The organism is Streptomyces sp. NPDC005435, assembly GCF_040703155.1.
GTDB lineage: Bacteria > Actinomycetota > Actinomycetes > Streptomycetales > Streptomycetaceae > Streptomyces.
On record NZ_JBEXEQ010000034.1, the window covers coordinates 1 to 47,653 of the forward strand.

The following is a 47,653-nucleotide window of genomic DNA, read 5'->3' on the forward strand; positions in this document are numbered from 1 at the left end:
TGGGCGGCGAGCCAGCCGACGTGCCCGGAGAGCCAGTAGTGGGAGTGGACGAGGTCGTAGTAGCCGGGGCGGTGTCCGGCCCAGGCCTGCATCACAGACGAGACACCCCCTAGGGCCTGCGGGCCGGGGCGCCCCGGTAGGAACAGGGGCGCCCCGCAAAGCCGTGCGGGCCCTCGTGGAACCGTTCGGGCCTACTTGAAGAACGCGATCCCGTCGTCCGGCATGTCGTCCGGCAGGGCCTTCGCCCAGCGCTCGACCTCTTCCGGGGTGACGGCCTTCTTCAGCTGGGCGGACATGTAGGGGCGCAGCTCGACGTCGGGGGTCTGCTTCTCGCCGACCCACATGAGGTCGCTCTTGACGTAGCCGTACAGGCGCTTGCCGCCGGAGTACGGCGGGGCCTCGGGCGTGCGGGCCACGGCGTCGGTGGCCAGCTCGATCTGGGGCTTCTTGTCGGCCATCTCGCCGTACCAGATCTCGACCACGCCGTCGTCGCGGGTCATCGTGACGGTGACCTTGCGGTCGGCGTCGATGCGCCAGAAGCCGGCCTCGGACTCCAGCGGGCGGACCTTGTTGCCCTCCTTGTCGAGGACCCAGGTACGGGACTGGTACTCCAGGAAGTCCCGGCCGTCGTGGGTGAAGCTCACCTCCTGGCCGAAGTTGCACTTCTCCGAACCGGGGAAGTCGTGGACGCCCGCGCCCACCCAGTTGCCCAGCAGAAAGGCGAGGGGGACGAGGTCCTTGTGCAGGTCAGACGGGATCTCGATCATGAGCGGCCGTTCCTGGTCGGTTCCTTGCGGCGGGTCAGCGCTGGCCCTGGTACAGCTTCTTCACGGTCAGTCCGGCGAAGGCGAGAACGCCGACGCAGACCAGGACCAGCAGCAGTTCGAAGAAGATCTCCACGGAATGTGCTCCTTGAAGCGGAAGTGGGCGTACGACAGAGCCGGGGCCAGCTTACGCGGCCGGGCCCCGGCTCTCCTGGCGAGGTGGGTTCCCGGCCGGGCGGCCCGCTCCGGGGCGGCCGGATTACGCTTCCGTCATGGCGAAGAAGCTCGTGATCAAGGTGACCGCCGGGGCCGACGCCCCCGAACGCTGCTCGCAGGCCTTCACCGTGGCGGCGGTGGCCGTCGCCAGCGGGGTAGAGGTGTCGCTGTGGCTCACCGGGGAGTCGGCGTGGTTCGCGCTGCCGGGCCGGGCCGCCGAGTTCGAGCTGCCGCACGCCGCCCCGCTGCCGGAGCTGCTGGACGGGCTCCTCGCGGGCGGCCGCGTCACGCTGTGCACGCAGTGCGCCGCGCGCCGGGACATCACGGAGAAGGACGTGCTGGAGGGCGTACGGATCGCGGGCGCGCAGGTCTTCGTGCAGGAGATCATGGCGGAGGACACGCAGGCCCTCGTCTACTGATCACGTTCCTGTCAGAATCGGCGGATGCTGAGACTGGGGACGATCGTGATGGGCGCCGCCGACGTGCGGCGGGCGGCGGAGTTCTGGGGCGGCGCGCTGGGATACGTGCCGCGCGACGGCGAGGTGTCCGACGGCTGGACGGTGCTCGTCCCGGCCGGCGGCTCCGGCCCCGGCATCGCCCTGGACCTCAGCACCACGCCCGTGCAGGAGCACCCGAGGGTCCATCTCGACCTGTACGCCGCCGACGCCGTCGAGCAGGAGGCGGAGATCGCCCGGCTGGTCTCCCTGGGCGCGGTACGCGTCGACTGGGACAGCTACCCCGAGAACCCCGACTTCGTCGTCCTCGCCGACACCGAGGGCAACCGCTTCTGCGTCATCGACGCGGGCCACGGCCAGGACCCGCAGGACACGAACCCGCAGGACACCCCCTAAGGCTTCGGCCCCTTCTTCTTGCCGTCCAGTTCGTCCCACCACTCGTCGGACTGGGGATCGCCGGAGGGCGCGTCCCACCACCGGTCCTCGGGGCCGCGCCGGTTGGCGACCATCGCGGCCACCGGCGGGATCACCATGGCGAACAGGCACATGCCGACGGCCGCCGGGACGGACCAGATGCGGACGACCGCCCAGGCGAGGACGAAGATGACGACGCAGACCCCCATCATCACGAAGTACCAGCGCCGCCGCCGTGCGTACATGTGTCCAGGGTAGGACCGGAACGGCCGAAGGGCCGCGCCCCGGGTGTCCCACCCGGTGGACGCGGCCCCTCAAAGAGCCGTCGGGCTCCCCGGCCCCGCTCAGACCGCGATCGCGACCTCCGCGAGCCCGCCCGGCTGTGCGACGACCGTGCGGTCGGCGGTGCCGCCGGGCACCAGCGCGCGGACGGTCCACGTGCCCTCGGCCGCGTAGAAACGGAACTGCCCCGTGGCGGAGGTGGGGACCTCCGCGGTGAACTCGCCCGTCGAGTCCAGCAGGCGGACGTAGCCCGTCACCGGCTCGCCGTCCCGCGTCACCTGCCCCTGGATCGTGGTCTCACCGGGCTTGATCGTCGAGGCGTCCGGGCCGCCGGCCTTCGCTCCGCACATGTCTTTCTCCGTAAGAGGTCTGACCGGAAGGCCGGTCGGGATCAACTCTGGCTGCCCCGCAGGGACTTACTTGGCCGCGCCCAGCTCGATCGGCACGCCGACCAGCGAGCCGTACTCGGTCCAGGAGCCGTCGTAGTTCTTGACGTTCTCCACGCCCAGCAGCTCGTGCAGCACGAACCAGGTCAGGGCCGAGCGCTCGCCGATGCGGCAGTAGGCGATGGTGTCCTTGGCGAGGTCCACGTCCTCGGCCGCGTACAGCTCCTTCAGCTCCTCGTCGGACTTGAAGGTGCCGTCGTCGTTGGCGTTCTTGGACCACGGGATGTTGCGCGCGCTCGGCACGTGGCCCGGGCGCTGCGACTGCTCCTGCGGCAGGTGGGCCGGGGCGAGCAGCTTGCCGGAGAACTCGTCGGGCGAGCGCACGTCGACCAGGTTCTGGGTGCCGATGGCCGCCACCACGTCGTCGCGGAAGGCGCGGATCGCGCCGTTCTGCGGCTTGGCCTTGTACTCCGTCTTGGCGCGCTCGGGCACCTCGTCGCCAGCGACCAGCTCGCGGGCGTCCAGCTCCCACTTCTTGCGGCCGCCGTCGAGCAGCTTGACGTTCTCGTGGCCGTAGAGCTTGAAGTACCAGTACGCGTACGAGGCGAACCAGTTGTTGTTTCCGCCGTAGAGGATCACCGTGGTGTCGTTGGCGATGCCCTTGTCCGACAGGAGCTTCTCGAAGCCCTCCTGGTCGATGAAGTCGCGGCGGACCGGGTCCTGGAGGTCCTTGGTCCAGTCGATGCGGATCGCGTTCTTGATGTGGTTCTTGTCGTACGCGGACGTGTCCTCGTCCACCTCGACGATGGCGATGGCCGGGTCGTCCAGGTGCTCCTGCACCCAGTCGGCGTCGACCAGTACGTCGCTGCGGCTCATGCTCTTTCTCCTCCGGGGCAGTCACGGTGGGCGTGCGGTGAGAAGGGTGCGCGCGCACGTGGGTACGACGGCGCACGGATGCCCTACCAGCAGGGCGGCCGAGAGATGCGGAAGCGCGCGGACTTCCGCTCAGAAGGGGCGACAGAGCATGGCGGCAACGCGGCACAGGTCAACTGCCCGCCGCTTGGTGAGATCCGCCTGTCGCTTCATGCCGTCGATCGTAAGGAGGTCCGGGCGGGCATGTCACCGCCGTATCGAATCATGAGATGCGATCGTCCACATTTCGGAAGCGCGGGGAAACAGCGAAGCGCCCGGAGCCCGATTGCGGGCCCACGGGCGCTCCGGGGCGTTCGTCATATCTACGGTACGGACGGTGGCGTCTCGCCTGTCGGACGGTGCCGGACAGGCCCACGGCCCATCCGCCGGTCCCGCCGGAAGCCTTCTACCCAGGCCCTCCCCCGGCTATCCGGCCAGCTTGAGGCCGGTCCCCTTCACGGTGATCCGGAGGCCGTCGGGGGTGGCCCGCACCTGGTCCAGCTCGATCCCGCCGGGCAGCTTGTCCAGGGCCTGCTGGAAGTCGGTGATCTTCCGGAGGGTGCCGTCGGCCAGGTTGGCGCCCGCTATGGCCGGCAGCGCGTCCGCGTGCACGGAGAGCTTGCCGCCCTTGACGTCGACCGAGCTGAGCACCGGGACGGTCGGGTGGAGGCCGAGCGCCGGGATGTCGAGCTTCACCGAGACCTTGACCTTGCCGTCGCCGCCGTTGCCGAGGCCGGTGATCTGGGCGGTGGCACCGGGCGCCAGCTCGGCCGGCTCGGTCTTGACGGCCTTGAGCAGCTGGTCGTAGGCGATGGTGCCGGAACCGGTGCCGCTCGCGGCGGTGGCCGAGGAGTAGTCGCCGGAGAACGTGACGTCCTTCAGGTCGGCCTTGAGGTCGTCGATACGGATCGTGCCGCCCTGCGTGCCGGTGGGCGCCGGGTAGGACCCGATGCCCAGCTCCACCTCGTCCAGCGAACCCCCGGCCACCTGGGTGAGGAAGGGGAAGCCCTTGATGTCCACGTCCGGGGTCTGCTCCAGGTTCTCCCGCGCCTTCAGCCGGTCGGCGACCTCACCCTGGGCGAAATGCACCGCCACCCTGTCCGCGATCACGAACAGTCCGCCCAGAATCACGACGAGAACGAGGATTATTCGCAGGGCACGCATTTTTTCCCCAGGGATCGGCAAACGGCTTACGGCGCCGTCACCGTAGCCCGCGCGGCCCCGCCCCAGGCCCATTGTCGATCACCTGTGACAGGGCCGCGCGGTACTGCGGCTTTTCGCGTGATTCCCGCCCTCGCTTTTCGGAAACACCGGCCGGAAATCGCCGTAGAGCGTGCGGCAAACAGGGCGCGATCGCCTTCCCGGCACCGCCCCGGGGCCGGACGGCCGGGTGTCCGGCCTGGTCAGGCGGGGGGTCGCCGGGACCGGCACCGTACATTCTCAGCCGCCGAAGGGCTGGAAACAGGCGCGTCGTCCGCCGGTCTCATGGGGAGATTGCAGCAGTTGTCGGCATGCGGTGATCAAGGAGCGACGTGCGGTGGAGACGGGTATTCGGCGAGGCGATGAACGAACTGGAGGAGACGCGTAAAAAGCTCGAAAGCATCGAGGACCCGCGAACCGGGCTGTCCGCGCTGCGCGGGGAGATCTCACGGAGCCGGGTGGAGATACAGGAGGCCGTCCGCGGCGGCGTGAGCGGGATACGCGAGGAGAACCGCGAGATACGCCGCTTCCAGGACCGTACGGCCGGCGAACTCGGCGAGATCCGGGGCGAGCTGCGGCACCTGCGCGACCGGCTGGAGACGCTGCGGCCCGCGGCGCCGCCCCAGGAGAGCGCCCCGGAACAGGGGGCGGAGCAGGACGAGCCCGGTACCGACGAGCGCGGGGAGAACCCCGGCACCGACGACACGCAGGAAGAGCGTCAGGAAGAGCACATGGAGAACACGGAGCCCGGCGGGCGGCCCGCAGCCGGCCTCAAGAGCGCGATCGAGGCGGCCTTCCGGGGTGCGGAGAGCCCCGCGCGGGAGCCGTCCGGCACCCCGCCCGAGGACCCCCGGGTCGCCCACGGGGTCCTGCTGCTGAAGGCCGCCGGAGTGGCCTCGGCCGAGCTGATCGCGCACCGGGACACCTGGGAGTGGCTGATCACCCTCGCGGTACGGCACGGCGGGCACTTCCGCGTCCCGCCCGCCGTGGAGGCCATCCACGGCGGCCAGGTGCGGACCACCGTGTCGGGGCGCTCGCTCATCGCGCTCCTGATCGAGCTGTGGAAGATACGCACCGAGGCCGAGGTGGACGCCGACTGGGCGCTGGCCACGACCGCGTACCACCGCATGGCGGCCGGTCTCGGCCGGGCCGTCGCCGGGGGCGGCACGATCCGCATCGTCCTCGACGACGGCCTCCCGGCGGACGCGGACGACTGACCCCGCCACCGGCGGGCCGGCCCTGGGCGACGCGAGCCGCCCGGGCACCGGCCGGCCGGGGGCGGGCCGGCCAGGCACGGGTCGGCTCACACACCGGTCAGCCGGGGGCGGATCGGCTCACACACCGGTCAGCCAGGCACCGGCCGGCCCGCACACCGGTGGGCCCGCACACCGGTCAGCCAGGCACGAGAGTCGACCCACGCACCGGTCGGTCCAGGCACGGGTCAGCCGGGCGCGGGTCGGCCCACACACCGGTCGGTCCAGGCACCGGCCGGCCAGGCACGGGTCGGTCCGCGCACCGGCCAGCGAAGCGCACCGGTCCGCCCGCGCACCGCGCGGCCGGCCCGCCAGGCGCCGTCAGCCCAGCGCGCGTCCCAGCACCCACACCACCGGTCCGGCGGCCGCCAGCGGCAGGGCGACGCCCGCCGTGAAGTGGACGAAGCGGGAGGGGTAGTCGTAGCTCGCGACGCGGTGGCCGATGAGGGCGCAGACCGCGGCGGCGGCGCCCAGGACGGCGCCGTTCGTACCGAGGCCGTTCATGCCGCCCACGGCGTAGCCCGCGCCCGCGGCGGCGAGCAGGGAGATCACCACGGAGACCGGGGTGGGCAGCGGCAGGGCGCGGACCACGGCGGCGACCGCGATCGCCGCCGCGCCGGCCGAGACCGCGTCGGCGGTGGCGCCCAGATAGCCGGTGGCGAGGATGGTGAGGGCCGAGGAGGCCACGGTCGCCATCAGGCCGTACATCCGCTCGTCCGGCGACGCGTGCGAGCGGAGCTGGAGGACGAGGGAGAGGATCACCCAGACGGCGAGCGGGCCGAGGATCGCGGCGGGCGCGTGGTCGCGGCCGGCGGCCAGCACGGCCACGTCCGCGACGAGCCCGCCGAGGAACGCCAGCGCGATGCCCTGCCGGGCGGGCCACATGCCGTTCAGCCGGAACCAGCCCGCCGCCGTCACCGCCTGGAGCGCCACCAGCGGCACGACCAGGGCGTACGAGCCGAGCGGCGCCGCGACCGCGAGCAGCGCCCCGAGCACGGCGGTGAGCAGCGCGGGCTGCATCCCGGGCTCGATGACCGGGGAGCGTCCTTCGAGGCGGGCGCGCTGCGCGTCGGTGATGCGGGCGTTCCCGGCGAGGGTGGCGGGGCCGTAACCGGCGGCGGCCTCCGGGGCCGTGACCTGCGGAGCCTGCGCGGCCTGCTGCGGCTCGGGCACCGGCTGCGGGCGCACGCCGGTCGCCACCGGCTGGTACGGCTGCTGCTGCGCGGGCTCGTACGGCTGGTACTGCTGCGGCTGCTGCTGTGCCTGCTCGTACCCCTGGTACGGCTGCTGGTACGGCTGCTGCGGGTGCCCCGCCCCGGTGCCGGGAAGCTGCGCGTGGTTCTGGGTGTCCCAGGTGTGCCCCTCCCACTGCTGGGTGTGCTCGGGGTCGTACCCGGTGTAGGGGTCGTACTGATCGCTGCTCAACGCCTCATCCTCCTGCGAACGGCGGGAGCACCTCGACCGTGCCGCCCTCGGCCAGCCGTACCGTCTCATGCGCGCGCGTCCCGACGGGATCGCCGTCGACGAGGAAGGCGCACCGGCGCAGTACGGTCGCCAGCTCGCCGGGGTGGCGCTCGCGCACGGCGGCCAGCGCCTCGGCGAGCGTGGCCGCGTCGTACGGCTCGTCGGCGACGCCTGCCGCGGCCTTGGCGGCCGCCCAGTAGCGCACCGTGACCTGGGGCATCTCGTTCCTCAATCGACGGTCAGGAAAGAAAAATTCAAGACGGTGATGCTCAGGCTAGTGCGTCCGTGCGCGGACCCACTCCCCGATCCGGGCGAGCAGGGCGTCGTCCGCCGCGTGCTCGGCGTGGCCCATGCCCGGCTCCAGCCAGAGTTCGCCGTGGTCACCGGCCGCCTCGGCGAGCATCCGGGGGTGGTCGAGCGGGAAGTAGGCGTCGCTGTCGCCGTGTACGACCAGCAGCGGGACGGGGGCGAGCTGTGCGGCCGCCTCGACCGGGGAGAGCGGGACGGGGCTCCAGTCGCGGTGGTGGATGCGGGTGTGGAAGCCGTAGCGGCCGACCAGGCGGCCTGCGGGGCGGGTGACCAGCCAGTGCAGGCGGCGCATGGGGGCGGTGCCCCGGTAGTACCAGCGGGCGGGCGCGCTGACCGAGACCACCGCGTCCACGGCGCCGGGGTGCAGGGCGGCGTGCCGCAGGACCACCGAGCCGCCCATGGAGAAGCCGACGGTCACCAGGCGCGTGTGCCCGAAGCCGCGCGCCCACTCGACGGCCGCCGCGAGGTCCAGGACCTCCTTGTCACCCACGGTGGAACGGCCCCCGGAGGCGCCGTGGCCGCGGAAGGAGAAGGTGACGACGGCGCCGTACGCGGCGAGGGTGCGTGCGATGCGGCGGACGTGGGGGCGGTCGGCGTCGCCGGTGAAGCCGTGGGCGACGACGAAGACGAGGTCCGTGGCGTCGCGCCCGGCGGATTCCGTCTCCGGTCCGCCGTCCGAAGGCATTTCGTATACGACCGCGCCCGGTTCGTATACGGAATCGATCGGAATTCCGTCGGCCGTGCGCAGAAACGTCCGGATAGGGGCGCGTCCGCCCGTCTCGGAATTCGGACGAACGGTGGAAGGTGCCGCATGACCTGCCGGACGGTTGCTCATGTGGGCTATTCTGCTGGGCAGAGGACTCGGGCAGCGCAGCCCCCGGGTCCTTTTGTGCTTTCGGTAGCGTTGTATACGAAGCGGGAGACCGCCGGGTGTACGGGGCCCCGGGATCGCAGAGCAGTGCCGCACCGCACACGTCCTCGCAGGGACCGAGGAGGAACCAGACGTATGAGTTCTCTGCTGCTCCTGACCAACGCCCTCCAGCCGTCGACGGAGGTGCTTCCCGCCCTCGGCCTGCTGCTGCACAACGTGCGCGTGGCCCCGGCGGAGGGCCCCGCCCTGGTCGACACGCCGGGCGCCGACGTCATCCTCGTCGACGGCCGCCGCGATCTGCCCCAGGTGCGCAGCCTGTGCCAGCTGCTGCGCTCCACCGGGCCCGGCTGTCCGCTCGTCCTGGTCGTCACCGAGGGCGGCCTCGCGGCCGTCACCGCCGACTGGGGCATCGACGACGTCCTGCTCGACACGGCGGGCCCCGCCGAGGTCGAGGCGCGCATCCGGCTCGCGCAGGGCCGCCAGCAGCTCGTCCACGACGACTCCCCCATGGAGATCCGCAACGGCGACCTCTCCGTGGACGAGGCGACCTACTCCGCCAAGCTCAAGGGCCGGGTCCTGGACCTGACCTTCAAGGAGTTCGAGCTGCTCAAGTACCTCGCCCAGCACCCGGGCCGCGTCTTCACCCGTGCCCAGCTGCTCCAGGAGGTCTGGGGCTACGACTACTTCGGCGGCACCCGCACCGTGGACGTCCACGTACGCCGGCTGCGGGCCAAGCTCGGCGTCGAACACGAGTCCCTGATCGGCACCGTACGCAACGTCGGCTACCGCTTCGTCACCCCGGAAAAGGGCGAACGCCCCACCGAGGACACCAAGCCCAAACGGGACCACACGAAGAAGGCGGACACCACGCGCGAGGAAGCGGAGATCCCAGCCGAGGCGTGAGGCCTCCGGCCGGGGCGGGAAACTGCGCGCCGACGGAGTGAGACCACGCGCCGCAGGGCGCGCCTACCGGGCGAGGCGTAGGGCCTCCGGCCGGGGCGGAAAGCTGCACGCCGACGGGGCGAGGGGTGACCACGCGCCGCAGGGTGCGCCCGCCAGGCGCGTAGGGCCTCCGGCCGAGACGTGAGCCCGCGCGCCGACGGGGCGAGGGGTGACCGCGCGCCGCGGAGTGCGCCCGCCAGGCGAGGCATGAGGCCTCCGGCCCAGACGTGCGCCCGCGCGCCGACGGGGCGAGGGGTGACCGCGCGCCGCGGAGTGCGCCCGCCAGGCGAGGCGTAGGGCCTCCGGCCGGGGCGGGAAGCTGCACGCCGACAGGGTGGCCCACGGGGCGAGCGGTGACCGCGCGCTGCGGGGTGCGCCCGCCAGACGAGGCGTAGGGCCTCCGGCCGGGGCGGAAAGCTGCACGCCGACGGAGTGAGACCACGCACCTCAGGGCGCGCCCACCGGGCGAGGCGTAGGGCCTCCGGCCGGGGCGGGAAGCTGCACGCCGACGGGGCGAGGGGTGACCACGCGCCGCAGGGTGCGCCCGCCAGGCGCGTAGGGCCTCCGGCCGAGACGCGAGGTCGCGCGCCGACAGGGTGAGGCCACCCCGCCACCGAGACCGCCACCCGACATCACGCGCCACCCCGTCCCCCGGCCCACGGGCCGCCCCCGACCGCCGCCCAGCGGGCTCACGCTTCGACCGGCGGCCACACTCCGGCGGTGCCCGGGCTGCCCCGGCGCCCGGTGGGTTCAGGCTTCGGCTGGTCGTGTGAGCTGCAATGGCGCCCAGCGGGCTCACGCTTCGGCCGACGGCGCACCCCGGCGGCAGGCGGGCTGCCCTGGCGCCTGGTGGGCTCATGCTTCGGCTGGGCGTGCGGGCTGCCCCACCGCCCGGCGCCCGGCGCTCACGCTTCGGCCGGAGGGCTCGGGCCGGCGGCGTGTGGGTTCACGCTTCGGCCAGCGGGCGCACCCCGGCGTGACAGGCTCACCCCGCCGGCGCACGCGGCACGCCCTGTCGCCCGGTGGGCTCCCGCCTCGCCCCCGTGGGCTCACTCCGTTGGTGCCCGGCCTCCCGCCTAGGCCGGAAGCCTTATGTCTGGGCTGGGATCTCCGCCCCCTCGCGTGCGGCGCCGGCGTCTGCCTCCGTGGCGCTTACCCGCGTCGGCGGGCTCATCCTGCGGCGCGCGGCCTCACCCCGTCGGCGAACGGGTTCCCGCCCCGGCCGGAGGCCTCCCGCCGCGGCCGGGATCTCCGCTCCCTCGTCCCGCACGTGCAGCGCCAGGGTTCGCCTTCGTGGCGCTTACCCGCGTCGGCGGGCTCACCCCGGTGGCGTGCGGGCTCGCGCCTCGCCCGGCGGGCTCATCCTGCGGCGCGCGGCCTCACCCCGTCGGCGAGCGGGTTCCCGCCTCGGCCGGAGGCCTCCCGCCTCGGCCGGGATCTCCGCTCCCTCGTCCCGCACGTGCAGCGCCAGGGTTCGCCTCCGTGGCGCGTACCCGCGTCGGCGGGCTCACCCCGGTGGCGAGTGGGCTCATGCCTCGGCAGACGTGGGCCCATGCGGGTTTGTGTAGGGGGATGCGTGGATCGGGGGCGGGGTGGGCAGGAGGGTGGTGTGGGTCGGCGTACGGCCGGTGTCGGACAGCGTGTTTTCGCCCTGCCCAGGGCGGGTCAATCCGCGTAGACTCCGCGCGTGGCGAAGGTGACTCGGGATGATGTGGCGCGGCTGGCGGGGACCTCGACGGCCGTCGTCAGTTATGTCATCAACAACGGACCCCGGCCGGTCGCCCCGGCCACGCGCGAGCGTGTCCTCGCGGCGATCAAGGAGCTGGGGTACCGCCCGGACCGGGTCGCCCAGGCGATGGCCTCGCGCCGTACGGACCTCATAGGGCTGATCATCCCGGACGCCCGCCAGCCCTTCTTCGGGGAGATGGCGCACGCGGTCGAACAGGCCGCCTCCGAGCGCGGAAAGATGGTCCTGGTCGGCAACACCGACTACATCGCCGAGCGCGAGGTCCACTACCTGCGGGCCTTCCTCGGCATGCGGGTCTCCGGCCTGATCCTCGTCTCCCACGCGCTCAACGACCAGGCCGCGGCCGAGATCGACGCCTGGGACGCCCGCGTGGTCCTGCTGCACGAGCGCCCCGAGGCCATCGACGACGTGGCCGTGGTGACGGACGACCTCGGCGGCGCCCAGCTCGCCGTACGCCATCTCCTGGAGCACGGGTACGAGTACGTCGCCTGCATGGGCGGCACCGCCGACACCCCGGCCGTCGGGGACCCGGTCTCCGACCACGTCGAGGGCTGGAAGCGCGCCATGGACGAGGCGGGCCTGCCCACCGAGGGCCGCCTGTTCGAGGCCCCGTACAACCGCTACGACGCCTACCGCGTGGCCCTCGGCATCCTCGCCGGCCCGAAGCGCCCGCCCGCGATCTTCTGCTCCACCGACGACCAGGCCATCGGCGTACTGCGCGCCGCGCGCGAGCTGCGCCTCGACGTGCCCGGCCAGCTGGCGGTGGCCGGGTTCGACGACATCAAGGAGGCGGCGCTCGCCGACCCGCCCCTGACCACCGTCGCCTCCGACCGGCCCGCGATGGCCCGCATGGCCGTCGACCTGGTCCTGGACGACAGCCTGCGGCTCGCCGGCTCGCGCCGCGAACGCCTGAAGACCTTCCCCTCCCGCCTCCAGATCCGCGAGAGCTGCGGCTGCGCACGCCAGGACATCTGACGACGCCCACACCAGCCCCCGGCCCACCACCTCCCGCCGGGACTCCCGCCCGCCTTCCATTAGGGGCTCCCGTCCGGTTTCCCGGCGAGGCTCCCACCCGCCTTCCGCCAGGGCTCCCGTCCGGCCTCCCGTCCGGCCTCCCGCCGAGGCTCCCACCAGGCCCCCGGCCTGCCTCACGCCGGACTCCCAGCCCGCCGCCCGCCAAAACTCCCCTCCGGCCTCCCGCCAAGACCCCGCCAGGGCTCCCGCGCTCCCCGGCGCCGCTGTTCAACCCGAGGGTCCTCCCCTCCGGGCTCCCTCAGCGCTCCCCTCCGGTCTCACGGCGAGGCTCCCGTCCGGCCTCCCGCCAGGGCTCCGGTCCGGCCTCCCGCCAGGGCTCCCGTCCGGCCTCCCGCCAGGGCTCCCGTCCGGGCTTCCGCCGAGGCCCCCACCAGACCCCTGGCCCGCCTCCCACCAGACTCCCAGCCCGCCTCCCACCAAGGGCTCCCGTCCAGCCTCCCGCCGAGGCTCGCACCAGACCCCCGGGCCACCTCAAGCCGGACTCCCGGCCCGCCGCCCGCCAAAGCTCTCACCAGGCCCCCCACCAGCACTCTCATCCCCCTCTCATCCCCAGCTCAGCGGGCCTCTCATGAACAGGGGCCCGGGTTCTGCCGGGGTTCTCAGGGAGGGCTCAGGAAGCTCTCATGGTCGCGGGACATGCTCTTCGTATGACCGACGAGAGCACGCGCCGCACCGGCGCCGACGGGTACGGAAGCCCCGAGGGGTACCAGACCTCTCACGGGTACGGGAACCACCCCTACGGGTCCGACACCCCGCCGGCCGCCGCCCACGCCGCTCCCGCCCCGTGGCCGTCCCCGCCGCCGCCCTACGCGCCGGCTCCGGCCCCGGAGGGGAAGCGGACGCGGGGCCCGATCGCCCTCCTCGCGGCGGTCGCGCTGGTCGCGGCCGCGGTCGGCGGCGGCACCGCCTACGCCTTCCAGGAGCTGGCGGGCCACTCCGGCTCCACCGCGGCCCAGACGGGCACCCCCGTGGTGGCCGCGGGCAAGAAGGGCACCGTGGCAGCCGTCGCGGCGGCCGTCTCCCCCAGCGTGGTCGAGGTGGACGCCACCCTCCAGAACGGCTCCTCCACCGGCTCCGGCGTCGTCGTCACCAGCGGCGGCGAGATCGTCACCAACAACCACGTCGTCTCCGGCGCCTCCTCGGTCAAGGTCCGCACCAGCGACGGCAAGAGCTACACCGCCGACGTGACCGGCACCGACAGCTCCAAGGACCTGGCCCTGCTGAAGATCTCCGGCGCCTCCGGCCTCAAGGCCGCGACGCTCGGCGACTCCTCCGGCGTACGGGTCGGCGACACGGTCGTCGCCATCGGCTCCCCCGAGGGGCTGAGCGGCACCGTGACCAGCGGCATCGTCTCGGCGCTCGACCGCGACGTGACCGTCTCGACGGACGAGGCGCAGAGCCAGGGGGAGAACGGGCAGCAGGACGGGGACGGCGACTGGCCGTTCCGGTTCGGCGGCCGCCAGTTCAACGGCGAGACCGGCTCGTCCACGACCACCTACAAGGCGATCCAGACGGACGCCTCGCTCAACCCCGGCAACTCCGGCGGCGCCCTCTTCGACGCCTCCGGCCGCGTCATCGGCATCAACTCCGCGATGTACTCATCGAGTTCGCAGGCGTCCTCGTCCTCGGACGCGGGCAGCATCGGCCTCGGCTTCGCGATCCCGGTGAACACCCTCAAGTCCGACCTCGCCAAGCTGCGGGCGGGCTCGACGGACTAGGGCCCCGCCGGAACCTCCGGTACGGCCCTGGGAAACGCACCACCGAACAGCAGGGAGCACGTCATGATCACGTACACCACGCACCAGACCCCTGTCACCGGCCCCGCCGACGTCGCCCTTGCCCTGGAGGTAGCACGCGAGATGCACACTCCCACTCCCGCCCCCGCCCCGGCTCCCCGCCTCCCCGAGCTGCCCACCCCCGCGCCCCAGCTGATGGGCCTGCGCACCTCCGCCGCCCGCCCGCACCGCCGCAAGGTGCCGCTGAACCGTCTGGACGCCCTCACCCGGCTGACCCCGGCCGGCGTCTGACCCCGGCAAAACCACGCCGGCAGCCCGAAACGTGCGAGGCTGAGAGGCGCCCCCACCCGACAACACCATCCCGAGGAACCGCGAGCGATGAGCCCCGCCGAAGGCGACCGTGACCCCCAGCGCATCCTGATCGTCGACGACGAACCGGCCGTACGCGAGGCACTCCAGCGCAGCCTCGCCTTCGAGGGGTACGACACGGAGGTCGCGGTGGACGGCGCGGACGCGCTGGAGAAGGCCGCCGCCTGCCGCCCGGACCTGCTCGTGCTGGACATCCAGATGCCCCGCATGGACGGTCTGACGGCGGCCCGGCGGATCCGGAGCACCGGGGACACCACCCCGATACTGATGCTCACCGCCCGCGACACGGTCGGCGACCGGGTGACCGGTCTGGACGCCGGGGCCGACGACTACCTGGTCAAGCCGTTCGAGCTGGACGAGCTGTTCGCCCGCATCAGGGCCCTCCTGCGGCGCAGCACCTACGCGGCGAGCGTGTCCGCCGAGGCCCAGGAGGACGAGGCGCTCACCTTCGGCGACCTGCGGATGGACCTCGCGACACGGGAGGTCACCCGGGGCGGCCGGCCGGTGGAGCTGACCCGTACGGAGTTCACGCTCCTGGAGATGTTCATGGCCCACCCGCGCCAGGTCCTCACCCGGGAGCAGATCCTGAAGGCGGTCTGGGGCTTCGACTTCGAGCCCTCCTCCAACTCCCTGGACGTGTACGTCATGTACCTGCGCCGCAAGACCGAGGCGGGCGGCGAGCCCCGGCTCGTGCACACCGTCCGGGGCGTCGGGTACGTACTGCGGCAGGGCGGCGGCGAGTGAGGAGGCTGGTGCGCCGCTACCAGGCGCTGCCGATCCGGGCGCGGCTCGCGATGCTGGTCGCGGCGGCGGTGGCGTTCGCGGTGGCGGCGGTGTCGGTGACCTGCTGGTTCATCGTCCAGCGCAAGCTGGAGGACGAGCTGAACCACCGGCTCACGAGCCTCGGCCGGCCGCTCAGCGCCGACCAGGTCACCGCCCTGCTGCTGACCTGCCCGCAGTCGCCGGGCGACAGCGACGGCGACGGACCGCCCAGCTACCTCTACCTCCAGATCGTCAAATCCGACGGCACGACCTGCGTCCCGCCGTACTCCGAGGGCACGATGAAGGTGACCCCCCAGGACATCGCCGTCGCGCGCAACCCCACCAACCGCACCCGGTGGGTGCGCGACGGCACCGACTCCAAGGGCGGCGACGTACGGGTGATGACCGGCGCCGTGCTCGTGGGCGGCGGGCCCGACGTACAGCCGTATCCCGACGTGGCCGTCATGGTGGGCTTCTCGCTGAAGGACACCGAGCGGACGCTGGACGACCTCGCGCTGATCCTGCTGCTGGTCTCCGGCATCGGGGTGGTCGGGGCGGGCGCGGCGGGGCTCGCGGTGGCCCGGGCGGGGCTGCGCCCGGTCGACAAGCTGACCGAGGCCGTCGAGCACGTGGCCCGCACCGAGGACCTCGCGGTCCGCATCCCGGTGGTCGACGAGAGCGACGACGAGGTGGCCCGGCTCTCCCGCTCCTTCAACTCCATGACCACGGCGCTGGCCAGCTCCCGCGACCTCCAGCAGCAGCTGATCGCGGACGCCGGGCACGAACTGCGCACCCCGCTCACCTCGCTGCGCACCAACATCGAACTGCTCAGCCGCAGCGAGGAGACCGGGCGGCCGCTGCCCGCCGAGGACCGCAAGGCGCTGCTCGCCTCCGTGAAGGCCCAGATGACCGAACTGGGCGCGCTGATCGGGGACTTGCAGGAGCTGTCCCGCTCCGAGGGGCAGCACGGCGAGCGCGTCCAGGTGGTCTCCCTCCAGGAGACGGTCGAGGCCGCGCTGCGCCGGGCCCGGCTGCGCGGGCCGGAGCTGACGATCACCGCGGACCTGGAGCCCTGGTACGTCCGCGCGGAGCCGTCGGCGCTTGAGCGGGCGATCGTCAACGTCCTGGACAACGCGGTGAAGTTCAGCCCCGAGGGCGGCACGGTCGAGGTGCGGCTGACCGACGGCACGCTGACCGTGCGCGACCACGGGCCGGGCATCCCGGCCGACGAACTCCCGTACGTCTTCGATCGCTTCTGGCGCTCCCCCAGCGCCCGCGCCCTCCCCGGCTCCGGCCTCGGCCTCTCCATCGTCGCCCGCACGATCCGCCAGGCGGGCGGCGAGGTCACCCTCTCCCGCGCCCCGGGCGGCGGCACCCTGGCGACGGTACGCCTGCCGGGGGCCCCGGTACCACCGCCGGACACCACGTGACGCGACGCTGCCGCTGTGGCTTGGGGGGCGGTTCTCGGGAGGCTGCTGCTTCGGGGCGCCGTGACGCTGCCGCCGCCGGGGGGGGGCGCAGTACGCGGGAGGCTGTTGCTTCAGAGTGCCGCGGCGCTGTGATGCCGGCCGGCCGTGACGACGCGCGGGCCGCCCCGCCGTGACGCCGAGCGCGGGGCGGTCGTGGCGCCGTGGCCTCGTGGAGCCGTGCGCCGTGGAGCCGGGTCGCCATGAGGCCGGGGCATCAGGCCGCCGTAACACCACACGGCCGGGGCGCTGGATCGTCGGGCCGCCAGGCCGCCATCGGGCCACGGCACCGGGTCGCCGTAACACCGCACGGCCGCCCCTCCGCCGCGCTGTCGCGCCGGGCCACCGGGTCGCCGTGGCGCCGTAACACCACGCGGCCGGGCCGCCGTCGCGTCGGGCCGCCGGGTCGCTGGGTCGCCAGGCCGCCATCGGGCCACGGCACCAGGCCGCCCTAACACCACGCGGCCCGGCCGCCGTCGCGCCACATGCCCTCGCCCCACGCGGCCGGGGTCGCCATCGCCCCGCCCAGCCGTACGCAACGGAGCGCCCCCTTATCCCGCGGCGCGTGCCCCGTACCCTCGTACGCATGAGCAGCGACGACTCCGGGCGGGCCGTGCCCGCCCGCTCCATCGAGACCCACGCCGAACTCACCCCGGAGCAGACCCGGGCCGTGCTCGATCTGCTCGCGGCGGCCGCCGCCGTGGACGGGCAGCAGCCGGTGTCCGAGCAGGGGCGGCTCCAGCTGCGGGGCGGGGCGCGGGAGGGCGTCTCGCATCTGCTGCTGGGCTACGGCGGCGAACTCGTGGGCTACGCCCAGCTGGAGGACACCGACCCGGTCGAGGCACCGGCCGCCGAACTGGTCGTCCACCCGGTCCACCGGGGTCACGGACACGGCCGCGCGCTCGGCACCGCGCTGCTGGCCGCCTCCGGCAAGCGGCTGCGGGTCTGGGCGCACGGCGGCCACCCCGCCGCCCGGCATCTCGCCCAGGTGCTCGGTCTGACCCTCTTCCGTGAACTGCGCCAGATGCGGCGCCCGTTGACCGGCCTCGAACTGCCCGACCCGGTGCTCCCCGAGGGCGTGACGGTGCGCGCCTTCGTGCCGGGGCAGGACGAGACGGCCTGGCTCGCGGTGAACGCGGCCGCCTTCGCCCACCACCCCGAGCAGGGCTCGCTGACCGAGCGCGACCTGGCCGACCGCGAGGCCGAGTCCTGGTTCGACCCGGCGGGCTTCTTCCTCGCGGAGCGCGGCGGCGAACTGATCGGCTTCCACTGGACCAAGCCCCACCGCGAGGAGGGCCTCGGCGAGGTCTACGTCCTCGGTGTCCGCCCCGGCCACCAGGGCGGCGGCCTCGGCAAGGCCCTCACCACCCTCGGCCTGCGCCACCTGGCCGCCCAGGGCCTGCCCACCGCGATGCTCTACGTCGACGCGGACAACAAGGCGGCGGTCTCGGTCTACGAACGCCTGGGCTTCACGACCCACGAGACGGACCTGATGTACCGCACGGAGACGTGAACCAGGCGGTAGCAGCGATGAGTTGAGGGGCGTCCGGGCTTGACGGGCGCCCCTCTTCCCGATCATCATTCCACTACTCAATTAGTGAAAGGGTGGTTCAGCGCGTGGTCGAATACCGCATCGACCGGCACAGCGGGGTCGCCACCTACGTCCAGATCGTCCAGCAGACCAAGCAGGCCCTGCGTCTGGGCCGGCTGCGCCCCGGCGACCGGCTGCCGACGGCGCGCGAGGTGGTCGAGGCCACCGCCATCAACCCCAACACCGTCCTCAAGGCGTACCGCGAGCTGGAGCGGGAGGGACTGGTGGAGGCCCGGCGCGGCCTCGGCACCTTCGTCCGCCGCACCCTCGGCGCCGCCCCGGCCGACTCCCCGCTGCGGGCCGAGCTGGAGCAGTGGGCGGGGCGGGCGGTCCGGGAGGGCTGGGACCGGGACGACATGGCGGCGCTCTTCACCGCCGTACTCGACAAGAGCTTCCAGGGAGAGGGTTCATGAGCGAGACAGCGATCGAGGCGGACGGCCTCGGCAAGCGCTTCGGGCGCCGGGGCGGGTGGGCGCTGCGCGACTGCGCGTTCCGGCTGCCCGCCGGGCGGGTGTGCGCCGTCGTCGGCCCCAACGGCGCGGGCAAGAGCACCCTGCTCGCCCTGACGGCGGGTCTGCTCCGGCCGACCGAGGGCGGGATACGGGTGCTGGGAGCGGCGCCCGCCGAGGCCCGCCCCCGCGTCGCCTACGTCGCGCAGGACAAGCCGCTGTACCCGCAGCTCACCGTCGCCGAGACGCTGCGCATGGGCGCGGACCTCAACCCGGCCCGCTGGGACACCGCGCTCGCCGACCGGATCGTCGCGGGCGGCGACCTCGACCCCCGTGCCCGCGTCCGCTCCCTGTCCGGCGGTCAGCGCACCCGCGTCGCGCTCGCCCTCGCGCTCGGCAAGCGGCCCGAACTGGTGCTCATGGACGAGCCGATGGCCGACCTCGACCCCCTCGCGCGGCACGAGCTGACGGGCCTGCTGATGGGGGTGGCCGCCGAGCACGGCACCACGATCGCGCTGTCCTCCCACGTGGTCGCGGAGCTGGAGGAGTCCTGCGACCACCTGCTCCTGGTCGGCTCCGGGCGCGTCCGCCTCTCCGGCGACATCGACGACCTCCTCGCCGCCCATCTGAGGGTCACCGGACCCGCCGACGCGGCCCTGGCCCCGCACACCGTGGTCGAGTCCCGCACCACCGGCCGCAGCGTCACCGCCCTGCTCCGCCCGGCGGGCCCGCTCACGGACGACTGGGAGACCGGGACGCCCACTCTGGAGGACCTCGTCCTCGCCCATCTGCGCAACCCCGGGGCCCCCGCCCTCACCGCCACCCCCGTCCTGCCCGAGGAGCGCGCCGCATGAGCACTCTCACCGTCTCCGCCCGGCCCCGCCCGGCCCGCTGGACCTTCCGGCTGCACCGGTGGGCGCTGTACGTCTGGGCGGCCCTGGTGCTGGCGGGCGCCGGGCTGCTGCTGTGGACCGGGGGGCCGCTCGCGGTCACGGCGGAACGCGGCTGGCGGCAGCTGCAGGCCTGCCAGGTGGCATGCACCATCGACACGGGCAACTACAACACGCTGTACGAGCTGCTGACCGAGGCCATGATCCTGCTGCCGTTCCTGGTCGCCGCCTGGGCGGGCGCCGCGCTGACCGCGCGGGAGACCGAGTCCGGCACCGCGTGGCTGGCCTGGACCCAGGGCATCACCCCGGTGCGCTGGCTGGCGGTGCGCCTGGCACTCCCGGCCGCGGCGGTCACCGCGGGGGCGAGCCTGCTGGTGGCCCTGCACCGCTACGCCTGGCAGGCGACCGGGGACGAGGTCGGCCTCCGCCCCGCCTGGTGGCTGCCCCGCACCTTCCACGCCAACGGCCCGACGACCGTCGCCGTCTGCCTGGCCGCTCTCGCGGCGGGCGCCCTGACCGGCCTCCTGGTGCGCCGCACACTGCCCTCCCTCGGCATCACCGTCGCCGCCACCGCCCTGCTGTACGCCGGCGCCCACTGGCTCATGCCGTACCTGTGGCCGCCGGTGACCAAGGTGAACGACTTCAAGGACGGGTACGCCGGCGAGTACTCCGCGGTGGAGGTGGCGCACGGCATGGTGACCCGGAGCGGGGCGCACGTCGCCACGCCCGACTGCACGGCGGGCTCGCTCACGGCGTGCGAGCGGCTGTACGCGGAGCACGGCGGCACCGGGCTGTTCTCCCAGTACCACCCCGCCTCCCACTACTGGCCCCTCCAGCTCACCACCAGCGCCCTGCTGCTGGCCGTGACCGCGCTGCTCACCGCCGCCGCCTTCGCGGTGCTGCGCCGCCGTACCGGCTGACCTGCTCCTGGGCGAAAAGAGGGCGGTTCCCCTGGGAGCCGCCCTCCGCTGTCCCCCACGTCATGTCCCCGTAACCGGCCATTCAGGAGCGCTTGCGAGGCTCGGGGAATGGAGCACGTCGGCAGGGGGGCTTCGCCGGAGTCCGAGGGGGACGCGGGACGGAACGTCATCAGACTTCCCTCCGCGAAATTCGACGCTGCCGTGACGCCCCTGACACGGAAGAATGGGTTCATGAGTCAGCGAGAAGCCCAGGCACCGGCCCAGTCCTCCTCCACCGCGGCCTTCGGCGCCGATACCGCGGGCCTCGGATCCGAGGCCCCCGGCCGGACGCAGCCCCCCGTGGGCTCGATCGCCGCACACCGCCCGCACACCGTCGCGGCGGCCGTCTCCGACCTGGAACCCGATCTCGACGCCGACCTCGACGCCTACGAGGAGACCCAGGCCGACGGTGCCCCGCTGCCCCAGGGCCGCTTCCTGGACCGGGAGCGCAGCTGGCTCGCGTTCAACGAGCGCGTGCTCGAACTGGCCGAGGACCCGAACACCCCGCTCCTGGAGCGCGCCAACTTCCTCGCGATCTTCGCCAGCAACCTGGACGAGTTCTTCATGGTCCGGGTCGCGGGCCTGAAGCGCCGTATCGCCACCGGCGTCGCCACCCGCTCCGCCTCCGGGCTCCAGCCCCGCGAGGTGCTGGAGATGATCTGGGCCCGCTCGCGCGAGCTGATGGCCCGGCACGCCGCCTGCTACCACGAGGACGTCGCCCCCGCGCTCGCGGAGGAGGGCATCCACCTGGTCCGCTGGAGCGAGCTGACCGACAAGGAACAGGCCCGCCTGTTCACGCTGTTCCGGCACCAGATCTTCCCGGTGCTGACCCCGCTCGCCGTGGACCCCGCGCACCCCTTCCCGTACATCTCCGGCCTCTCGCTGAACCTGGCCGTCGTCGTACGCAACCCGGTCAGCGGCCACAAGCACTTCGCCCGCGTCAAGGTGCCCCCGCTGCTCTCCCGCTTCCTGGAGAGCAGCCCCGGCCGGTACGTCCCCATCGAGGACGTGATCGGCGCGCACCTGGAGGAGCTGTTCCCGGGCATGGAGGTGCTGGAGCACCACGCCTTCCGCCTCACCCGCAACGAGGACCTGGAGGTCGAGGAGGACGACGCGGAGAACCTGCTCCAGGCCCTGGAGAAGGAGCTCATGCGGCGCCGCTTCGGGCCGCCGGTGCGCCTGGAGGTCGAGGAGGACATCGACCGCGAGGTGCTCGACCTGCTGGTGCGCGAGCTGAAGATCTCCGAGGCCGAGGTCTACCCGCTGCCCGGCCCGCTCGACCTCACCGGCCTCTTCCGCATCCACAGCCTGGACCGCCCGGAGCTGAAGTACCGCAAGTTCGTCGCGGGCACCCACCGCGACCTCTCCGAGGTGGAGACCGCCTCCGCGCCCGACATCTTCGCCGCCCTGCGCCAGCGGGACGTGCTGCTGCACCACCCGTACGACTCCTTCTCCACCTCCGTGCAGGCCTTCCTGGAGCAGGCCGCGCAGGACCCGGACGTGCTGGCGATCAAGCAGACGCTGTACCGCACCTCCGGCGACTCGCCGATAGTGGACGCCCTGATCGACGCGGCCGAGTCCGGCAAACAGGTCCTCGTCCTGGTCGAGATCAAGGCCCGCTTCGACGAGCACGCCAACATCAAGTGGGCGCGCAAGCTGGAGGAGGCCGGCTGCCACGTGGTCTACGGCCTGGTCGGCCTGAAGACCCACTGCAAGCTGTCGCTGGTGGTCCGCCAGGAGGGCGAGACCCTGCGCCGCTACAGCCACGTCGGCACCGGCAACTACCACCCGAAGACGGCCCGGCTGTACGAGGACCTGGGCCTGCTGACGGCCGATCCGCAGGTCGGCGCCGACCTCTCGGACCTCTTCAACCGGCTCTCCGGCTACTCCCGCCGCGAGACCTACCGCCGGCTCCTCGTCGCCCCCAAGTCCCTGCGGGACGGCCTGATATCGCGCATCGACAAGGAGATCCAGCACCACCGCGCGGGCCGCCCGGCCTTCGTCAAAATCAAGGTCAACTCCATGGTCGACGAGGCGATCATCGACGCCTGCTACCGGGCCTCCCAGGCGGGCGTGCCGGTCGACATCTGGGTGCGCGGCATCTGCGCGATCCGCCCCGGCGTCCCCGGCCTGTCCGAGAACGTCCGGGTCCGCTCGATCCTCGGCCGCTTCCTGGAGCACTCCCGCGTCTTCGCCTTCGGCAACGGCGGCGAGCCCGAAGTGTGGTTCGGCAGCGCCGACATGATGCACCGCAACCTCGACCGCCGGATCGAGGCCCTGGTCCGGGTCACCGACCCCGCCCACCGGGCGACCCTGAACCGCCTGCTCGACACCGGCATGTCCGACACCACCGCCTCCTGGCACCTCGGCCCCGACGGCGAATGGACCCGGCACGCGACCGACGCCGAGGGCCAGCCGCTGCGCAACATCCAGGAGATGCTCATAGACGCCCGGAGGCGCCGGCGTGGCACCGCGACACCCTGACCCGGCGGACTCCGAGCCCGGGGAGGCGACCGGAGAGGCCCTCGCGGCCCATCTGCGCGCCCGGGCCACGGAGTTCCTCCGCGCCCTGCGTCTGCACCGGGAGACCGGCAACGGCGCCTCGGGCACGGACGGGCCGGCCGAGGCGGCGCGCGCGCTGCGCCGCTCGGCCCGCCGTGTCAGCGCGGGCCTGTACACCTTCCGCGGGCTCCTGGAGCCCGACTGGGCGGACGGGACCCGGGCCGAACTGGCCTGGGTCTCGGGCACCCTGGGCCTGGAGCACGCCTGCGCGGCCCGTCTGGAGCGGCTGCTGCTCGCCCTGCACCGGCTCTCGGGGACCACGGCGGCCCCCGGCCCCGCCGCCCGTACGGTCCCCGCGCCCACGCAGGCACCCCCCGCCGTCCCCCTCACCGTCGGCGCCGCCCGCGCCGCCGCCCTGCTCGACCGCAGGCTCACCCTGGCCCGCGCCCGCGCCCACTCCACCGCCCTGGAGGCGCTCGGCTCCGCCCGCTTCCACGCGCTGGCCGACCGCATGGCCGTACTCGCCGGCGACGTCCCCCTCGCCCCGGGCGCGGCCGGGGCGGACCTCGGCCCGTACGCGGCGGCCGCCGAGGACCGCCTCAACAGCGCCGTCGCCGCGCTGCCTCTGGTCACGGCGGGGCACCCGTACAACGCCCAGGCCCTGACCGCCGGCCTCTCCCCCGAACCCGACCCGCACCCCCAGGACGGCCCCTGGCACCAGGTCCGGCTGCTGCTGCGCCTGTACCGCTACGCCCGCGAGGTGCCCCACGGCGCCGCCGCCCCGGCCGAGGACCCCCGGCTGCGCGCGGCCGGGCACGCCCTGAACCGGCACCGGGACGCGGCGGAGGCGGCGGTCGCGGCGGCCCAGGCGGCGCGTACGGCCCGGATCGCGCCCGCGACGGCCTACGCGCTCGGCGTCCTCCACGCCGACCAGCGGCACGAGGTGGAGGCGGCCCGCTTCGCCTTCCAGCAGACCTGGCAGCGGCGGACGGTCCCGGCGCGGTGACGGGGCGAGGAGACGCCATGAACGACGACACGCCTTCCGCCCCGCCGGTCCTCGCCGCGGGCTGCGTGCTCTGGCGCCGCTCCGCCTCCGGCGGCCTGGAGGTCTGCCTGGTCCACCGCCCGAAGTACGACGACTGGTCCCATCCCAAGGGCAAGCTCAAGCGGGGCGAGGACGCGCTCGCGGGCGCGCTGCGCGAGGTCGCCGAGGAGACCGGGTACGCGGCGGAACCGGGCGCCGAGCTGGCGACCCTGCGCTATCCGGTGGCCGGCCGTCCCAAAGAGGTCCGCTACTGGGCCGCCGAGGCGCTGCACGGGCACTTCACCCCGGGCTCCGAGGTGGACGCGATCGCCTGGCTCGCCCCCGGGGCAGCCCGCGAGCGGCTGACCCAGCCCCGCGACCGCGAGCTGCTGGACACGCTGGCCCACGCCTTCGAGCGGCGCTGAGAGGACACTGAGCGGCGCGCGCGCCGGGCGTCACGGCGTGGTGGAGTGCGCCTCCGCGTCCGCGCGCGCCTGACTGCGCGCCCGGCGCGCCGGACCGCGCCAGCCGCAGCTGCACCTGGCCACGCAGAACCGGCCCTGCTCGCTCGTCGTCGTGCGGTGTTCCCGCTCCTGCCGCGCCCCCACCGGGCCGTCCTGCCACGCCACGGTCCCCACCGTACCCGCCCTGATCAACACGTTCGTTCGGGCATCTGAAGCGTTTGTACGGGCGTATGACCCGCTGACTTCTCGCGTGCTTGACGCCACGCGTGACGGCACCCCCTACCCGTCGTTAACGGGAACGACAGGGGGCCCAACGGACGCAACCGGCTGGGGGTAAGGCAGGCCATGGATCGGCGGCAGCACACGCGCGCGAGCAGGACGGTCGTAGCGGCGGGCGTGATGGGACTAACCGTCGGACTCGGAGCGGGCACCGCCGGGTGTTCCTCCAGCGGGGCCGCCGCCGAGGGGGTGAGCGGTGCGAGCGGCGATCCGGTGGCCGTCCTCCGGCAGGCCGCCGACACCCTGCGCGGTGCGGGCAGCTCCCGGGCCTCGACCTCGATGGAGATGGCCACCGGCGGCACCCGGGTCACCATCCGGGGCAGCGGGGTGTACGACTTCCGGCGCCGACTCGGCAGCCTGACCGTCGTCCTCCCGGAGGACCCGACGGGCGCCCCCGAGCACCGGCCCATCACCGAGCTGCTCGCCCCCGGCGCGCTGTACATGAAGAACCGGGGCGCGGGCGTGCCCGCCGACAAGTGGGTCCGGGTCGAGACGGCGAGCGTGTCGGACGGCAACCTGGTCACCGGCGGCGCGACCGATCCGTACACCGCGGCCGAGGTGCTGCGCGGGACGCGGACGGCGACGTACGTGGGCCGCACCGAGGTCGGCGGCACGCGGGTGCGGCACTACCGGGGCACCGCCGACCTGGGCGCGGCGGCGCGCGCGGCCTCGCCGGACACCCGGGCCTCGCTCGCGGCGGCGGCGAAAGGGTTCGCCACGGCCGAGGTCCCGTTCGACGCCTACCTGGACGACCAGGGCCGCGTCCGCAAGCTCCGCCAGCGCTTCAGCTTCGTCAACAGCCGGGAGGCGGCGGCCGTCGCGGTCGCCTCGACCACCCTGCTCTACGACTTCGGCACCCGCGCCGAGGTGCTGCTGCCGCGCCCGGAGGACATCTACGCGGGCAAGATCGCGGACGACGAGGGCGCGGCGGGATGAACCGCGCCACGCCCGGCACCACGGCCGGCGGGACGGCCGGCGCCACGCCCGGCGGGATAGTCCGCCCCGCCGGTACCGAACTAGCCCGTCCGTGCCATGCGCGGTATGTGGAGCGCTGCCTACTCTAGGAAGCCGGTCCGGGCATCGGTGACGGCAGGAAGAGGTGACGCGCGTGGCTCCGGTCGGCGGTACGGCGGTGCAGGACCACGTGGCCCTCGCCGAGATAGAGCTGTGCGGCGAGCTGATCATCGCCGCCTCGGCGGCGGAGGACCGCCTCAGCCTGGCCAGCATCGACGAGGTGCTGCGGGTCACCGAGGAGCGCGGCGCCGCCCTGGCCTGACCCCTCGGGAAGCGCTCAGGTGCGCAGCAGCCGCCCGATGGCCTTCGTGGCCTCCTCCACCTTGGCGTCGATCTCCGCGCCGCCCTTGACCGCCGCGTCCGCGACGCAGTGCCGCAGATGCTCCTCCAGGAGCTGGAGCGCGAAGGACTGCAGGGCCTTGGTGGAGGCGGAGACCTGGGTGAGGATGTCGATGCAGTACGTGTCCTCGTCGACCATGCGCTGCAGGCCCCGGATCTGGCCCTCGATACGGCGCAGCCGCTTGAGGTGCTCGTCCTTCTGGTGGTGGTAGCCGTGCGTGGCGCCGGCCTCGGTCGTCGTCATCGCTGGCCTCCATGAAGGACTCGCTGACGGGGAAGGAACCCCGGCTGGCTGAAAACAGCCGGAACACATACCCCTGGTGGGTATATGGTAACCAACTTCACGGGGTATCGGGCCCTTGGCGCAACGCCCCCGTGCCGAGCATGCTTCCTGATGGGCGACACTGGGGGATGGCCCGATAGCCGTGGCCGGATGATGCGCCTAGCATCAGCCTGACCCAACCGAAGCACCCCGAGGACCTCAACGTGCGCTTTCGTCTGACCCCCAGGGAGACGAGCTTCTACGACATGTTCGCCGCGTCAGCGGACAACATCGTCACGGGCTCCAAGCTCCTGATGGAACTGCTCGGGGCGGACCCCTCCGCCCGGGCCGAGATCGCAGAGCGTATGCGGGCCGCGGAACACGCCGGTGACGACGCCACGCACGCGATCTTCCACCAGCTCAACTCCTCGTTCATCACGCCGTTCGACCGCGAGGACATCTACAACCTCGCCTCGTCGCTCGACGACATCATGGACTTCATGGAGGAGGCCGTCGACCTGGTCGTCCTCTACAACATCGAGGAGCTGCCGAAGGGAGTCGAGCAGCAGATCGAGGTCCTGGCGCGGGCGGCCGAACTCACGGCCGAGGCGATGCCCCACCTGCGCACCATGGACAACCTCACCGAGTACTGGATCGAGGTCAACCGGCTGGAGAACCAGGCGGACCAGATCCACCGCAAGCTGCTCGCCCACCTCTTCAACGGCAAGTACGACGCCATCGAGGTGCTCAAGCTGAAGCAGGTCGTGGACGTGCTCGAAGAGGCGGCGGACGCGTTCGAGCACGTGGCGAACACGGTGGAGACCATCGCCGTCAAGGAGTCCTGAGGCGTCGATGGACACCTTCGCCCTGATCGTGACCGTAGCGGTTGCGCTCTTCTTCACGTACACGAACGGCTTCCACGACTCCGCCAACGCGATCGCGACCTCGGTCTCGACCCGCGCGCTGACCCCCCGGGCGGCGCTCGCGATGGCGGCCGTGATGAACCTGGCCGGCGCCTTCCTCGGCTCCGGGGTCGCCAAGACCGTCTCCGAGGGCCTGATCGAGACACCGCACGGCGGCAAGGGGATGGGCATCCTCTTCGCCGCGCTGGTCGGCGCCATCGTCTGGAACCTGGTCACCTGGTACTTCGGCCTGCCCTCCTCGTCCTCCCACGCGCTGTTCGGCGGCATGGTGGGCGCGGCGCTCGCGGGCGGCATCGACGTGCTGTGGAGCGGCGTCATCGAGAAGATCGTCATCCCGATGTTCCTCTCCCCGATCGTCGGCCTGGTGGTCGGCTATCTGGTGATGACGGCCATCCTGTGGCTCTTCCGCAACGCCAACCCGCACAAGGCCAAGCGCGGCTTCCGCATAGCCCAGACGGTCTCGGCCGCGGGCATGGCGCTGGGCCACGGCCTCCAGGACGCCCAGAAGACCATGGGTGTCGTGGTGCTCGCGCTGGTGATCTCCGGCAACGAGACCTTCGGCGACCCGATCCCGGTCTGGGTCAAGATCGTCTGCGCCCTGATGCTCTCGCTGGGCACCTACGCGGGCGGCTGGCGCATCATGCGCACCCTGGGCCGCAAGATCATCGAGCTGGACCCGCCCCAGGGCTTCGCGGCCGAGGCGACCGGCGCGTCGATCATGTTCACCACGGCGTACCTGTTCAAGGCCCCGATCTCCACCACCCATGTGATCACCTCCGCGATCATGGGTGTGGGCGCCACCAAGCGGGTCAACGCGGTCCGCTGGGGCGTCGCCAAGAACATCGTGCTCGGCTGGTTCATCACCATGCCGGCCGCCGCGCTGGTCGCGGCCGGCGCCTTCGAGCTGGTCAACCTGACCGTCCTGTAGGACCCGCCGACACGGCGATGGGCCCGCCCCCGGGATCTTCCGGGGGCGGGCCCTTTCCGCATCCCCGCGGTGGCACCGCCATGCAGCACCGCGGGGAGTCCTCGGCTCCTCCGGCTCAGCCGAAGCGGCCCGAGATGTAGTCCTCGGTCGCCTGGACGGAGGGGTTGGAGAAGATCCGCTCGGTGTCGTCGATCTCGACCAGCCGGCCGGGCTGGCCGACCCCGGCCAGGTTGAAGAAGGCCGTACGGTCCGAGACGCGCGCCGCCTGCTGCATGTTGTGGGTCACGATGACGATCGTGAACCGTTCCTTCAGCTCGCCGATCAGGTCTTCGATCGCGAGCGTGGAGATCGGGTCCAGGGCGGAGCAGGGCTCGTCCATGAGCAGCACCCGGGGCTCGACCGCGATGGCCCGCGCGATGCACAGCCGCTGCTGCTGGCCGCCGGAGAGACCGGCGCCGGGCCGGTTCAGGCGGTCCTTGACCTCGTTCCACAGGTTCGCCCCGCGCAGCGAGCGCTCCACGACGTCGTTCAGCTCGCTCTTGCGGAAGCCGCCGTTCAGGCGCAGCCCCGCCGCCACGTTCTCGAAGATCGACATGGTGGGGAACGGGTTGGGGCGCTGGAACACCATGCCCACCTCGCGCCGCACCGACACCGGGTCCACCCCGGTGCCGTAGAGGTCCTCGTCGTCCAGGAGCACCTTGCCCTCGACCCGGCCGCCGGGGGTGACCTCGTGCATCCGGTTCAGGGTGCGCAGGAACGTCGACTTGCCACAGCCGGAGGGGCCGATGAACGCCGTCACCGAGCGCGGCTCGACGGTCATCGAGATGTCCTCGATCGCCTTGTGGGAGCCGTAGTAGGCGGTGAGTCCGCTGACGTCGATTCGCTTGGCCATTACCGCTTCACTTCCAGTCGCTGAATGGTCGCGTCAGCGACCGGTCTTGGGGGCCTTCCAGCGGGCTACGCCGCGGGCCGCCAGGTTGAGGATCATCACGAACGCGATCAGGGTCAGCGAGGCCGCCCACGCGCGGTCGTACGCCGGGTCCGCGCCGGCCGCGTACTGCTGGTAGATGTACAGCGGCAGCGAGGCCTGCGCGCCCTCGAAGGGGTTGGCGTTGATGAAGGAGTTGCCGAACACCAGGAGCAGCACCGGCGCGGTCTCGCCCGCGATACGGGCGACGGCCAGCATGACGCCGGTCGCGATGCCGCCGAGCGAGGTCGGCAGGACCACCTTGAGGATGGTGCGCCACTTGGGGATGCCGAGCGCCAGGGACGCCTCGCGCAGCTCGTTCGGTACGAGCTTGAGCATCTCCTCGGTCGAGCGCACGACCACCGGCATCATCAGGATGGCCAGCGCCAGCGACCCGGCGAAGCCGAAGGGCTGGAGCTGGAAGATCAGCATCAGGCTGAGGATGAACAGGCCCGCGACGATGGACGGGATGCCCGTCATCACGTCGACGAAGAAGGTGACCGCCCGGGCGAGCCGGCCGCGGCCGTACTCCACCAGGTAGATCGCGGTGAGCACGCCGACCGGGGCGCCGATCAGGGTGGCGAGGCCGACCTGCTCCAGGCTGCCGAGGATGGCGTGGTAGATGCCGCCGCCCGGCTCGGAGTCGGCGACGACGCCCATCGAGTGGCTCAGGAAGTACGGAGTCAGGACCTTCACGCCGCGCGAGACGGTCACCCACACCAGGGAGACCAGCGGGACCACGGCGAGCAGGAAGGCGACCCAGACCAGCGAGGTGGCGATCCGGTCCTTGGCCTGCCGACGGCCCTCCACACGGGCGGCGACGCCGTAGGTGCCGGTGATGAAGAGGAGCGCGGCGATCAGGCCCCACTGGACCCTGGAGTGGAGCCCGGTGCCCAGCCCGACGGCGACGGCGATCGCCACCGAGGCGCCGGCGAGCGCCCACGGGGTCCACTTCGGCAGGCTCGCGGCGCGCAGGTTGCTCACGCCGGTGCCGTTGGCTGCGGTGCTCATGCGTTGGCCCCCGAGTACTCCTTGCGGCGGGCGATGATCGCGCGGGCCGCGCCGTTGACCAGCAGGGTGATGACGAACAGGACGAGACCGGAGGCGATCAGCGCGTCGCGGCCCTGCTCGGTGGCCTCGCCGAACTTCGAGGCGATGTTCTGGGCGAAGGTGCCGCCGCCCGGGTCGAGCAGGCTGGCCTGGATCTCGTAGCTCGGGGAGAGCACGGTGGCCACGGCCATGGTCTCGCCCAGCGCGCGGCCGAGGCCGAGCATGGAGGCGGAGATGACGCCGGAGCGGCCGAAGGGCAGCACCGCCATGCGGATGACCTCCCAGCGGGTGGCACCGAGGGCGAGCGCGGCCTCCTCGTGCATCCGGGGGGCCTGGCGGAAGACCTCGCGGCTGACGTTGGTGATGATCGGCAGAATCATGATCGCCAGCAGGATGCCGACGGTGAGCATCGCGCGCGGGGCGCCGCCGTTCCAGGCGAGGACACCGGTCCAGCCGAGGAACTCGTTCAGCCAGCCGTACAGGCCCTGCATGTGCGGGACCAGGATCAGGGCGCCCCACAGGCCGTAGACGATGGACGGCACGGCGGCGAGCAGGTCGATCACGTAGGCGATGGGGCCGCTCAGCCGGCGCGGGGCGTAGTGGGTGAGGAACAGCGCGATCGCGACCGCCACCGGGACCGCGAGGACCATGGCGACGACCGAGGAGACGACCGTGCCGAAGGCCAGCACCGCGATGCCGAAGACCGGCGGGCTGGCGTTGGTGTTCCACTCGAAGGTGGTCAGGAAGTTGCCGTGGTCGGCGCTGATCGCGAGGCAGGCGCGGTAGGTGAGGAAGACCGCGATGGCGGCCATGATCACCAGCAGCAGGATGCCCGAGCCCCGCGAGAGGGCGAGGAACACCCGGTCACCGGTGCGGGAGGTGCCCCGGGCGGTGTCCGCGCGGCGGGCGGCGGCCCGGCCGGTGGGGGGAGGTACGTCGGTCGTCGATATGTCCATCGGGTTTCTCCGGTCTGCTGAGCCGCGTGGGTGGGCGGCTCACGGGAGCCGGGCGGTGGGCCCGGCTCCGGGCGGCGGTGCACCGGACGGTGCGGCCGGACCCCGGCGGGGGCCCGGACCGCACACTCGGATCAGGTCAGCTCAGGCCGTCGATGGTGCTGCGGACCTTGGTGATGATCTCGGCGGGGATGGGGGCGTAGTCGTTGTCGCCGAGGACCTTCTGGCCGTCCTCGCTCGCGATGTAGCTCAGGAACGCCTTGGTGGCGGGCAGGGTGTCCGCCTTGTTGCCCTTGTCGCAGACGATCTCGTACGTCACCAGGGTGATCGGGTAGGCGCCCTCGGCCTTGGTCTTGTAGTCGAGCTGCAGGGCGAGGTCCTTGCCGGTGCCGATGACCTTGGCGGCCGCGATGTCGGCGGTGGCGGAGTCGGTGGAGGGCTTCACCGGGGTCTTGGCGCCGGTGCTGATGGCGACCGTGTCGATGTCCTTGGCGTAGGACAGCTCGAAGTAGCCGATCGCGCCCGCGTTCTGCTTGACGCCCTGGGCCACACCGGCCGAGCCGGCCGCCGCCTGACCGCCCTTGGCCTGCCAGGCCTTGCCGCCGGAGTACTTCCAGTTGTCCGGGGTGGTGGCCGTCAGGTACTTGGTGAAGTTGTCCGTGGTGCCGGAGTCCTCCGAGCGGTGGAACGCCTGGATCTTCAGGTCGGGCAGCTTCGCCGAGGGGTTCAGCTTCTTGATCGCGGCGTCGTTCCACTTGGCGATCTTGCTGTCGAAGATCTTCGCCAGGGTCGGCGCGTCCAGGACCAGGTCCTTCACCCCGGGGACGTTGTAGCCGACCGCGATCGGGCCGCCCACCATCGGCAGGTCGATGGCCTGGCCGCCCTTGCAGATCTTCTGGGAGGCGGCGACCTCCTCCGGCTTCAGCGCGGAGTCCGAGCCGGCGAACGCGATCTGGCCCTGGTTGAAGGAGGTGACACCGGCGCCCGAACCGGCGCCCTTGTAGTTGATCTGCACGCCACAGGCCTGCGAGAAGTTCTTCACCCAGGCGTCGATCGCGTTCTTCTGCGCGGAGGAGCCGTCCGCGAGGAGCTGGCCCTTCGCACCGTCGCACTTGACCGACCCGGCGCTCGCCGCGGAGGAGGAACCGCCACCCGCCTGCTTGCCGGTGTCGTCGGAGCCGCACGCCGTCAGGGCCAGGGCGCCGGAGACGGCGAGAGCACCGAGAGACAGGGCGCGCAGCCGGTTCTTGCGCTGAAGCATCACTTTCGGGAGTTCCTTCCAGGAGCCGCCGCGGCGGGCGGCGTGCGAAGTCAGGGGGACACGTGAGTGCATCTATGGCCGCACTCCGCATCTGGTACGGCCGAAATTAGGCAGAACAGGTGAAGCCGCCGATGGCCCGAAGTGAACGAGGGGTGAACCCCTGCCGTCGGCCCGGTGAGGTCACGGAACGCTCACGAGGAGGCCACGTGGAGATCCCGGCCCCCCGCCGCCCACGCACTCGTCCCACACCTTGTCACCCTCCCGTGGAACCCCGCCGGGTGGGTCGCCGTCTCGTTCCACGGGGGACGGGAACACCGGCGGAGGGCGGGGGACATGCAACGGCGTACGTTCATCTCGGGAGGCGCCGCCGCACTGGCCGCGACCGCGCTCGGCGCCTGCGACCCGGCCCCGCGCCCGGCCGCCGGTCCCGCGCCGGCCACGCTGCCCTCCAGCACCACCGCCCTGACCTCGAAGGGCACCTCCGGCGCCGTACGCCCCGTCGCCAAGAGCTGGAGCGGGCTCGGGCACGACCTCGACGGCACCCTGGTCCGCCCGGGCGACGCGAACTGGACCCCGGCCCGCCGGCTCTACAACACCCGCTTCGACGGCCTGCGCCCGGCCGCCGTCGCCTATCCGGCCCACACCGGCGACATCCGCACCCTGCTCGCCTACGCCCGCACCCACAAGGTCAAGGTCGCGATCCGCAACGGCGGCCACTCGTACGGCGGTTACTCCTCCGGCGACGGCCGGCTGATCGTGGACGTCTCCGCGCTGAAGAAGGTGAGCGCGAGCGGCGGCCAGGCGGTCGTCGGCGCGGGCGCCAAGCTGATCGACGTCTACCGGGGCCTGGCCGCCAAGGGCGTGACCCTCCCCGCCGGTTCCTGCCCCACCGTCGGCGTCTCCGGCCTGGTCCTCGGCGGCGGCCACGGTGTCGCCTCCCGCGCCTACGGCCTGACCTGCGACAACCTCACCCGGGCCACCCTGATCACGGCCGACGGCACCGAGGTCACGGCCGACGCCAAGCACCACGCCGACCTGTTCTGGGCGCTGCGCGGCGCGGGCAACGGCAACTTCGGCGTCGTCACCGAGCTGCACTTCCGCACCCACCCGGTGCCGCAGGCCGTGACCGCGTACCTCGCCTGGCCCTGGTCGAAGGCGGCGGCCGTGGTCAAGGCCTGGCAGGAGTGGGGCCCTTCGCAGCCGGACGAGATCTGGTCCGCGCTGCACCTGGAGTGCGTCCCGGGCCGCACCCCGACCGTCTCCGTCTCCTGCTTCTCCGTCGGCTCCTACGGCGGCCTCCAGAACGCCGTGGACCGCCTCGCCCACAGCGCGGGCGCGAACGCCTCCTCGGTCAGCCTGCGCCGCCGGGGCTACGAGGAAGCCATGGAGATCTACGCCGGCTGCTCGACGTTCGCCACGGACGCCCAGTGCCATCTGCCGGGCACCACCCCCGGCCGCTCCTCGCGCGGTGCGCTGCGCCGGGAGACCTACGCGGCCCACTCGGACTTCTTCGACCGCTCCCTGTCCGCGGCGGGCGTCCAGACCCTGCTGAAGCAGATCGGCGCGGCGCGCGGCGGCGCGGGCAGCATCGCGCTCACCGCGCTCGGCGGCGCCGTCAACCGGGTCTCCCCCACCGCGACCGCCTTCGTGCACCGGCGTTCACGGATGCTGGCCCAGTACATCGCCTCCTGGAGCGAGGGCACCTCCGGCACCACGGCCCGCTCCTGGCTGGACGCGGCCCACGGCGCGATGCGGCCGTACGCGTCCGGAGCGGCGTACCAGAACTACACCGACCCGACGCTCACCGACTGGCGCACCGCGTACTACGGCAGCGCCTCCGCGCGGCTGGCCGAGGTGAAGAAGAGCTACGACCCGAAGCGCTTCTTCACCTGGCCGCAGGGGATCTGACGCCCCCTCGGCGGCTTCAGGCGGCCAGGTCCTTGTCGCCCGCGCCCGTCCCCGTGGCCGTACGGCCGCCGGAGAGCACGGTGCCGTCCCGGTCGCCGGGGGCGGTGCGGGCGCGCACCAGCCGGCCGGCGCGCGGGGAGCGCTCGATCGCCTTCATCAGCGGGGTCAGCAGGGCCGTGGCGAGCGGGGACAGCAGCAGCGCGACCGCCGTGCCCAGCGCGAAGCCGCCGATGACGTCGGTCGGGTAGTGCACGCCCATGTAGACCCGGCAGAAGCCTTCGAGCAGGGCGATCGCGATGCCCGCCACACCGAAGCGGCGGTTGGCGACGAAGAGACCGACGGCCATCGCCATGGTGATCGTCGCGTGGTCGCTGCAGAAGGAGAAGTCGCTCTTGCCCGCGATCAGTACGTCGAGCCCCTGATGGTCGATGAACGGCCGGGGGCGCTCGACGAAGTTGCGGATCGGCGCGTTCACCACGACGGCGAGCGCGGCCGCGAGCGGCGCCCACACCAGCGCGGCCACCGAGGCCGCCGCGTCCCGGCCGCCCCGGCGCCGCACGCTCAGCCAGCAGCCGAGGATGAGCAGCACCATGGCGACGGGCAGCCCGTACTCGCCGACGAACTCCATGACCCGGTCGAGCCAGTGCGGCGCGGCCTTCGCCAGGCCGTTGATGTCGTACAGCAACTCGACGTCGGGGTTCGATCCGGAATCGGCGAGTACAGCCGATGCGGCGAGTACAGCCATGGTGCTGCGGCCCCTTCGTCGTCGTCCCGGCACACCTCGTGTGCGCCGTCCGGCCCCCGTGGTTCGTAGATCCGCTTCCGCTGCACTGGCGCACTGACGTCCGCTCGGCTACGCCAACAGGAACGCACAGCCCCTGCCGGTGCGTTCCACCCTCCACCGAATGATCACGCAGACGTTATCGAAGAGAGACTCATCGCCGCAGCTCAGGGGGTTGGTTCACGCTGTGCTCACACCTTCGTGGGCAGTGCTTTCGCGCCATCCTCGGTGACACGGGTGGCACCGAAGTACTCGGAGGTGTCGATGGGATCGAACCGGATCACGGCCCCGGTACGGGGAGCGTCGATCATATAGCCGCCGCCCACATAGATGCCCACGTGGTGGATCGCCCGTGAATCGGTCAGGTCGTGCGAGAAGAACACCAGGTCCCCGGGAAGGAGTTGATCCCGTGACGGATGCGGTCCCGCGTTGTACTGGTCGTTGGCCACGCGGGGCAGGGTGATCCCCACGCTCGCGTACGACGCCTTGGTCAGCCCGGAGCAGTCGAACCGGCCGTTCTGCGCCGCGGTGCCGTTGCCGCCCCACAGATACGGCGTGCCGAGCTTGCTCTGCGCGAACCCGATCGCCCCGGCGGCCTGCCGGGAGGGGTCGATACGGCTCACGGGCGCGGCGAAGCTCTCCGACAGCGCCCGGATGCGCTTGACGTAGTTCCGCGTCTCGGAGATGGCCGGCACGCCGCCGGATCTGATGACCCGGTAGGCGCCCGCGTTGTAGGCGGCGAGCATGTTGTCGCTGGTGTCGCCGGGCACGCCCTTGACGTACTTGGCCAGTTCGCAGTCGTAGGAGGCGGCCGAGGGGATCGCGTCGTCCGGGTTCCAGATGTCCCGCTTGCCGTCGCCGTTGCCGTCGATGCCGTGCGCCGCCCAGGTGCTCGGGATGAACTGCGCGATGCCCCGGGCGTCGGCCGGGCTGACCACGGTCGGGTTCCAGCCGCTCTCCTGGTAGAGCTGGGCGGCGAGCAGGGCCGGGGTGAGCGCGGGACACAGATTGCCCCACCGCTGCACGAGGGTCTGGTACGCGGCCGGCACGGCACCCCTGGCCAGTCCCCGGCCGCCGGCGGCCACGCCGTTCACGAGGTTCCCGCCGACGACGTACACCCCGACGACGAGCAGCATGACGAAGCCCATGCCGAGCCCCACGGCCGCCCCGCCGATCACCCATACCTTCCGCACGCCCCAACACTGCCCCATGGACGCGCGGTTCATCGCCATTTCTTGTCGAAGTGGCGTCATTTCGCGCTGTGTACCGGGCAGATGACGCTTTTACGGCTGTCGGCCCCGGGTGCGGGCCCGGCTCAGCCCGCCGTCGCGCGCTCGTACAGCCGGGCCGCCCCGCGCCCCAGCACCACGCTGTAGGACACGTCCGGGGTGGAGCCGCCGCGCTGGTGCCCGCCGAGCACCCCGACGACCTGTCCGTCCCCGTTGATCCAGGGGCTGCCGCTCGTACCGCCCGGGAAGTGCGGGCAGGCGATGCGCTGTTGGGTACGGCTGAACGCCACGGGCTTGTTGGTGCAGCGGATCGGCACCTGGCGTGTGTCGGGGTACCCGGTCACGGTCACGGCGGTCGCCCCGGTGGTCTGCCCGGTGACGAACCGGTTGCCGCCCACGACGTCCTCGACCCGCTTCCCGTCCCGCTCCGCCAGATGCGCGAAGGCCACGTCGCTGTCCTCGTCCCACCCCTCGGGCAGCACCCGCTCCGCGACCCGCCACACCCCGTACGGCGCCCGGCCGTCCCGGTACCCCGGCACGAACGCCAGGTCCCCGCGCTTGCCGGACAGACAGTGCGCGGCCGTGACGATCAGATCCCGGCCCCGGGCGCGCACCACGGACGCGGTGCAGAAGTGCCCGCCCCTGACCCGCCCGTCCGGGCCCGCCTCGAACAGCGCCCCCACCCGCGCGCCCAGCGCGGACACACCGGCCACGGCCGTGACCCCGAGGGGCCCCGGCCCGCCGTCGGCGGCGGCCACGGACGCCGAGGTCAGAGCGAGCATCACCACCGTCCCGAGCAACGCGGGCCGGGACGTGACCGAGATGCGAGAGCTGCGCTTCATCAGGCCTCACTGTTCCCCGTGGAGGTGAGAAACCCGCTGCGAGTTGTCTGAGATTTCGCTGTGAACCGTTTACCGGAATCCCGTACTCCGCCCGGTCGGCGGAGTACGGGCACCACCGTACGGTCGCACCCCCGGCCCCGCCCGTCCGGCGGTCACGGGGCGTGAGCACGCCCGGCCGTCAGGCCCGGCCCGCGCCCTCGGCCGGGGCGGCCGGCGCCAGTTCCCAGGCCACCGACGTCAGTTCCTCCGACAGGGTCCACAGCCGGCGGGCCGCCGCCGGGTCGCTCGCCGCGTGGCTGCGGCCGCTGAGGGCGGGGGCGCCGCGCATGCCGCCGAGGCTGCCGGGGCCGACGTACGAGGCGCCGGGCAGGTCCTGGGTGGCGGCGTAGAGGGTGGGCAGGGCGCCGCCGCGGTCGTCCTGGGCGACGACCTTGTTGCCGACCGCCATGAAGACGCGCATCAGCGGGTTCGCGGCGTGGCTCTGGAGGTTGGTGGCCGCGTACCCGGGGTGGGCCGCGAGGGCGCGCACCGGGGAGCCCGCCTCGGTCAGACGGCGCTGCAGCTCCAGGGTGAAGAGGAGGTTGGCCAGCTTGGACTGGGCGTAGGCGCGGGTCGGGGTGTAGCGGCCGCGCAGGTTCGGGTTGTCGAAGTCGATCACGCCGTCGCCGCCCCGGTGCAGCTCGGAGGAGACGGTCACGACGCGCCCGGTGACGTGCGGGAGCAGCAGGTTGGTGAGGGCGAAGTGCCCGAGGTGGTTGGTGCCGAACTGGGTCTCGAAGCCCTGCTTGGTCCGCCCCTCCGGCAGCATCATCACGCCCGCGTTGTTGATCAGCATCTCCAGCGGGCCCGACCACGCCTCGGCGAACGCGCGCACCGAGTCCAGGTCGGCCAGGTCCAGGCGGCGCACCTCGGTACTGCCCGGCACCCGTGCCGCGGCCGCCTCACCCCGCGCGGGGTCGCGCACCGCGAACACCACGTGCGCCCCGGCCCGGGCCAGCGCGTCGGCGGCGGCGAAGCCGATGCCGCTGTTGGCGCCGGTGACCACGGCGGTGCGGCCGCTCAGGTCGGGCAGCTGGGACGCGTTCCATGTGCGCGCTCGGCGCGCTTCTTCGCTCGTATCGGCCATGCCCTCAATGTAGGCAGCGACAACAATGCTGTCAACGACAACAAAGCTGGCGCCGTCAACATCGGGATACCATGGCGCCCATGCCGCGCATCACCACGACCCGCCCGTATCACCACGGAGACCTGCGCGCCGCCCTGCTCGAAAGCGCCGAACGCACCCTGCGCGAGAAGGGCGCGGGCGCCCTCTCCCTGCGCGAGCTGGCCCGCGCCGCGGGCGTCAGTCACGCCGCCCCCGGCCGTCACTTCAAGGACAAGCAGGCCCTCCTCGACGCCCTCGCCCTCGACGGCTACGAGCGCCTGGACCGCACCCTGACCGCCGCCACCGCCGCCGCCCCCGGCGCACCCCTGGAACAGCGCATGGCCGCCCTCGCCCGCGCCTACCTCGGCTTCGCGGTCGAGAACCCCGAACTCCTAGAGCTGATGTTCGCGCGCAAGCACGAGCCCGCCGGCTCCGGCCACCTCGCGGCCGCCGTCGACCGCACCCTCGGCTCCCTCACCCGGCTCTTCACCGACGCCCAGGAACGCGGCGAGATCGTCCAGGGCGACCCCGAACGCATCACCCTGGTCGCCGCCGCGAGCCTGCACGGCCTCGCCGCCCTCATCGCCGGCTGCGCCCTGGACGCCGACGACGCGATGGCCGGCCTCGACGAGCACGTCCACCTGCTGCTGCACGGCCTGAAGCCCCGCTGAACGCCGGACCCCCGTGAGAACATCGGCTCGACGTCTCACCCGACCAGCCGTCAGAAACCGTTTCAGGCCATAGAAAAGCCCAACGACGAAACCTCACCCCGGGTTTCGCACCTGCGTCGTTGCCCGGCGTGACCTGCCGTGATACACAGAGTCACCGTACGAAGTATTCGTACGAAACCCGCCAGTCAATGACGTCAAGTCGACATACGAAGGCGACGTTGTCGGCGAGAATGAGGCGTGACCTCTGCACACCGCGGGGTCCTCTCGGAACTACCCATCAGGGGCGGTGACTTACATGCTCTTCGCGGCCGACAAGGGAGACATCAACACCATCATCGGCGGGATCGCTCCGGACTGGGGCCCCTTCGGCACCCTGGGCAACGAGGCGAAGGTGATGATCGAGGTGGTGATGGCCGTCGCCATCCTGCTCTGCCTCGGCATCGCGGTCTGGGGCGCGGCCAAACAGCGCATCGGCGCGACGGCGCTCCGCGACACCTTCAGCGCGGAGCAGGGCAAGGGACTCATCATCGCGGGCCTGACCGGGGTGTTCATCATCGGCTCCCTCGGCACGCTGTTCACGATCGTGTACGGCATGGCGGTCTGACGCCCCGTCCGCTCCCGTCCCATCCGCCCGTCGTGCCCACCGGCTGAGGTTGCGTTTCCCTGATGTCGAGTCACCACACCGCGCCCGCGCGGGAACCAGCACGGCTACCGTCGTATGCCTACGAGGCGGAGAGGGCGTACGCGGCATGAGTCCCGGAGACGAGCACGACTACACCGACACGGCCCGCACCCGCACCCGCCTCCCCGAGGACCCCTACGCCAACTCCCCCCGCCGCACCTCCTCCCGCAGCCTGGTCACCGTCGTCGGCGTGGTCGTCCTCCTGATCGCGGCCATCGCGTTCGCGAACCGGGGCGGATCCGCCCGGGACACGACGGACAAGAACACCACCCCCGCCCACCGCCCCCGCACCTCCGCCACGTCCCCGACCGGCACGGACCCGGTGGGCACGAAGACGGGAACCATCCCCACGGGGTACGCGCACACCCGCCAGGGGGCGGAGAGCGCGGCGGCGAACTACGCGACGGCGCTCGTCTCGGCCGACTTCCTCAAACCCGCGCGGCGCGCGGAGATCGTCAAGCAGGTCTTCGTGCCGGGCCAGCAGGCCTCCCTGTCCCAGAAGTTCGACAAGGCGTACAACCAGAAGTTCCTGAGCGACATCGGCCTCGACGCCAACGGCAACGCCGCGGCGGGGCAGACCTACGTCTCCCGCACCGCGCCGATCGGCACGAAGACCACCGACTACGCCGACAGCGCGACGACCGTCGAGGTGTGGTGCACGGGCCTCTACGGAACCGCGGGGGACCGCTCGACCAGCCCGGTGACGAGCGACTGGTTCACCCTGACGCTCCGTCTGAACTGGTCCGGAGGCGACTGGAAGGTCGAGAGCTTCTCGCAGAAGGACGGCCCCGCACCCGTCCCGGGCGACGACAAGGCGTCCAGCGCCGACCAGATGGCCAAGGCCGTTCAGGAATACGGAGGCTTCACCTATGCCCGGTAGCCCGCGCCGCGCGCTCAAGGTCGCCGCCGCCGTAACCACTGTGCAGGCCGCCCTCTTCATGCTGGCGACCCGAGCCGTCGCCGACCCGTCGCCCACGCCCTCGTCCCACAAGTGTGACCTCCTCATGGGCCCCGCGAAGTCCCGGTGCCTTCTGGACGACCCGAGCAAGGGCGGCGGCGGAGGCAAGACCCTCACCCCCGACAACCCCCTCACCTCCACCCTCGACCCCCTCTCCTCCCTGGCCAAAGGCTGTGCCGACGCCGCGTCCTGGACCATCGGGAAGCTCAGTCACGCGGTGAAGGAGACGGCGAACGTCGACTTCACGAATCAGAAGTTCCTGCAGCAGTACGCGATCGTGTTCGCGGCGTCGACCATCCTGACGCTCGTGCTCTGGCTGCTGGCCGTCGCCAAGCGAGCCGTACGCGGCGTACCGCTCACCACCGCCATCTCGGAGGCCGTCGGCTTCCTGTGGCTCACGGTGCTCGCCTCCGCCTTCACCCCCCTGATCCTCTACACCGTCGTCTCCGCCACCGACGGCGTCACCGACGTCCTCGCCAAGGCCACCGGCGACCAGGCCGACACCTTCTTCGGCACCTTCTCCGGCGCCCTCGACAAGGGCGACGACATCGGCGGCGGCCCCATCATGCTGATCGTCGTCTCCCTGGTCAGCATCCTCGCCGCCGGCGTCCTCTGGCTGGAGCTCGTCATCCGCGCCGCCCTGCTCTACGTCGGCGCCCTCCTCGGCACCGTCGTCTACGCCGGCCTCGTCGACAAGAACCTCTGGGGCCACGTCCGCCGCTGGGCCGGCATCATGATCGCCGTCATCCTGGTCAAACCGGTCATCGTCATCGTGCTCGGCCTCGCCGGCGCCCTCTCCGGCGACAACGGCCCCGACGCCTTCGGCGCCGTCGTCTCCGGCCTCGCCATCATCCTGCTCGCCATCTTCGCCAGCGCGATGATCTACCGCTTCGTCCCCGGCTTCGGCGACGAGATCGCCGGCTCCCGCAACAACCGCATCATGCAGGGCGCCGAGAGCAAGGCCGCCGCCGTCATCAGCTCCCCCGCCACCCTCGTCGCCCAGGGCATCAAGACCCACAGCACCCGCGCCGACAGCAACTCCGGCGGCGGCGCCCACACCCCCCGCCCCGCCAACCCCGCCAGCGGCGGCGTCGCCGCCCACAGCAGCCGCACCCCGCAAGGCGGCACGGCCACCCCCGCGCCCCGCGCCGCCACCCCGCACGCCGGAGACACCCGCAAGAGCAGCACCAACCGCACTGGAGGTGAAGGGCGTTGACGACCGAGTCCCATCTGTCCCATCCGGTCACGCCCCGCCGTACGTATCTCATCGGCCGGGCCCGGCCGAACGCGATCATCGGCCGCAACCGCGAGTCCGGCGAGATCGCGCTCATCGTCGCCGGCGCCTTCCTCGGCATGATGTGCGGCCTCCTCGTCCCCGCCCTCCCCCTGCGCATCGTGCTGCTCACCGGCTTCCCGCTGCTCGCGCTCGCCGCCGTCTACGTGCCCTACAAGCGCCGCACCTTCTACAAGTGGTTCGAGATCAACCGCAGTTACAAGCGCACCGTCAAGCGCGGCGCCGTCTACCGCTCCGCCGTCATGGAGGCCGGCACCCGTCTGGACGGCCGCGAGGTCGAGGTCGGCCCGCCCCCGGGCATCGGCCGCATCAACTGGCTCGCCGCCCCCTTCGGCCCCGACGAGATCGCCGTACTGCTCCACGCCGACCGCAAGACCGTCACCGCCGCCATCGAGATCGAGGGCCCCGGCGTCGGCCTGCGCGACTCCGAGGACCAGGAAGCCCTCGTCGACCGCTTCGGCACCCTCCTCAAGCACGTGGCCAACGGCGACGGCTTCGTCACCCGCATCCAGATGCTCGCCCGCACCCTGCCCGCCGACCCCGACGCCCACGCCAAGGACGTCGCACTGCGCGGCGACGGCCGCTCCCCCGACTGGCTCCAGCAGTCCTACGACCAGCTCCAGTCCATGGTCTCCACCAGCAGCGAGCAGCACCGCGCCTACCTCGTCGCCTGCATGAGCTACAACCGCGAACTGGCCGCCGAGGCCCACGCCATGGCCCGCGCCGCCCGCCCCCAGGCCGGCCGCAAGCTCGACCGCGACGCCGGACTCGCCATCGTCATGGCCCGCGAGCTCACCGACATCTGCTCGCGCCTCCAGGAGGCCGACATCCGCGTCCGCCAGCCGCTCGGCCAGAGCCGCCTGGCCTCCCTCGTGCACTCCATGTACGACCCGGACCACCCCATCGACCACATCCAGGCCATGACCCGGCGCAACGCCTGGCCCGCCGAACTCGACGCCATGGAGCCCACCTACCTCCAGGCCAAGACCCGCGAGTCCTCCACCCGCGCCCCCTGGTGCCACGCCACCGCCTGGGTCAAGGAGTGGCCGATGACCCCCGTCGGCGTCAACTTCCTCGCCCCGCTGCTCGTCCACACCCCGGACGTCATCCGCACGGTCGCCGTCACCATGGACCTCGAACCCACCGAGGTCGCCATCGAGCGCATGCTCACCGAGAAGACCAACGACGAGGCCGAGGCGTCCCGCGCCGCCAAGATGAACCGCACCGTCGACCCGCGCGACATCGCCGCCCACAACCGCCTCGACCAGCGCGGCGAAGACCTCGCCAGCGGCGCGGCCGGCGTCAACCTCGTCGGCTACATCACCGTCTCCGCCCGCTCCCCCGAGGCCCTCAACCGCGACAAGCGCACCATCCGGGCCTCCGCGGGCAAGTCGTACCTGAAGCTGGAGTGGTGCGACCGCGAGCACCACCGCGCGTTCGTGAACACCCTCCCGTTCGCCACCGGCATCCGATAGGTAGGGGCTCTCCATGCGAGATCCGCTGTCCGCCGTCACCGACGCCTTCACGTCCTTCCTGTTCGGGAAGGTCGAGACCACCCGCCTGCCGGTGCGCACCTCCACCGGCCAGGCCCAGGCGGTCTACCTGCCCACCGCGGCCCCCGGCCTCGGCGACTCCGGCGTCATCATCGGCCGCGAGGTCTACTCCGGGAAGGGGTACATCTACGACCCCTTCCAGCTCTACGGCCAGCAGCTCCCCGCCCCGCACTGGCTCGTCCTCGGCGAGTCCGGCAACGGCAAGTCGGCGCTGGAGAAGACCTACGTCCTGCGCCAGCTGCGCTTCAGGGACCGCCAGGTCGTCGTCCTGGACGCCCAGGGCGAGGACGGCGTCGGCGAATGGAACCTCATCGCGGAGGAGCTGGGGATAACCCCCATCCGGCTCGACCCGACCGCCGCCCTCAACCACGGCATCCGCCTCAACCCGCTCGACCCCGCGATCACCACCACGGGCCAGCTCGCCCTGCTCCGCACGATCATCGAAGTCGCCATGGGCCACGGCCTGGACGAACGCGCGGGCTTCGCCCTCAAGGTCGCCCACTCCTACGTCAACGAGACCATCGTCGACCGCCAGCCCGTCCTCATGGACATCGTCGAGCAGCTACGGCACCCCGAGCCGGAGTCGGCCGAGGCGATGAACGTCGCCCTGGACGACGTACGCGCCTGGGGCCTCGACGTAGCCCTGGTCATCGACCGCCTGGTCGACGGCGACCTGCGCGGCATGTTCGACGGCCCGACCACGGTCGGCATCGACCTGGACGCCCCGCTGATCGTCTTCGACCTCTCCCACATCGACCGCAACTCCATCGCCATGCCGATCCTCATGGCGATCGTCGGCGTGTGGCTGGAGCACACCTGGATCAGGCCCGACCGCAAGAAGCGCATCTTCCTGGTCGAAGAGGCCTGGCACATCATCAACAGTCCGTTCGTGGCCCAGCTGTTCCAGCGGCTGCTGAAGTTCGGCCGCCGCCTCGGCCTCTCCTTCGTCGCGGTCGTCCACCACCTCTCCGACGTGGTCGACGGCGCGGCGGCCAAGGAGGCGGCCGCGATCCTCAAGATGGCCTCCACCCGCACGATCTACGCCCAGAAGGCCGACGAGGCCCGGGCCACCGGCCGCGTCCTCGGACTGCCCCGCTGGGCCGTCGAGATCATCCCGACGCTCACCCCCGGCATCGCCGTCTGGGACGTCAACGGCAACGTCCAGGTCGTCAAGCACCTGATCACCGAGACCGAACGCCCGCTGGTCTTCACCGACCGCGCGATGACCGAGTCCTCCAGCGACCTGTCGCCGGACGACGCGCTGTTCGCCGCCGAGCTGGAGGCCGAACGCCGGGCGGCCGCCTTCGTGGAACAGCACCTGGGCGACTCCGAATCGACGGTGGCGTAGCGGGAGAGGAAGCGCGCGCGTGAGAGCGGACGAACAAGGCGGCCAGGGAGCCGGCGGGCAGACCCGGGGCGGCATCCCCGACGGCCTGCTCCTGGGCCTGATCGCCTTCCTCCTCGGAGTCACCCTGCTGGTGTGGACGGCGACGGGCCTCGGCGCCCTGCTCTCCCGGGGCGCCTGGCCCGCCCCGCTCGCCTTCACCCGCACCCCGCTCGCCATACGCCATCTGATCGGCGACCCGCACGACATCACGGGCGCCTGGCCCGCCACCCCGCACGGCCAACTGCCCGGCTGGGGCCTGTTCTGGGGCCTGTTCATGGGCCAGCTGATGATCCTGTTCGTCCTGGCGGTGTTCGTCCTCGGCACGTTCGCCCGCTGGCGCGCGGGCCGAGCCCGCCGCCGGGCCGCCGGAACACCCACAGCGCCCACGCCACCGGCACCACCGTACGAGGCCCAGGAGGCCCCCGCCCCGGCCCACGAGGTCCCCGCGCACGCCCAGGTACCCCTGCCGCGCCCGGAGCCCGCACAGCCCGCCCCGCCACCGCTCCCGGAAGCCCCCGTGGCACCCCCCGCGGCCCCGCTCCCGCTCGTGAGCCCCGTCTTCTACGGCACCCCCGAGGACCGCCGTACGACGGCCGCCCAGGCCCTCCAGGACGCCCCCGGCGCCGCCGTGGTCGTCACCTCCGACCCGGCGCTGTGGGCGGCCACCAAGGACGCCCGCGCCAAGCTCGGCCCGGTCCTGCTGTACGACCCCACCCACCGCTGCGACACCCCGGCCCGCCTCCACTGGTCCCCCACGGCCGGCTGCGAGGACAAGGCGACGGCACTGGAGCGGGCGACGGCACTCCTCGCCCCCGTACGCCCCTCGGCACGGCTCGACCAGGCGGTCGCCGACACCGCCGTCACCCTGCTGCGCAGCTGTCTGCACGCCGCCGCGCTGGACGGCCGCACCGTCCGCCACGTCCACCGCTGGGCCCAGGGCACCCAGATCCAGGACGCCGTACGCGTCCTGCGCACCCACCCCAAGGCCGCGCCCGGCGCCGCAGGCGAACTGGAGGCCGCGCTCACCGCGCACCCCGAACGCCGCGACATCGCCCAGGAACTGACCGGCCGTGCGCTCTCCGCGCTCACCACGGTCAACGTCCGCGAGTCCTGCACTCCCCACCGAACCGACACACTCGCCCTGGATTCCTTCGTCCACGAAGGGGGCACGCTCTATGTGGTCGGTGAAACCATCGAGGACCCCCGCACCAGGCCGGGCGCGATGCCCCTGCTGACGGCCCTCGTCTCCAGCGTGGTCGAGCACGGCCGGCGCATGGCCGAACGGTCATCCTCCGGTCGGCTCGACCCACCACTGACCCTGGTCCTGGAGGACGTGGCCGCCGTGGCCCCCGTCCCCCAGCTCCCCGGCCTCCTGGCCACCGGCGTCGCCCAGGGCCTCGACACCCGGGCCCTGCTCCGCTCCCGCGAACAGGCGAGGGCCCGCTGGCCGCACGAGGAACTACCGGTCTAGGACCATCTCCACCTCGTTGGCCTCCTCGCCCTCGGAGAAGGACAGCACGACCCCGGTGGGCGCGAACCCGGCCTTCAGATAGGCACTCCGCGCCCGCTCGTTCTCCTCGTGCACGAACAGCCGCACCCGCTCGGCGTCCTGCTCCCACGCCCACGCCACGCCGGCCTCGAGGAGCACCTGGATCAGCCCCCTGCCCCGGTGCCCGTCGTGCAGGAACACCCCGACCACATGCCCCTGCCGCCGCTCGACCGGCTGCCCCGACCAGTCCACGCTGCCCGGCTGCTCCATCAGCACGGTCACCGACCCGACCCAGCTCCCGTCGGCCGCCTCCGCGACGAACTGCCGCCCCTTGGTGGCCCCTTCGGCCGCCATCTCGGTCCGCTCCCGCCAGAACCGGTCCTCCTGGGCGGCGGCGTTCTCGTACGTGTCCAGAAAGGCGAGCGGGGCGGCGGGATCGCGCAGCGCGTCGAGCCGCAGCGCCTTCACCCGCTCCCACTCGTCGGCACGTATCCCCCGGACCACATATCCCGCGACATCCACAGTGCTCATGCGCCTCACGCTAATACCGGTGTCCGGGCCGCTCCCAGTCAATTTCCGCAGCGTGTCCGCGTGTTGTCGGTGCCCCGTCCTAGAGTGCGCGCATGACTACACTCTCCGACCGACCGCACACCGCGCTGCTCGTCATCGACGTCCAGAACGGGGTGGTGGCAGGCGCCCACGAGCGCGACCAGGTGATCGCGAACATCAGCACCGTCATCGAGAAGGCCCGCACGGCGGACGTACCGGTGATCTGGGTCCAGCACTCCGACGAGGACCTCCCGAAGGACAGCAAGGAGTGGGAGTACGTCCCCGAGCTGAAGCGCCGTGACGACGAGCCCCTCGTCCACAAGCTCTACGGGGACTCCTTCGAGGACACGGACCTGGAGTCCGTCCTCGCGGACCTGAAGGTGGGCCGGATCGTCGTCGCCGGCGCCCAGACGGACATCTGCATCCGCTCGACGCTGCACGGCGCGATCACCCGGGGGTACGACGCCACCCTGGTCACCGACGCACACACCACCGAGGACCTGACCCAGTTCGGCGCCCCGACCCCGGATCTGGTCATCGCCCACACCAACATGTACTGGAACTTCCACAGCGCTCCGGGCCGCGAGGCCGGCGTCGTGAAAACGGCGGACGTCACTTTCTGAAAAAGGGTCTGGAACGCAGAAAACCCCCGCACCAATGGTGCGGGGGTTTCCCTAAAATTAGTTCGGCGGCGTCCTACTCTCCCACAGGGTCCCCCCTGCAGTACC

At 72.4% G+C, this 47,653-nt stretch carries 49 protein-coding genes; 29 read left to right on the forward strand and 20 right to left on the reverse strand.

All coding sequences use genetic code 11. From position 1 onward, the window contains the following. Nucleotides 1-191: 191 nt before the first annotated feature. Nucleotides 192-767 carry an FABP family protein gene (locus AB0898_RS30340; RefSeq protein ID WP_366806258.1) on the reverse strand — a complete coding sequence of 192 codons (576 nt, stop codon included), beginning with the start codon at nucleotides 765-767 and terminating at the stop codon, nucleotides 192-194. A 269-nt stretch (nucleotides 768-1,036) separates the two neighbouring features. On the opposite strand from AB0898_RS30340, the gene AB0898_RS30345 reads away from it, so the two are divergent. Together AB0898_RS30345 and AB0898_RS30350 are read left to right on the forward strand one after the other, a co-directional pair. Continuing rightward, on the forward strand, nucleotides 1,037-1,399 hold the full coding sequence (locus AB0898_RS30345) for a DsrE family protein (RefSeq protein WP_366806259.1): 363 nt from the start codon (nucleotides 1,037-1,039) through the stop codon (nucleotides 1,397-1,399). 24 nt (nucleotides 1,400-1,423) lie between these two features. After that, nucleotides 1,424-1,831, forward strand: a complete 408-nt coding sequence (locus AB0898_RS30350) for a VOC family protein (protein WP_366806260.1) — start codon at nucleotides 1,424-1,426, stop codon at nucleotides 1,829-1,831. On the opposite strand, the gene AB0898_RS30355 is transcribed toward AB0898_RS30350, so the two are convergent. The 5 genes from AB0898_RS30355 to AB0898_RS30375 all read right to left on the reverse strand — a co-directional run bounded on the left by AB0898_RS30355 (nucleotide 1,828) and on the right by AB0898_RS30375 (nucleotide 4,593). Continuing rightward, a complete protein-coding gene (locus tag AB0898_RS30355; RefSeq protein ID WP_199586697.1) occupies nucleotides 1,828-2,094 on the reverse strand; it encodes a DUF3099 domain-containing protein in 267 nt (88 codons plus the stop codon). The two genes, AB0898_RS30350 and AB0898_RS30355, sit on opposite strands and share 4 nt — an antisense overlap. Nucleotides 2,095-2,193: 99 nt before the next feature. After that, nucleotides 2,194-2,481: a DUF1416 domain-containing protein gene (locus AB0898_RS30360; protein ID WP_031183962.1), complete on the reverse strand. Its 288-nt coding sequence runs from the start codon at nucleotides 2,479-2,481 to the stop codon at nucleotides 2,194-2,196. Between the two features lie 66 nt (nucleotides 2,482-2,547). Next, on the reverse strand, nucleotides 2,548-3,393 hold the full coding sequence (locus AB0898_RS30365) for a sulfurtransferase (protein WP_366806261.1): 846 nt from the start codon (nucleotides 3,391-3,393) through the stop codon (nucleotides 2,548-2,550). A 129-nt stretch (nucleotides 3,394-3,522) separates the two neighbouring features. Continuing rightward, nucleotides 3,523-3,603 carry an Ms5788A family Cys-rich leader peptide gene (locus AB0898_RS30370; RefSeq protein ID WP_350751515.1) on the reverse strand — a complete coding sequence of 27 codons (81 nt, stop codon included), beginning with the start codon at nucleotides 3,601-3,603 and terminating at the stop codon, nucleotides 3,523-3,525. Nucleotides 3,604-3,855: 252 nt separating this feature from the next. Further along, nucleotides 3,856-4,593 carry a DUF2993 domain-containing protein gene (locus tag AB0898_RS30375; protein WP_366806262.1) on the reverse strand — a complete coding sequence of 246 codons (738 nt, stop codon included), beginning with the start codon at nucleotides 4,591-4,593 and terminating at the stop codon, nucleotides 3,856-3,858. A 368-nt stretch (nucleotides 4,594-4,961) separates the two neighbouring features. Between AB0898_RS30375 and AB0898_RS30380 the strand changes: the two genes are divergently transcribed. Further along, nucleotides 4,962-5,846 (forward strand): hypothetical protein, encoded by an 885-nt coding sequence (locus AB0898_RS30380; protein WP_366806263.1) that lies wholly within the window; start codon nucleotides 4,962-4,964, stop codon nucleotides 5,844-5,846. 357 nt (nucleotides 5,847-6,203) lie between these two features. Here the strand turns inward: AB0898_RS30380 and AB0898_RS30385 are convergent, their stop codons facing one another. Genes AB0898_RS30385 through AB0898_RS30395 form a run of 3 tightly spaced genes read right to left on the reverse strand, consistent with a single transcriptional unit; the run spans nucleotide 6,204 to nucleotide 8,490 of the window. After that, nucleotides 6,204-7,307 carry a hypothetical protein gene (locus AB0898_RS30385; RefSeq protein ID WP_366806264.1) on the reverse strand — a complete coding sequence of 368 codons (1,104 nt, stop codon included), beginning with the start codon at nucleotides 7,305-7,307 and terminating at the stop codon, nucleotides 6,204-6,206. 4 nt (nucleotides 7,308-7,311) lie between these two features. Then, on the reverse strand, nucleotides 7,312-7,566 hold the full coding sequence (locus AB0898_RS30390; RefSeq protein ID WP_361788530.1) for a MoaD/ThiS family protein: 255 nt from the start codon (nucleotides 7,564-7,566) through the stop codon (nucleotides 7,312-7,314). Between the two features lie 54 nt (nucleotides 7,567-7,620). Continuing rightward, nucleotides 7,621-8,490, reverse strand: coding sequence for an alpha/beta fold hydrolase (locus AB0898_RS30395; RefSeq protein ID WP_366806265.1), 870 nt, complete (start codon nucleotides 8,488-8,490; stop codon nucleotides 7,621-7,623). Between the two features lie 171 nt (nucleotides 8,491-8,661). Here AB0898_RS30395 and AB0898_RS30400 point away from each other — a divergent pair, with 171 nt between their 5' ends. The 13 genes from AB0898_RS30400 to AB0898_RS30460 all read left to right on the forward strand — a co-directional run bounded on the left by AB0898_RS30400 (nucleotide 8,662) and on the right by AB0898_RS30460 (nucleotide 24,423). Further along, the gene (locus AB0898_RS30400; protein ID WP_366806266.1) at nucleotides 8,662-9,429 is read left to right on the forward strand and encodes a response regulator transcription factor; all 768 of its coding nucleotides are present in this window, start codon (nucleotides 8,662-8,664) and stop codon (nucleotides 9,427-9,429) included. 1,726 nt (nucleotides 9,430-11,155) lie between these two features. Beyond that, complete coding sequence (locus AB0898_RS30405; RefSeq protein ID WP_366806267.1) at nucleotides 11,156-12,190, forward strand: LacI family DNA-binding transcriptional regulator; 1,035 nt, start codon at nucleotides 11,156-11,158, stop codon at nucleotides 12,188-12,190. Between the two features lie 707 nt (nucleotides 12,191-12,897). After that, nucleotides 12,898-13,968 carry a trypsin-like peptidase domain-containing protein gene (locus AB0898_RS30410; RefSeq protein ID WP_366806268.1) on the forward strand — a complete coding sequence of 357 codons (1,071 nt, stop codon included), beginning with the start codon at nucleotides 12,898-12,900 and terminating at the stop codon, nucleotides 13,966-13,968. A 63-nt stretch (nucleotides 13,969-14,031) separates the two neighbouring features. Continuing rightward, on the forward strand, nucleotides 14,032-14,277 hold the full coding sequence (locus tag AB0898_RS30415; RefSeq protein WP_366806269.1) for a hypothetical protein: 246 nt from the start codon (nucleotides 14,032-14,034) through the stop codon (nucleotides 14,275-14,277). Nucleotides 14,278-14,364: 87 nt separating this feature from the next. After that, nucleotides 14,365-15,099 carry a response regulator transcription factor gene (locus AB0898_RS30420; RefSeq protein WP_366806270.1) on the forward strand — a complete coding sequence of 245 codons (735 nt, stop codon included), beginning with the start codon at nucleotides 14,365-14,367 and terminating at the stop codon, nucleotides 15,097-15,099. Nucleotides 15,100-15,149: 50 nt separating this feature from the next. Then, entirely contained in the window at nucleotides 15,150-16,547 is a 1,398-nt protein-coding gene (locus AB0898_RS30425) for a sensor histidine kinase (protein WP_407078434.1), read from the forward strand. 622 nt (nucleotides 16,548-17,169) lie between these two features. Further along, a complete protein-coding gene (gene mshD, locus AB0898_RS30430) occupies nucleotides 17,170-18,096 on the forward strand; it encodes a mycothiol synthase (RefSeq protein WP_366806272.1) in 927 nt (308 codons plus the stop codon). Between the two features lie 104 nt (nucleotides 18,097-18,200). Next, entirely contained in the window at nucleotides 18,201-18,587 is a 387-nt protein-coding gene (locus AB0898_RS30435) for a GntR family transcriptional regulator (RefSeq protein WP_366806273.1), read from the forward strand. After that, nucleotides 18,584-19,477: an ABC transporter ATP-binding protein gene (locus tag AB0898_RS30440; protein ID WP_366806274.1), complete on the forward strand. Its 894-nt coding sequence runs from the start codon at nucleotides 18,584-18,586 to the stop codon at nucleotides 19,475-19,477. Before AB0898_RS30435 ends, AB0898_RS30440 begins: the two co-directional genes overlap by 4 nt. Beyond that, a complete protein-coding gene (locus AB0898_RS30445) occupies nucleotides 19,474-20,433 on the forward strand; it encodes an ABC transporter permease (protein ID WP_366806275.1) in 960 nt (319 codons plus the stop codon). Before AB0898_RS30440 ends, AB0898_RS30445 begins: the two co-directional genes overlap by 4 nt. Before the next feature lie 231 nt (nucleotides 20,434-20,664). Further along, complete coding sequence (locus AB0898_RS30450) at nucleotides 20,665-22,956, forward strand: RNA degradosome polyphosphate kinase (protein WP_366806276.1); 2,292 nt, start codon at nucleotides 20,665-20,667, stop codon at nucleotides 22,954-22,956. After that, nucleotides 22,937-23,980 carry a CHAD domain-containing protein gene (locus tag AB0898_RS30455; RefSeq protein ID WP_366806277.1) on the forward strand — a complete coding sequence of 348 codons (1,044 nt, stop codon included), beginning with the start codon at nucleotides 22,937-22,939 and terminating at the stop codon, nucleotides 23,978-23,980. The genes AB0898_RS30450 and AB0898_RS30455 overlap by 20 nt, the downstream gene beginning before the upstream one ends. Before the next feature lie 17 nt (nucleotides 23,981-23,997). After that, the gene (locus tag AB0898_RS30460) at nucleotides 23,998-24,423 is read left to right on the forward strand and encodes an NUDIX hydrolase (protein ID WP_366806279.1); all 426 of its coding nucleotides are present in this window, start codon (nucleotides 23,998-24,000) and stop codon (nucleotides 24,421-24,423) included. 30 nt (nucleotides 24,424-24,453) lie between these two features. On the opposite strand, the gene AB0898_RS30465 is transcribed toward AB0898_RS30460, so the two are convergent. Then, a complete protein-coding gene (locus AB0898_RS30465) occupies nucleotides 24,454-24,627 on the reverse strand; it encodes a hypothetical protein (RefSeq protein WP_366806280.1) in 174 nt (57 codons plus the stop codon). 180 nt (nucleotides 24,628-24,807) lie between these two features. On the opposite strand from AB0898_RS30465, the gene AB0898_RS30470 reads away from it, so the two are divergent. Further along, nucleotides 24,808-25,677: a hypothetical protein gene (locus AB0898_RS30470; protein ID WP_407078432.1), complete on the forward strand. Its 870-nt coding sequence runs from the start codon at nucleotides 24,808-24,810 to the stop codon at nucleotides 25,675-25,677. Between the two features lie 172 nt (nucleotides 25,678-25,849). Further along, on the forward strand, nucleotides 25,850-26,017 hold the full coding sequence (locus AB0898_RS30475; RefSeq protein ID WP_199586844.1) for a hypothetical protein: 168 nt from the start codon (nucleotides 25,850-25,852) through the stop codon (nucleotides 26,015-26,017). 15 nt (nucleotides 26,018-26,032) lie between these two features. Here AB0898_RS30475 and AB0898_RS30480 read toward each other — a convergent pair whose 3' ends face one another. After that, nucleotides 26,033-26,338 carry a metal-sensitive transcriptional regulator gene (locus AB0898_RS30480; protein ID WP_366806282.1) on the reverse strand — a complete coding sequence of 102 codons (306 nt, stop codon included), beginning with the start codon at nucleotides 26,336-26,338 and terminating at the stop codon, nucleotides 26,033-26,035. Nucleotides 26,339-26,580: 242 nt separating this feature from the next. Between AB0898_RS30480 and AB0898_RS30485 the strand changes: the two genes are divergently transcribed. Next, nucleotides 26,581-27,201, forward strand: a complete 621-nt coding sequence (locus tag AB0898_RS30485; RefSeq protein WP_361111138.1) for a DUF47 family protein — start codon at nucleotides 26,581-26,583, stop codon at nucleotides 27,199-27,201. Nucleotides 27,202-27,208: 7 nt separating this feature from the next. Then, entirely contained in the window at nucleotides 27,209-28,207 is a 999-nt protein-coding gene (locus AB0898_RS30490; RefSeq protein ID WP_018548492.1) for an inorganic phosphate transporter, read from the forward strand. 115 nt (nucleotides 28,208-28,322) lie between these two features. On the opposite strand, the gene pstB is transcribed toward AB0898_RS30490, so the two are convergent. The 4 genes from pstB to pstS all read right to left on the reverse strand — a co-directional run bounded on the left by pstB (nucleotide 28,323) and on the right by pstS (nucleotide 32,441). Next, nucleotides 28,323-29,099, reverse strand: a complete 777-nt coding sequence (pstB, locus tag AB0898_RS30495) for a phosphate ABC transporter ATP-binding protein PstB (protein ID WP_366806283.1) — start codon at nucleotides 29,097-29,099, stop codon at nucleotides 28,323-28,325. Between the two features lie 33 nt (nucleotides 29,100-29,132). After that, nucleotides 29,133-30,185 carry a phosphate ABC transporter permease PstA gene (gene pstA / locus AB0898_RS30500; RefSeq protein ID WP_366806284.1) on the reverse strand — a complete coding sequence of 351 codons (1,053 nt, stop codon included), beginning with the start codon at nucleotides 30,183-30,185 and terminating at the stop codon, nucleotides 29,133-29,135. Then, entirely contained in the window at nucleotides 30,182-31,180 is a 999-nt protein-coding gene (gene pstC, locus AB0898_RS30505) for a phosphate ABC transporter permease subunit PstC (RefSeq protein WP_366806285.1), read from the reverse strand. Before pstC ends, pstA begins: the two co-directional genes overlap by 4 nt. Nucleotides 31,181-31,316: 136 nt before the next feature. Next, nucleotides 31,317-32,441 carry a phosphate ABC transporter substrate-binding protein PstS gene (gene pstS, locus AB0898_RS30510; RefSeq protein ID WP_366806298.1) on the reverse strand — a complete coding sequence of 375 codons (1,125 nt, stop codon included), beginning with the start codon at nucleotides 32,439-32,441 and terminating at the stop codon, nucleotides 31,317-31,319. 330 nt (nucleotides 32,442-32,771) lie between these two features. Here pstS and AB0898_RS30515 point away from each other — a divergent pair, with 330 nt between their 5' ends. After that, nucleotides 32,772-34,346, forward strand: coding sequence for an FAD-binding oxidoreductase (locus tag AB0898_RS30515; protein WP_366806286.1), 1,575 nt, complete (start codon nucleotides 32,772-32,774; stop codon nucleotides 34,344-34,346). A 16-nt stretch (nucleotides 34,347-34,362) separates the two neighbouring features. On the opposite strand, the gene AB0898_RS30520 is transcribed toward AB0898_RS30515, so the two are convergent. The 4 genes from AB0898_RS30520 to AB0898_RS30535 all read right to left on the reverse strand — a co-directional run bounded on the left by AB0898_RS30520 (nucleotide 34,363) and on the right by AB0898_RS30535 (nucleotide 38,324). Continuing rightward, on the reverse strand, nucleotides 34,363-35,091 hold the full coding sequence (locus AB0898_RS30520) for a phosphatase PAP2 family protein (RefSeq protein ID WP_366806287.1): 729 nt from the start codon (nucleotides 35,089-35,091) through the stop codon (nucleotides 34,363-34,365). A gap of 227 nt (nucleotides 35,092-35,318) precedes the next feature. Further along, entirely contained in the window at nucleotides 35,319-36,275 is a 957-nt protein-coding gene (locus tag AB0898_RS30525; RefSeq protein ID WP_366806299.1) for a bifunctional lytic transglycosylase/C40 family peptidase, read from the reverse strand. A gap of 167 nt (nucleotides 36,276-36,442) precedes the next feature. Beyond that, on the reverse strand, nucleotides 36,443-37,198 hold the full coding sequence (locus AB0898_RS30530; protein ID WP_366806288.1) for a trypsin-like peptidase domain-containing protein: 756 nt from the start codon (nucleotides 37,196-37,198) through the stop codon (nucleotides 36,443-36,445). A 178-nt stretch (nucleotides 37,199-37,376) separates the two neighbouring features. Further along, nucleotides 37,377-38,324, reverse strand: a complete 948-nt coding sequence (locus AB0898_RS30535; protein WP_366806289.1) for an oxidoreductase — start codon at nucleotides 38,322-38,324, stop codon at nucleotides 37,377-37,379. Between the two features lie 71 nt (nucleotides 38,325-38,395). On the opposite strand from AB0898_RS30535, the gene AB0898_RS30540 reads away from it, so the two are divergent. The 7 genes from AB0898_RS30540 to AB0898_RS30570 all read left to right on the forward strand — a co-directional run bounded on the left by AB0898_RS30540 (nucleotide 38,396) and on the right by AB0898_RS30570 (nucleotide 46,358). Beyond that, on the forward strand, nucleotides 38,396-39,013 hold the full coding sequence (locus tag AB0898_RS30540) for a TetR/AcrR family transcriptional regulator (RefSeq protein WP_407078433.1): 618 nt from the start codon (nucleotides 38,396-38,398) through the stop codon (nucleotides 39,011-39,013). 295 nt (nucleotides 39,014-39,308) lie between these two features. Further along, nucleotides 39,309-39,617 (forward strand): hypothetical protein, encoded by a 309-nt coding sequence (locus AB0898_RS30545; RefSeq protein ID WP_018548503.1) that lies wholly within the window; start codon nucleotides 39,309-39,311, stop codon nucleotides 39,615-39,617. 145 nt (nucleotides 39,618-39,762) lie between these two features. Continuing rightward, a complete protein-coding gene (locus AB0898_RS30550) occupies nucleotides 39,763-40,575 on the forward strand; it encodes a hypothetical protein (protein ID WP_366806291.1) in 813 nt (270 codons plus the stop codon). Next, nucleotides 40,565-41,869: a hypothetical protein gene (locus tag AB0898_RS30555; RefSeq protein WP_366806292.1), complete on the forward strand. Its 1,305-nt coding sequence runs from the start codon at nucleotides 40,565-40,567 to the stop codon at nucleotides 41,867-41,869. Before AB0898_RS30550 ends, AB0898_RS30555 begins: the two co-directional genes overlap by 11 nt. Next, on the forward strand, nucleotides 41,866-43,422 hold the full coding sequence (locus tag AB0898_RS30560) for an SCO6880 family protein (protein WP_366806293.1): 1,557 nt from the start codon (nucleotides 41,866-41,868) through the stop codon (nucleotides 43,420-43,422). The genes AB0898_RS30555 and AB0898_RS30560 overlap by 4 nt, the downstream gene beginning before the upstream one ends. 13 nt (nucleotides 43,423-43,435) lie before the next feature. Next, nucleotides 43,436-44,848, forward strand: a complete 1,413-nt coding sequence (locus AB0898_RS30565) for an ATP-binding protein (RefSeq protein WP_366806294.1) — start codon at nucleotides 43,436-43,438, stop codon at nucleotides 44,846-44,848. A 19-nt stretch (nucleotides 44,849-44,867) separates the two neighbouring features. Continuing rightward, complete coding sequence (locus tag AB0898_RS30570) at nucleotides 44,868-46,358, forward strand: type VI secretion protein (protein WP_366806295.1); 1,491 nt, start codon at nucleotides 44,868-44,870, stop codon at nucleotides 46,356-46,358. Here the strand turns inward: AB0898_RS30570 and AB0898_RS30575 are convergent. Then, nucleotides 46,347-46,907 (reverse strand): GNAT family N-acetyltransferase, encoded by a 561-nt coding sequence (locus AB0898_RS30575; protein WP_366806296.1) that lies wholly within the window; start codon nucleotides 46,905-46,907, stop codon nucleotides 46,347-46,349. The two genes, AB0898_RS30570 and AB0898_RS30575, sit on opposite strands and share 12 nt — an antisense overlap. 92 nt (nucleotides 46,908-46,999) lie before the next feature. On the opposite strand from AB0898_RS30575, the gene AB0898_RS30580 reads away from it, so the two are divergent. After that, complete coding sequence (locus AB0898_RS30580) at nucleotides 47,000-47,548, forward strand: isochorismatase family protein (RefSeq protein WP_366806297.1); 549 nt, start codon at nucleotides 47,000-47,002, stop codon at nucleotides 47,546-47,548. Nucleotides 47,549-47,653 lie beyond the last annotated feature (105 nt).

Excerpts from the sequence above, each read along its gene's own strand:
- AB0898_RS30340 (WP_366806258.1), bottom strand. The coding sequence starts at position 767 with ATGATCGAGATCCCGTCTGACCTGCACAAGGACCTCGTCCCCCTCGCC.
- AB0898_RS30345 (WP_366806259.1), top strand. The coding sequence starts at position 1,037 with ATGGCGAAGAAGCTCGTGATCAAGGTGACCGCCGGGGCCGACGCCCCC.
- AB0898_RS30350 (WP_366806260.1), top strand. The coding sequence starts at position 1,424 with ATGCTGAGACTGGGGACGATCGTGATGGGCGCCGCCGACGTGCGGCGG.
- AB0898_RS30355 (WP_199586697.1), bottom strand. The coding sequence starts at position 2,094 with ATGTACGCACGGCGGCGGCGCTGGTACTTCGTGATGATGGGGGTCTGC.
- AB0898_RS30360 (WP_031183962.1), bottom strand. The coding sequence starts at position 2,481 with ATGTGCGGAGCGAAGGCCGGCGGCCCGGACGCCTCGACGATCAAGCCC.
- AB0898_RS30365 (WP_366806261.1), bottom strand. The coding sequence starts at position 3,393 with ATGAGCCGCAGCGACGTACTGGTCGACGCCGACTGGGTGCAGGAGCAC.
- AB0898_RS30370 (WP_350751515.1), bottom strand. The coding sequence starts at position 3,603 with ATGAAGCGACAGGCGGATCTCACCAAGCGGCGGGCAGTTGACCTGTGC.
- AB0898_RS30375 (WP_366806262.1), bottom strand. The coding sequence starts at position 4,593 with ATGCGTGCCCTGCGAATAATCCTCGTTCTCGTCGTGATTCTGGGCGGA.
- AB0898_RS30390 (WP_361788530.1), bottom strand. The coding sequence starts at position 7,566 with ATGCCCCAGGTCACGGTGCGCTACTGGGCGGCCGCCAAGGCCGCGGCA.
- AB0898_RS30395 (WP_366806265.1), bottom strand. The coding sequence starts at position 8,490 with ATGAGCAACCGTCCGGCAGGTCATGCGGCACCTTCCACCGTTCGTCCG.
- AB0898_RS30400 (WP_366806266.1), top strand. The coding sequence starts at position 8,662 with ATGAGTTCTCTGCTGCTCCTGACCAACGCCCTCCAGCCGTCGACGGAG.
- AB0898_RS30410 (WP_366806268.1), top strand. The coding sequence starts at position 12,898 with ATGACCGACGAGAGCACGCGCCGCACCGGCGCCGACGGGTACGGAAGC.
- AB0898_RS30415 (WP_366806269.1), top strand. The coding sequence starts at position 14,032 with ATGATCACGTACACCACGCACCAGACCCCTGTCACCGGCCCCGCCGAC.
- AB0898_RS30420 (WP_366806270.1), top strand. The coding sequence starts at position 14,365 with ATGAGCCCCGCCGAAGGCGACCGTGACCCCCAGCGCATCCTGATCGTC.
- AB0898_RS30425 (WP_407078434.1), top strand. The coding sequence starts at position 15,150 with ATGCTGGTCGCGGCGGCGGTGGCGTTCGCGGTGGCGGCGGTGTCGGTG.
- mshD (WP_366806272.1), top strand. The coding sequence starts at position 17,170 with ATGAGCAGCGACGACTCCGGGCGGGCCGTGCCCGCCCGCTCCATCGAG.
- AB0898_RS30440 (WP_366806274.1), top strand. The coding sequence starts at position 18,584 with ATGAGCGAGACAGCGATCGAGGCGGACGGCCTCGGCAAGCGCTTCGGG.
- AB0898_RS30445 (WP_366806275.1), top strand. The coding sequence starts at position 19,474 with ATGAGCACTCTCACCGTCTCCGCCCGGCCCCGCCCGGCCCGCTGGACC.
- AB0898_RS30450 (WP_366806276.1), top strand. The coding sequence starts at position 20,665 with ATGAGTCAGCGAGAAGCCCAGGCACCGGCCCAGTCCTCCTCCACCGCG.
- AB0898_RS30460 (WP_366806279.1), top strand. The coding sequence starts at position 23,998 with ATGAACGACGACACGCCTTCCGCCCCGCCGGTCCTCGCCGCGGGCTGC.
- AB0898_RS30470 (WP_407078432.1), top strand. The coding sequence starts at position 24,808 with ATGGATCGGCGGCAGCACACGCGCGCGAGCAGGACGGTCGTAGCGGCG.
- AB0898_RS30480 (WP_366806282.1), bottom strand. The coding sequence starts at position 26,338 with ATGACGACGACCGAGGCCGGCGCCACGCACGGCTACCACCACCAGAAG.
- AB0898_RS30490 (WP_018548492.1), top strand. The coding sequence starts at position 27,209 with ATGGACACCTTCGCCCTGATCGTGACCGTAGCGGTTGCGCTCTTCTTC.
- pstB (WP_366806283.1), bottom strand. The coding sequence starts at position 29,099 with ATGGCCAAGCGAATCGACGTCAGCGGACTCACCGCCTACTACGGCTCC.
- pstA (WP_366806284.1), bottom strand. The coding sequence starts at position 30,185 with ATGAGCACCGCAGCCAACGGCACCGGCGTGAGCAACCTGCGCGCCGCG.
- pstC (WP_366806285.1), bottom strand. The coding sequence starts at position 31,180 with ATGGACATATCGACGACCGACGTACCTCCCCCCACCGGCCGGGCCGCC.
- AB0898_RS30515 (WP_366806286.1), top strand. The coding sequence starts at position 32,772 with ATGCAACGGCGTACGTTCATCTCGGGAGGCGCCGCCGCACTGGCCGCG.
- AB0898_RS30520 (WP_366806287.1), bottom strand. The coding sequence starts at position 35,091 with ATGGCTGTACTCGCCGCATCGGCTGTACTCGCCGATTCCGGATCGAAC.
- AB0898_RS30525 (WP_366806299.1), bottom strand. The coding sequence starts at position 36,275 with ATGGGCTTCGTCATGCTGCTCGTCGTCGGGGTGTACGTCGTCGGCGGG.
- AB0898_RS30530 (WP_366806288.1), bottom strand. The coding sequence starts at position 37,198 with ATGAAGCGCAGCTCTCGCATCTCGGTCACGTCCCGGCCCGCGTTGCTC.
- AB0898_RS30535 (WP_366806289.1), bottom strand. The coding sequence starts at position 38,324 with ATGGCCGATACGAGCGAAGAAGCGCGCCGAGCGCGCACATGGAACGCG.
- AB0898_RS30540 (WP_407078433.1), top strand. The coding sequence starts at position 38,396 with ATGGCGCCCATGCCGCGCATCACCACGACCCGCCCGTATCACCACGGA.
- AB0898_RS30545 (WP_018548503.1), top strand. The coding sequence starts at position 39,309 with ATGCTCTTCGCGGCCGACAAGGGAGACATCAACACCATCATCGGCGGG.
- AB0898_RS30550 (WP_366806291.1), top strand. The coding sequence starts at position 39,763 with ATGAGTCCCGGAGACGAGCACGACTACACCGACACGGCCCGCACCCGC.
- AB0898_RS30555 (WP_366806292.1), top strand. The coding sequence starts at position 40,565 with ATGCCCGGTAGCCCGCGCCGCGCGCTCAAGGTCGCCGCCGCCGTAACC.
- AB0898_RS30565 (WP_366806294.1), top strand. The coding sequence starts at position 43,436 with ATGCGAGATCCGCTGTCCGCCGTCACCGACGCCTTCACGTCCTTCCTG.
- AB0898_RS30575 (WP_366806296.1), bottom strand. The coding sequence starts at position 46,907 with ATGAGCACTGTGGATGTCGCGGGATATGTGGTCCGGGGGATACGTGCC.
- AB0898_RS30580 (WP_366806297.1), top strand. The coding sequence starts at position 47,000 with ATGACTACACTCTCCGACCGACCGCACACCGCGCTGCTCGTCATCGAC.